Source organism: Bacteroidota bacterium (assembly GCA_016194975.1).
Lineage (GTDB): Bacteria > Bacteroidota > Bacteroidia > Palsa-965 > Palsa-965.
Genome location: JACQAM010000023.1, coordinates 1 through 57,671, shown reverse-complemented (window position 1 = coordinate 57,671; position 57,671 = coordinate 1). Strand labels below are relative to the sequence as shown.

General features: G+C 41.9%; 59 protein-coding genes and 1 pseudogene (1 of these 60 running past the window's edge). 34 read left to right on the top strand and 26 right to left on the bottom strand.

The annotated features are described in order from the left end of the window. A protein-coding gene (locus HY064_14630) for a T9SS type A sorting domain-containing protein (GenBank protein ID MBI3511894.1) crosses the window boundary here: on the top strand, positions 1-5 show its end. 3,388 nt of this gene lie to the left of the window's left edge; 5 of the gene's 3,393 nt are visible here — the last part of the coding sequence; the start codon falls outside the window, past its left edge; its stop codon occupies positions 3-5. A gap of 159 nt (positions 6-164) precedes the next feature. Here HY064_14630 and HY064_14625 read toward each other — a convergent pair whose 3' ends face one another. The 9 genes from HY064_14625 to HY064_14585 all read right to left on the bottom strand — a co-directional run bounded on the left by HY064_14625 (position 165) and on the right by HY064_14585 (position 8,737). Further along, positions 165-884, bottom strand: a complete 720-nt coding sequence (locus tag HY064_14625) for a 16S rRNA (uracil(1498)-N(3))-methyltransferase (GenBank protein ID MBI3511893.1) — start codon at positions 882-884, stop codon at positions 165-167. A 23-nt stretch (positions 885-907) separates the two neighbouring features. Next, complete coding sequence (locus HY064_14620) at positions 908-1,723, bottom strand: tRNA glutamyl-Q synthetase (GenBank protein MBI3511892.1); 816 nt, start codon at positions 1,721-1,723, stop codon at positions 908-910. Positions 1,724-1,881: 158 nt separating this feature from the next. Next, on the bottom strand, positions 1,882-3,117 hold the full coding sequence (locus tag HY064_14615; GenBank protein ID MBI3511891.1) for a hypothetical protein: 1,236 nt from the start codon (positions 3,115-3,117) through the stop codon (positions 1,882-1,884). Between the two features lie 3 nt (positions 3,118-3,120). Beyond that, positions 3,121-3,606: a hypothetical protein gene (locus HY064_14610; GenBank protein MBI3511890.1), complete on the bottom strand. Its 486-nt coding sequence runs from the start codon at positions 3,604-3,606 to the stop codon at positions 3,121-3,123. Positions 3,607-3,623: 17 nt separating this feature from the next. Then, positions 3,624-4,784, bottom strand: coding sequence for a hypothetical protein (locus tag HY064_14605; GenBank protein MBI3511889.1), 1,161 nt, complete (start codon positions 4,782-4,784; stop codon positions 3,624-3,626). Then, entirely contained in the window at positions 4,765-5,328 is a 564-nt protein-coding gene (locus tag HY064_14600) for a sigma-70 family RNA polymerase sigma factor (protein ID MBI3511888.1), read from the bottom strand. Before HY064_14600 ends, HY064_14605 begins: the two co-directional genes overlap by 20 nt. A gap of 66 nt (positions 5,329-5,394) precedes the next feature. Next, positions 5,395-6,351 (bottom strand): transketolase family protein, encoded by a 957-nt coding sequence (locus tag HY064_14595; GenBank protein MBI3511887.1) that lies wholly within the window; start codon positions 6,349-6,351, stop codon positions 5,395-5,397. 132 nt (positions 6,352-6,483) lie between these two features. After that, positions 6,484-7,830, bottom strand: a complete 1,347-nt coding sequence (locus HY064_14590) for a VWA domain-containing protein (protein ID MBI3511886.1) — start codon at positions 7,828-7,830, stop codon at positions 6,484-6,486. Positions 7,831-7,891: 61 nt separating this feature from the next. Continuing rightward, positions 7,892-8,737 (bottom strand): transketolase, encoded by an 846-nt coding sequence (locus tag HY064_14585; GenBank protein MBI3511885.1) that lies wholly within the window; start codon positions 8,735-8,737, stop codon positions 7,892-7,894. A 318-nt stretch (positions 8,738-9,055) separates the two neighbouring features. Between HY064_14585 and ychF the strand changes: the two genes are divergently transcribed. The 5 genes from ychF to HY064_14560 all read left to right on the top strand — a co-directional run bounded on the left by ychF (position 9,056) and on the right by HY064_14560 (position 15,727). Beyond that, a complete protein-coding gene (gene ychF, locus HY064_14580) occupies positions 9,056-10,156 on the top strand; it encodes a redox-regulated ATPase YchF (protein MBI3511884.1) in 1,101 nt (366 codons plus the stop codon). A gap of 2 nt (positions 10,157-10,158) precedes the next feature. Then, positions 10,159-10,380: a hypothetical protein gene (locus HY064_14575; protein ID MBI3511883.1), complete on the top strand. Its 222-nt coding sequence runs from the start codon at positions 10,159-10,161 to the stop codon at positions 10,378-10,380. Between the two features lie 77 nt (positions 10,381-10,457). Further along, on the top strand, positions 10,458-12,317 hold the full coding sequence (locus tag HY064_14570) for a type IIA DNA topoisomerase subunit B (GenBank protein ID MBI3511882.1): 1,860 nt from the start codon (positions 10,458-10,460) through the stop codon (positions 12,315-12,317). A gap of 47 nt (positions 12,318-12,364) precedes the next feature. Continuing rightward, complete coding sequence (locus HY064_14565) at positions 12,365-14,998, top strand: DNA gyrase/topoisomerase IV subunit A (protein MBI3511881.1); 2,634 nt, start codon at positions 12,365-12,367, stop codon at positions 14,996-14,998. 69 nt (positions 14,999-15,067) lie between these two features. After that, positions 15,068-15,727, top strand: a complete 660-nt coding sequence (locus HY064_14560) for an NAD(P)H-binding protein (GenBank protein MBI3511880.1) — start codon at positions 15,068-15,070, stop codon at positions 15,725-15,727. 6 nt (positions 15,728-15,733) lie between these two features. Here HY064_14560 and HY064_14555 read toward each other — a convergent pair whose 3' ends face one another. Both HY064_14555 and HY064_14550 read right to left on the bottom strand, forming a co-directional pair. Then, entirely contained in the window at positions 15,734-16,261 is a 528-nt protein-coding gene (locus HY064_14555; GenBank protein MBI3511879.1) for a hypothetical protein, read from the bottom strand. Between the two features lie 19 nt (positions 16,262-16,280). After that, a complete protein-coding gene (locus HY064_14550) occupies positions 16,281-17,303 on the bottom strand; it encodes a glycosyltransferase (GenBank protein MBI3511878.1) in 1,023 nt (340 codons plus the stop codon). A gap of 179 nt (positions 17,304-17,482) precedes the next feature. Between HY064_14550 and HY064_14545 the strand changes: the two genes are divergently transcribed. After that, a complete protein-coding gene (locus tag HY064_14545) occupies positions 17,483-18,466 on the top strand; it encodes a threonylcarbamoyl-AMP synthase (GenBank protein ID MBI3511877.1) in 984 nt (327 codons plus the stop codon). A 33-nt stretch (positions 18,467-18,499) separates the two neighbouring features. Here the strand turns inward: HY064_14545 and HY064_14540 are convergent, their stop codons facing one another. From HY064_14540 to HY064_14515, 6 genes are read right to left on the bottom strand one after another with little or no spacing between them, the layout of a single operon-like run. Then, positions 18,500-18,919, bottom strand: coding sequence for a DUF1801 domain-containing protein (locus HY064_14540; GenBank protein MBI3511876.1), 420 nt, complete (start codon positions 18,917-18,919; stop codon positions 18,500-18,502). A 24-nt stretch (positions 18,920-18,943) separates the two neighbouring features. Then, entirely contained in the window at positions 18,944-19,636 is a 693-nt protein-coding gene (locus HY064_14535; GenBank protein ID MBI3511875.1) for a PorT family protein, read from the bottom strand. Next, a complete protein-coding gene (locus tag HY064_14530; protein MBI3511874.1) occupies positions 19,533-20,408 on the bottom strand; it encodes a hypothetical protein in 876 nt (291 codons plus the stop codon). The genes HY064_14535 and HY064_14530 overlap by 104 nt, the downstream gene beginning before the upstream one ends. Positions 20,409-20,450: 42 nt before the next feature. Then, complete coding sequence (locus tag HY064_14525) at positions 20,451-21,332, bottom strand: hypothetical protein (protein ID MBI3511873.1); 882 nt, start codon at positions 21,330-21,332, stop codon at positions 20,451-20,453. Positions 21,333-21,341: 9 nt separating this feature from the next. After that, positions 21,342-22,436: an OmpA family protein gene (locus HY064_14520; protein ID MBI3511872.1), complete on the bottom strand. Its 1,095-nt coding sequence runs from the start codon at positions 22,434-22,436 to the stop codon at positions 21,342-21,344. Between the two features lie 8 nt (positions 22,437-22,444). After that, complete coding sequence (locus HY064_14515; protein ID MBI3511871.1) at positions 22,445-23,485, bottom strand: hypothetical protein; 1,041 nt, start codon at positions 23,483-23,485, stop codon at positions 22,445-22,447. A gap of 224 nt (positions 23,486-23,709) precedes the next feature. Here HY064_14515 and accC point away from each other — a divergent pair, with 224 nt between their 5' ends. The 3 genes from accC to HY064_14500 all read left to right on the top strand — a co-directional run bounded on the left by accC (position 23,710) and on the right by HY064_14500 (position 26,591). Next, a complete protein-coding gene (accC, locus tag HY064_14510) occupies positions 23,710-25,203 on the top strand; it encodes an acetyl-CoA carboxylase biotin carboxylase subunit (protein MBI3511870.1) in 1,494 nt (497 codons plus the stop codon). 128 nt (positions 25,204-25,331) lie between these two features. Next, positions 25,332-25,940 (top strand): DUF4294 domain-containing protein, encoded by a 609-nt coding sequence (locus HY064_14505; protein ID MBI3511869.1) that lies wholly within the window; start codon positions 25,332-25,334, stop codon positions 25,938-25,940. A gap of 9 nt (positions 25,941-25,949) precedes the next feature. Then, a complete protein-coding gene (locus HY064_14500) occupies positions 25,950-26,591 on the top strand; it encodes a hypothetical protein (protein ID MBI3511868.1) in 642 nt (213 codons plus the stop codon). Positions 26,592-26,706: 115 nt separating this feature from the next. On the opposite strand, the gene HY064_14495 is transcribed toward HY064_14500, so the two are convergent. Both HY064_14495 and HY064_14490 read right to left on the bottom strand, forming a co-directional pair. Next, a complete protein-coding gene (locus tag HY064_14495; protein ID MBI3511867.1) occupies positions 26,707-27,246 on the bottom strand; it encodes a C40 family peptidase in 540 nt (179 codons plus the stop codon). Next, positions 27,246-27,854 carry an SAM-dependent methyltransferase gene (locus tag HY064_14490; GenBank protein ID MBI3511866.1) on the bottom strand — a complete coding sequence of 203 codons (609 nt, stop codon included), beginning with the start codon at positions 27,852-27,854 and terminating at the stop codon, positions 27,246-27,248. The genes HY064_14495 and HY064_14490 overlap by 1 nt, the downstream gene beginning before the upstream one ends. Before the next feature lie 155 nt (positions 27,855-28,009). On the opposite strand from HY064_14490, the gene prmA reads away from it, so the two are divergent. The 3 genes from prmA to plsY are packed head-to-tail and all read left to right on the top strand — an operon-like array spanning position 28,010 to position 34,101. Continuing rightward, positions 28,010-28,843, top strand: a complete 834-nt coding sequence (prmA, locus tag HY064_14485; protein ID MBI3511865.1) for a 50S ribosomal protein L11 methyltransferase — start codon at positions 28,010-28,012, stop codon at positions 28,841-28,843. 13 nt (positions 28,844-28,856) lie between these two features. Further along, on the top strand, positions 28,857-33,410 hold the full coding sequence (locus HY064_14480) for a hypothetical protein (protein MBI3511864.1): 4,554 nt from the start codon (positions 28,857-28,859) through the stop codon (positions 33,408-33,410). 10 nt (positions 33,411-33,420) lie between these two features. Then, positions 33,421-34,101, top strand: coding sequence for a glycerol-3-phosphate 1-O-acyltransferase PlsY (gene plsY / locus HY064_14475; GenBank protein ID MBI3511863.1), 681 nt, complete (start codon positions 33,421-33,423; stop codon positions 34,099-34,101). Between the two features lie 126 nt (positions 34,102-34,227). On the opposite strand, the gene HY064_14470 is transcribed toward plsY, so the two are convergent. Beyond that, a complete protein-coding gene (locus tag HY064_14470; protein MBI3511862.1) occupies positions 34,228-34,944 on the bottom strand; it encodes an IS3 family transposase in 717 nt (238 codons plus the stop codon). A 373-nt stretch (positions 34,945-35,317) separates the two neighbouring features. Between HY064_14470 and HY064_14465 the strand changes: the two genes are divergently transcribed. From HY064_14465 to HY064_14440, 6 genes are all read left to right on the top strand, one after another. Further along, a complete protein-coding gene (locus HY064_14465) occupies positions 35,318-35,644 on the top strand; it encodes a LytTR family transcriptional regulator (protein MBI3511861.1) in 327 nt (108 codons plus the stop codon). A gap of 747 nt (positions 35,645-36,391) precedes the next feature. Beyond that, a complete protein-coding gene (locus tag HY064_14460; protein MBI3511860.1) occupies positions 36,392-37,525 on the top strand; it encodes a hypothetical protein in 1,134 nt (377 codons plus the stop codon). A 14-nt stretch (positions 37,526-37,539) separates the two neighbouring features. Continuing rightward, positions 37,540-38,187, top strand: a complete 648-nt coding sequence (locus tag HY064_14455) for a glycoside hydrolase family 25 protein (GenBank protein ID MBI3511859.1) — start codon at positions 37,540-37,542, stop codon at positions 38,185-38,187. Positions 38,188-38,204: 17 nt separating this feature from the next. Beyond that, positions 38,205-38,477, top strand: coding sequence for a hypothetical protein (locus HY064_14450; GenBank protein MBI3511858.1), 273 nt, complete (start codon positions 38,205-38,207; stop codon positions 38,475-38,477). A 49-nt stretch (positions 38,478-38,526) separates the two neighbouring features. Further along, positions 38,527-39,150 carry a hypothetical protein gene (locus HY064_14445; GenBank protein MBI3511857.1) on the top strand — a complete coding sequence of 208 codons (624 nt, stop codon included), beginning with the start codon at positions 38,527-38,529 and terminating at the stop codon, positions 39,148-39,150. Between the two features lie 119 nt (positions 39,151-39,269). Then, entirely contained in the window at positions 39,270-39,962 is a 693-nt protein-coding gene (locus HY064_14440; GenBank protein MBI3511856.1) for a hypothetical protein, read from the top strand. A 411-nt stretch (positions 39,963-40,373) separates the two neighbouring features. Here the strand turns inward: HY064_14440 and HY064_14435 are convergent, their stop codons facing one another. The 3 genes from HY064_14435 to HY064_14425 all read right to left on the bottom strand — a co-directional run bounded on the left by HY064_14435 (position 40,374) and on the right by HY064_14425 (position 41,652). Next, a complete protein-coding gene (locus HY064_14435) occupies positions 40,374-40,811 on the bottom strand; it encodes a hypothetical protein (GenBank protein MBI3511855.1) in 438 nt (145 codons plus the stop codon). A 305-nt stretch (positions 40,812-41,116) separates the two neighbouring features. Further along, on the bottom strand, positions 41,117-41,494 hold the full coding sequence (locus HY064_14430) for a hypothetical protein (GenBank protein MBI3511854.1): 378 nt from the start codon (positions 41,492-41,494) through the stop codon (positions 41,117-41,119). Between the two features lie 11 nt (positions 41,495-41,505). After that, on the bottom strand, positions 41,506-41,652 hold the full coding sequence (locus HY064_14425) for a hypothetical protein (protein MBI3511853.1): 147 nt from the start codon (positions 41,650-41,652) through the stop codon (positions 41,506-41,508). A gap of 242 nt (positions 41,653-41,894) precedes the next feature. On the opposite strand from HY064_14425, the gene HY064_14420 reads away from it, so the two are divergent. Beyond that, entirely contained in the window at positions 41,895-42,341 is a 447-nt protein-coding gene (locus tag HY064_14420) for a hypothetical protein (protein MBI3511852.1), read from the top strand. Between the two features lie 54 nt (positions 42,342-42,395). On the opposite strand, the gene HY064_14415 is transcribed toward HY064_14420, so the two are convergent. Further along, positions 42,396-43,097 carry an IS1595 family transposase gene (locus HY064_14415; protein ID MBI3511851.1) on the bottom strand — a complete coding sequence of 234 codons (702 nt, stop codon included), beginning with the start codon at positions 43,095-43,097 and terminating at the stop codon, positions 42,396-42,398. A 350-nt stretch (positions 43,098-43,447) separates the two neighbouring features. Here HY064_14415 and HY064_14410 point away from each other — a divergent pair, with 350 nt between their 5' ends. The 14 genes and pseudogenes from HY064_14410 (at position 43,448) to HY064_14345 (ending at position 56,234) form a co-directional block, all read left to right on the top strand. After that, complete coding sequence (locus tag HY064_14410; protein MBI3511850.1) at positions 43,448-44,830, top strand: ATP-binding protein; 1,383 nt, start codon at positions 43,448-43,450, stop codon at positions 44,828-44,830. 33 nt (positions 44,831-44,863) lie between these two features. Beyond that, positions 44,864-48,967: a DUF4157 domain-containing protein gene (locus tag HY064_14405; protein MBI3511849.1), complete on the top strand. Its 4,104-nt coding sequence runs from the start codon at positions 44,864-44,866 to the stop codon at positions 48,965-48,967. After that, entirely contained in the window at positions 48,964-49,608 is a 645-nt protein-coding gene (locus HY064_14400) for a hypothetical protein (GenBank protein ID MBI3511848.1), read from the top strand. Before HY064_14405 ends, HY064_14400 begins: the two co-directional genes overlap by 4 nt. A 26-nt stretch (positions 49,609-49,634) precedes the next feature. Continuing rightward, positions 49,635-49,883 carry a hypothetical protein gene (locus HY064_14395; GenBank protein MBI3511847.1) on the top strand — a complete coding sequence of 83 codons (249 nt, stop codon included), beginning with the start codon at positions 49,635-49,637 and terminating at the stop codon, positions 49,881-49,883. Between the two features lie 21 nt (positions 49,884-49,904). Beyond that, positions 49,905-50,420, top strand: coding sequence for an HNH endonuclease (locus HY064_14390; GenBank protein MBI3511846.1), 516 nt, complete (start codon positions 49,905-49,907; stop codon positions 50,418-50,420). Between the two features lie 18 nt (positions 50,421-50,438). Beyond that, the gene (locus tag HY064_14385) at positions 50,439-50,873 is read left to right on the top strand and encodes an SMI1/KNR4 family protein (protein ID MBI3511845.1); all 435 of its coding nucleotides are present in this window, start codon (positions 50,439-50,441) and stop codon (positions 50,871-50,873) included. 306 nt (positions 50,874-51,179) lie between these two features. Further along, the gene (locus HY064_14380; protein ID MBI3511844.1) at positions 51,180-51,410 is read left to right on the top strand and encodes a hypothetical protein; all 231 of its coding nucleotides are present in this window, start codon (positions 51,180-51,182) and stop codon (positions 51,408-51,410) included. Between the two features lie 184 nt (positions 51,411-51,594). Beyond that, positions 51,595-52,095, top strand: coding sequence for a hypothetical protein (locus tag HY064_14375; protein MBI3511843.1), 501 nt, complete (start codon positions 51,595-51,597; stop codon positions 52,093-52,095). 280 nt (positions 52,096-52,375) lie between these two features. Further along, positions 52,376-53,689 carry an AHH domain-containing protein gene (locus HY064_14370; protein MBI3511842.1) on the top strand — a complete coding sequence of 438 codons (1,314 nt, stop codon included), beginning with the start codon at positions 52,376-52,378 and terminating at the stop codon, positions 53,687-53,689. Beyond that, the gene (locus HY064_14365; protein MBI3511841.1) at positions 53,686-54,321 is read left to right on the top strand and encodes a hypothetical protein; all 636 of its coding nucleotides are present in this window, start codon (positions 53,686-53,688) and stop codon (positions 54,319-54,321) included. The genes HY064_14370 and HY064_14365 overlap by 4 nt, the downstream gene beginning before the upstream one ends. Before the next feature lie 7 nt (positions 54,322-54,328). Then, positions 54,329-54,502, top strand: a complete 174-nt coding sequence (locus HY064_14360) for a hypothetical protein (protein ID MBI3511840.1) — start codon at positions 54,329-54,331, stop codon at positions 54,500-54,502. Between the two features lie 19 nt (positions 54,503-54,521). After that, entirely contained in the window at positions 54,522-55,109 is a 588-nt protein-coding gene (locus HY064_14355; protein ID MBI3511839.1) for a hypothetical protein, read from the top strand. Beyond that, positions 55,078-55,398 carry a transposase gene (locus HY064_14350; protein ID MBI3511838.1) on the top strand — a complete coding sequence of 107 codons (321 nt, stop codon included), beginning with the start codon at positions 55,078-55,080 and terminating at the stop codon, positions 55,396-55,398. The genes HY064_14355 and HY064_14350 overlap by 32 nt, the downstream gene beginning before the upstream one ends. After that, positions 55,395-56,234: pseudogene (locus HY064_14345) on the top strand (IS3 family transposase). The gene HY064_14350 and the pseudogene HY064_14345 overlap by 4 nt, the downstream one beginning before the upstream one ends. A 289-nt stretch (positions 56,235-56,523) precedes the next feature. On the opposite strand, the gene HY064_14340 reads toward HY064_14345, so the two are convergent. After that, on the bottom strand, positions 56,524-56,859 hold the full coding sequence (locus tag HY064_14340; protein MBI3511837.1) for a hypothetical protein: 336 nt from the start codon (positions 56,857-56,859) through the stop codon (positions 56,524-56,526). A gap of 5 nt (positions 56,860-56,864) precedes the next feature. Next, entirely contained in the window at positions 56,865-57,365 is a 501-nt protein-coding gene (locus HY064_14335; GenBank protein MBI3511836.1) for a hypothetical protein, read from the bottom strand. Positions 57,366-57,671: the final 306 nt, after the last annotated feature.

The following is a 57,671-nucleotide window of genomic DNA, read 5'->3' as shown; positions in this document are numbered from 1 at the left end:
AGTAGCTTGCCCGACTAAACGAAGTTGAGGCGGGGCACTAGGTAGTCATTGAGTGGCAGCGGCAGTTTTTGATGGGCTGAATAAAAAAATCTGTAATACCCATCCGTGGTAATATTTCTGTCAATCTTCCGAAAATTATTTTGGAGGATAAACTTTTCCCGGTTTCATTTTCCGCACAGAACATTCACACTGGTCACCGCCATGAGCGCAGCAGTCTCCGTTCTCAGCGTGGTATTTCCCAGTGAAATTTCTTTGAACCCGGTGAACATGGCAGCAAGAATTTCTTCTTTTGAAAAATCTCCTTCGGGGCCGATGAGAATAATAATTTCTTTCGTTGCATGTTTGTCGTGAAGCAATTCTTCTTTCAGCGAAGTTTTTTCTCCATCGCGGCAATGCGCAATAAACCGCAATCCTTTTTTCGGAAGTTCATCGAGAAATTTTTTCAGATCGGTAAGCGGATTGATGTGCGGAAGAAAACTTTGCCCGCTTTGTTTCATAGCAGAGACCGCTAATTTTTCAAGACGATCAGTTCCCATTTTTTTCCGTTCGGAATGTGAGCATTGAAGAAGTGTGATCTTATCAATGCCAATCTCCGCTGCTTTCTCCACGAACCATTCAAGGCGGTCAGTATTTTTTGTGGGCGCAATTGCTAAGTGCAACGAATAATTTCTTCCCGTATTTTCTTTTTTCCGGTCAAGAATAAGAATGGAACATTTTTTCGGATGCGCATCATCGATCTCCCCGTGCGCACGTGTTCCAGCACCATCAATCAATTCCACTTTGTCGCCGCTTTTCAACCGCAGCACACGCACGGCATGTTTCGATTCTTCTTCGCTGAGAATTACAGTGTGAACAGAAAGATCTTTGTAATAAAAGCAAGGCATGGCCAAAATTACATATTCTTGAATCAATACATTTTCAGCAAATGGCCAAATTTTTCCCTGAGATCTTTTCCTTTCATCCCGTCTTCTCTCATTCTTTTCATCGATAGTGCTCCTTCCGATTTCGAAAGTTTTTCACCGTGTTGATCAGGAATAAGAATATGATGAAGGAATTTTGTTTTCCAGAAATTATTTTTCCCCAGTTTCTCGGCAAGAAAAATCTGGCCCGCGGTAGAGTAGAGGAGATCATTCCCGCGAACGATCCACGTGATGCCGAAATGAATATCATCCACCACAGAAGCAAGATGGTAAGCCGGAATTCCATCGTGGCGGCGAATGACGAACGATCCCATTTCATGATCGAGTTCAATTTTTTGTTCACCGAGATGTTCATCTTTGAATTCAACCAGCGTCCCTTCCGGAACGATCAATCTCAGTGCAGTTTCATTTTCATTCAGCGGAATGTTCTTGTGCGTACACGTACCCGGGTAGCGCCCGTCATACATGCCCAGGTCTTTGCGCGTACACGTGCAGGCGAAAACATGTTTGTTCTTCGAAAGTTTTTTCAATGCTGCATCGTACAAACTGATCCGGTTATTCTGCGTCCAGTTCCTTTCGAAATCATCTTCGTTTCGCGGGCCTTCATTCCATTTTATTTCCAGCCAATGGAGACTTTCAAAGATATCTTTTACATATTCTGACCGTTTTCGATCTGCATCCAGATCATCAATGCGCAGGAAAATTTTCAGATCATTCTTCTTCGCAATTTTTTCTGTGATCAAAAAAGAAAATGCATTTCCCTCGTGAAGAAATCCTGATGGTGTGGGAGCAATACGAATCATGGTTAGTAAGAAATATGAAATCCCGGATGCGCTCAGGAGAACAGGAGAAAAACTGCGGATACAAACAGAAATCGTATTCTCAAAAGTAAAACCTTTTCCTAAACTTTCGTACCCATTCGTATTACGTAACTTTTAGTAGAAGTTACGTATTTCGTACTCTAGTAAAGATCGGTGTCGTCCACTAAATCAATGACATCTTTGTACTGAACTTTATTCATTTCTTTTTTCTTGTCGTAACCTCCTGGAATATTTCCATTGCCGGGGCCATTATTGTTATCGCCGGGATCCATATCATTGTTCATCTGGAAAACATCATACATCAGATAATTTCCTGCCGACTTTTTCGCTTTACCGAAACGCCAGGTCATTCCGAGCTGAACGAATCCGGTTGGTGCAGGATTTCCATTATAGAAAGGTCCGAAACTATTGATGGGGTGCAACTGGTCATTGAAACTCCACGAATAAAGCCAGATGTGATTTCTTACTGCATATCCCGTGGAAACGAAAAAAGAAAAATTCGGTGAAGGGCGGAAATCGAATCGTATTCCATTCGCCAAACCTGTTTGCCCGAGCTGAATAACAGAATCTCTTCCGATGTAAAGCGAATCAGCGTTTGAAATATTATAGAGTCCGCCGTACGCACGACTGTAAAGTGAAAAAGAAAATTTAGGTGAGGGCTGGAATGTCAATGAAGTGTATCGTGGAAACTGCATCGAGAAATAACATTTTCCATCGAGCCGCCCAACGCGGATCCCCGCCATTGGAAGTATCCACCGGTTTCCCCAGATGAAAGTCCGCGTGATGCCCGCGCGCATGCTGAATGCAGGACTCACCATCCAGTTGAAAACAACAGAACCCGCGAGATGATATTGCTGTGTAAGATGCGTGTCATATTTGTCGCCGGTCACGTACGGAGAAAGATCGGCGAAGAGAATGAACTGCGAACGGAAAGCATAAATGCCGCGAATACCCAAGCCCATTTTGTAAAGCTGGTGTTGCTTCGGAAGATTTGAAAATTGCGGGCGATCATTGAGCCCGTTGAACGTCATCAGTAAATGAAAAGTATTTACATCGGTGCTGTCGGAACTGAAATGCGTATGCGTGTAAAGCGGACAATAAAAACCAAGATTCCCCTCTGAGAATTTATATTTTCCAAGAACGTTAGTGATGGCCACCTGGTTGATGCCTGGTTTTACAGGGCGAATGATGCGTTCTCCTGTTGTAAAATAATTCACGTACACGCAGGGGCGGATATAATTTCTCACTTCGCGCTGTTTTGCTTTTGATGAAAAAGAATTTGCGATCACGATAGAATCATGCACGAATGGAGAAGCTGTTCCGGCAAAAGGTGCGAGAACAGCGATCAGAAAAAAATATTTCCGGAACAAGTGCATAATTTATTTCGGGTTACCGCCGTTTGATTTTTTCTCTTCGGTGAGAATGCGCACCAGTTCTTTTTTGAAATCATCTTCGGCCACATAAAGTTCTGCAAGTTTTTTTGGCGGCAGAACATTTTTCAGTTTCTCATGCATCTCTGCCTGTAAAGCCACGTCCTGCTGTTTCAAAGACATTTCTTCATTGGCAAGACGGGTGAGTTCTTCATTCGAAAGATGGTCGGCTTGTGTGCGCACCGTATCATAATCGGCCTGTAATTGTTTTCTCAGAACATCGCGTTTATCCTGGTACTCATCATAGATCGGCCAGAATTTTTTCGCTTCTTCCGCTGTAAGATCAAGACGCTTGGTGATGAAAGAAACTTTCAGCGCCTGCACCCGTTCAGCGCCGCTCGCCGATGCAACAGTGTCTTTCTTCGCTCCCTGCGCCACCGCGGGAAGCGCGCACAGGAGAAAGAAAGGCATCAGTATGAGTAAAAGTTTTTTCATGACAGGGTGAAGTTCTGTTAGTGGTTGTTGATGCTGTTTGAAATATCTTCGAGCGTTGAATTATCATTGAGAAAATCTTTCATCGACTGATCGAGTTGTTCATTATTGTTTTGGTCTTTCACATCCGGTTTTTTCTCAGCAACAACATCGGCCACTGTATTTTCGTCAAGAAGATCGATCGCATCCATGATATCTTTCTTTTCTACTTTGACTAATGCATCGTGCGGATGGTTTACTCCATTCCGCGGTTTTTGTTTTTTTACATCGTGTTGTGCCATGTTGTTGTTATGCTGATCGGGAATAACAAGAACAGGGACTGAATCTTTTTTCAAAGGAGTAACAACCGGGTTGACATTTTTATGCGTTTCATTTTTCGCGATCGGATTTTTTTCCGGGTGATCATTTCGATTGAGGAACCAAACAGCGGCTGCTACAACAAGTGCAACCGAAGCGGCAATGGCGGCGGGGCGTGAATAGCGTTTTACGATCTCTGCGAATACAATAACGCGTCCCTGTTCAGCCGGTTTTTCTTTGGTAATATTTTCTTCTTCACGTATGCGCGCGGTGATGCGATCGGCGAGTGAGTCGAAATATCCGTCCGGAACTTTTGTTTCGTCTTCGGATTTTTCATCAATGCTGATGCGCGACATGACCGAGGAAGAAAGTTTTTCGAAATAATCACCGGGCATTACGAATCCATCATCCTGCTTCAGGTTATCGAGTGCGATCTTTGTGTTGAGTTCGGAATCGAATTCATTGAAATAATTTTCCGGAACGGTGAATCCATCTTTATTGATCATTGCATGCAGCTCTGCGCTTGAAATAACATCATCCGCAAATTTTTCGAAATAACCTTCGGGAACTGAAAATGATTCTTTGTCTTTTAGTTCTGAAAGCGCTGCAAGAGAAATAATATTTTCTGCCAGTGAACTGAAATAATTCTCAGGAATAACAAATCCATCAGCAGAAGGAAGAATAGTCTTTGCAAGAATAATTTCAGCCGAATCAGAAAAATAATTTTCAGGAACAACAAAACCATCTCCCTTCTTCTGCAATGCGTGCAGGAGAGGAGCGTGCTTCGAAAGATCATCGAAGTCAGCCGGAAGGTTTATGTCATTCTCATTATTCATTTTACTTTTTTCAATTTTTAATGCCGGATCAGAAGACCGAATCAGCATTTCCCCTGATGTAGGCCTCTATTTTTTTTACGGCGTGATGGTAGGAAGCTTTCAAAGCGCCTACCGAAGTTTCCAGTACGTTCGACATGTCTTCATATTTCATTTCCTCGAAATATTTCATATTGAAAACGAGCCGTTGTTTTTCCGGGAGCTGAGCGATCGCGAGCTGTAATTTTTTCTGGATCTCATCGCCGCGGAAATAATTATCGTCCTGCAGTTTGCTTTCTATTCCGTATTCCACATCACCATAACGAACATAAAGGTCTGCTTTGCGCTGGCGAATGAAGGTGAGCGTTTCATTCGTTGCGATCCGGTAAAGCCAGGTGAAGAGTTGCGCATCTTCCTTGAAATTATCGAGGCCTTTCCACACTTTGATAAATACATTCTGAAGCACATCATCCGTATCATCATGATCAACGAGCATGCGGCGTATGTGCCAGTACAGTCTTTTCTGGTAGCGCTCAAGAATTTTACGGAAAGCAAGTTGCCTTGTTTTTTCTTCCCGGAATTGCGAGATCAGTTCTTTATCGGATACGTCTTCCATTAATAAAAAAGCTGTGCTACAGTTTTTATTTCCCGTTGCACAGCTCAAGGTAAAAATATTTTACGTTCAGCTTTTTTTCCTCGCTACAACTTTGAGCGCGGCATTCACGATGTCTTTGGTGTCGAGACCATACTTGGTCATCAGTTGGTCGGGTGTTCCACTTTCACCAAAGCTGTCGTTTACTGCCACCATCTCAAGCGGTGCAGGAGAATTTTTTGCAAACACACTTGCAATACTTTCTCCCAGTCCGCCTATCCGGTTATGCTCTTCAGCCGAAACCGCGCAACGGGTTTTTGCTACTGAAAGTAAGACGCTTTTTTCGTCAAGAGGTTTAATCGTATGGATATTTATTATTTCCGCCGAAATGCCCTGTTCCCGAAGAATGTCGGAAGCTTCCAGCGCTTTCCATACCAGATGGCCGGTTGCAAAAATGGAAACATCAGTTCCCTCAATGAGTTTTAATGCTTTTCCTATTTCGAATTGTTGATCGGCAGGAGTGAAATTCGGAACCGAAGGCCTTCCGAAACGGAGATAAACCGGGCCAATATGTTTTGAAATGGCAATGGTGGCTGCCTTGGTCTGGTTGTAATCGCAGGGATTGATCACGGTCATTCCGGGAAGCATTTTCATGAGGCCGATGTCTTCGAGAATCTGGTGTGTGGCTCCGTCTTCTCCGAGTGTGAGTCCGGCATGCGATGCACAGATCTTTACATTTTTTTCGGAATAAGCTATCGACTGGCGGATCTGGTCGTACACTCTTCCCGTAGAAAAATTGGCAAATGTTCCGGTGAATGGAATTTTTCCTCCAATGGTGAGTCCGGCTGCAATTCCCATCATGTTTGCTTCTGCAATCCCAACCTGGAAAAAACGATTCGGAAATTCTTTCTGGAACGCATCCATTTTCAGCGAGCCGGTAAGGTCGGCACAGAGTGCAACCACATCAGGATTTATTTTTCCGAGTTCCGATAATCCTGCGCCGAATCCGGAGCGTGTGTCTTTTTTTTCTGTAGCAGTGTATTTCATTAGAGTCAGGAGTTGCTAAGTATTTCTTTTGGTTTGCAGAAAATTATTTTGGAGTATAAATGAATTCTGGTTGAGCATTTCTCTATTCTCCCCGCCAAAAAAGAGGCGGGCAAGCACCCTCCATTCTCATGGTTAATATAATTTCACTGTTGCCTGTCCGCCCGCGTCGATCTTGAATTCACGGATTACCTGGTAGATCGTTTCATGCGCGGACTTCGATCGGTAAATGACTTTATAATTTCCGGGTTGCAAAACAATATTTTCATTCATGATCTGAGAATTCAGATTGCAAACGAAAGTGAGTTTATTTTTTTCTTCGAGGAATAATTGTCCTGTTCCTTCCTGTGGTTTTGAAATGGTAACCATTCCCGCCTGGGGGATCTGGATCAATGTCGTTTTGTTTTGTCCCACATCAACATTATTCATGTAGATCCTGGGAAGCGAAAGAATTTCAATATCATATTTTCCCACAATGTACTTTTCTGTCTTTCCGAAATCCTGCACATTGATGGTTTGCATGGTTCCTGCTTTTCGCACAATGCATTGCAATCGTGTGTAATTATTAATGCCGGCGACCTGCAGATTTAAATATCCCTGCGGCGCATCTACGGCGATGATATTATGTTTTCCCGGCGTGATCGTAATATTTTCTTTGATTACTTCAGGAATGGTATGCACCACTAATTTGTAAGTGCTCAGCGGATCAAGAACAATTGTATCGGGAACGCCACGATCATTCATCGTATGCATGTAATCGTAACGGACCACTCCGGTTTGCTGATCATAGAAAGTCATGTCCACATCGGTCTCCGTTGGTTTTCCATAAATATCAAGAAGATTCACCTGTGCAGTGGTGCTGTTCAGCGCCTGGGAAACTACAATATTGAGAATGTTGGTGAATGTGGCTTCGTCCGAAACGTCGTACAATTTTCCTATGCAATTGAGTGAAGAATAATCGACCGTTCCGCCAATACCGATGATGAATGGTTTGAGAATAATTCCTTTTTGCTGTAATGCAAGAGAAACGGCACACGGATCGCCGCCGCATTCTTCAATTCCATCGGTGATCATGATGATGATATTTCTTCCGGCGCCGCTTTTCGGAAAATCATCAGCACATTGCAGAAGAGAATAGGCAATAGGTGTGGTTCCCTTCGGAACAATATTTTCCATGGTCGCTTTCATTTGCGGAATGGAAATATTCGGTTTCGCTATGGGAACTTCCAGCTTGGTGTCTTCGCAATCGCGTTGCGGAAGCAATGAATGCTGATGGCCGAAACAACGCAATCCTACCTCAAGATTGTCAATTGATTTTAAACTGTCGAGGAACTGGGAGAATAATCTTTTTGCGATATCGATCTTCGATCCAGATTGCCATTCTCCGTACATGGAATAAGAGGCATCGAAAACAAAAAGTATGCGCGTAAGCTGGGGCACGTACGTGTGTGACTGCGCAGAAATTTTTTGCGGCCGAACCATCAGCACAGAAAAAATCAGTAAGAGCGAAATGAATTTTTGGCTGATACTTTTCATCATCCTTTCAATAGTCACCGATCGTTTCAGGTAATTGTTTCAAAGCCTGTGCCAGTTGTTCATCATTCGGCGCAATGCCATGCCATTTATGTGAGCCCATCATAAAATCGACACCATAGCCCATCACCGTTGTCATTAGTATAACGACCGGTTTGCCCTTCCGAGTATGTGACATTCCGTTTTTAATTCCATCGATCACTTCAGAAATATTATTTCCATTCACAATTTTTAAAACATCCCAACCGAATGCTTTGAATTTTGCTTCGAGATCCCCGAGCGGCATTACTTTTTCAGTAGGCCCGTCTATTTGTTGCCCATTCACATCAATCGTGCAAATGAGATTATCAACTTTCAAAGCGGCGGCACTCATCGCAGCTTCCCACACCTGTCCTTCATCCAGTTCCCCATCGCCATGCAATGAAAAAACAAAACGATCATCGCCATTTAATTTTTTTGCAAGTGCAGCGCCAATAGCCACTGACATTCCCTGCCCGAGCGAACCCGATGATACGCGCACACCGGGCAGATGCTCATGCGTGGTCGGGTGTCCCTGCAGGCGAGAATTTATTTTCCGGAAAGTAGAAAGTTCTTTCACCGGAAAATATCCCGAACGCGCAAGCACACTATAGAAAACCGGGGAGATGTGTCCGTTCGAAAGAAAAAAAACATCTTCCGTTTTTCCGTCGATCGAAAATTTTGCCGGATCATGTTTCATGATCTCAAAATACATCGCCACAAAAAAATCGGTGCAGCCGAGCGATCCGCCTGGATGGCCGGAGTTGACTGCATGAACCATCCGCACAATATCTCTTCGCACCTGCGAGCAGATTTTTTCAAGTTCTGGAATTGACATCACTGTTTTCTGATTTTCGCCTTGCTGATGGATCAAGGCAGGATTTTTTTCCGGGGAGATTGTTGTCATATTACGGATGCGAAAATTCTGATATTTCCGAATAAAACTGACGGGGCTGAACAAAAATCTGTAAACAGGTTTTCAGACGGGCAAAAGTAATTCTTTGCGCAGGAGAGATGATTTATGTTAATAACATAGGTGGGTTGTTGAAAACTACGATGAGATGAAAAGTATTGAGCAACAAATAAAAAATCTGAAATGGTAATTTTGCCCCCTTGAAGACGGGTCTTATCCGTTTTCGCACCCGAAACCTGAACTATGTCTTTAAAGTGCGGAATTGTAGGATTGCCAAACGTCGGAAAGTCCACACTTTTCAATTGTTTGTCCAATGCCAAAGCGCAGGCGGCAAATTTTCCGTTCTGTACCATCGAACCGAATATCGGCGTGATCACAGTTCCCGATGAACGCCTGAATAAACTTGCGGAACTCATTCATCCCGAAAAAATTATTCCCACCACGGTTGAAATAGTGGACATAGCTGGTCTTGTAAAAGGTGCGAGCAAAGGAGAAGGGCTGGGAAATAAATTTCTTGCAAACATCCGCGAGACGAATGCCATTCTTCATGTGCTCCGCTGTTTTGATGATCCGAATGTGGTGCATGTGGATGGAAGTGTGAATCCTGTTCGTGATAAGGAAGTGATCGATCTTGAATTGCAATTGAAAGATCTTGAGTCGGTGGAACAGCGCATGAAGAGAATTGATAAAGTTGCAAAAAGCGGAACCGATAAAGACCAGAAAAAAACTTTCGAAATTCTTTCTCTTGTCAATGAAAATTTGTTGAAAGGAAGATCGGTCCGGACATTGAATCTTTCGAAAGATGATCTGAAATTCATTGCAGACCTTCACCTGCTCACGTTGAAACCGGTACTCTACGTTTGCAATGTGGATGAAGCGGCAGTGAAAAAAGGAAATAAATATACCGATGCTGTGAAAGAAGCCGTGAAAGATGAAAAAGCAGAAGTGCTTATCATTACAGCCGCTATGGAAGCCGAGATCGCTGCATTGGAAAGTTACGATGACAGAAAAGCATTTCTCACCGAGATCGGTTTGGATGAACCGGGTGTGAACAAACTGATTCACGCCGCTTACAAATTGCTGGATCTTCAAACTTATCTTACAGCGGGCGTTAAAGAAGTGCGTGCATGGACGATCGAAAAAGGAATGACCGGCCCTGAAGCGGCTGGTGTCATTCACACCGATTTTGAAAAAGGATTCATCAAAGCGGAAGTGATTTCGTATAATGATTTCATCCATTTCGGTTCCGAAGCTGCCTGTCGTGATAATGGCAGAATACGGATCGAAGGAAAAGAATACATTGTGCAGGACGGAGATGTAATGCATTTCCGTTTCAATGTTTGATCATGTCAGAGATCTTCTACGTTCTTTTTTTTCTGACGCTTTGGTTTATCGTTCCGTATTTACTCGGAACATTGTTCTTTAAATTCCTGAAAAAACGCTGGAAAGTATTCAGCAAAGACAAAAGCGCATGGAGATTCATTAATTATTTTATTTTTCTACTCTGTGCACTTTTGGGTTGGCTGTTAGAAATGCTGGTACTGACCGGAGTGAAAATGATGTTCTGAAAAAAAACAAAAAAGAAAAAAACAAATCCCCAAAACCGAAGAAACATCTTGAATTTGGGATTTTGAATTTCCAATAAATGGCAGAAAAATCTACATACAACGAAGACAGTGTAAAGTCACTTGACTGGAAAGATCACATTCGCCTGCGTCCCGGAATGTACATCGGGAAACTCGGTGATGGCTCTTCTCCCGACGATGGAATTTACATCCTGCTCAAAGAAGTGCTCGACAATTGCATCGATGAATTCGTAATGGGCCACGGAAAAAAAATTGAAGTGACCATCAAAGACGGAACCGTTTCCGTGCGCGATTACGGGCGTGGAATTCCATTGGGAAAAGTGATCGATTGTGTTTCCAAGATCAACACCGGTGCAAAATACGATTCGGAAGCTTTTAAAAAATCAGTGGGATTGAATGGAGTAGGAACAAAAGCGGTGAATGCACTTTCGCAATGGTTCCGCGCGCAATCCATACGCGAGGGAAAATCAAAAGCGGCAGAATTCAAACGCGGCGATCTCAAATCCGATGAACGCGTAAAGTCGAGTAACGAAGCGGAAGGAACGATCATTTCCTTCATTCCCGATGAAAAAGTTTTTATCAATTACCATTACATCAATGAATATGTAGAACGGATGTTGTGGAATTACGCTTATCTCAATACCGGCCTCACACTTTATTACAATGGAAATCCCATCCGTTCTGAAAATGGTTTGCTGGATCTTCTCCAGAAAAATCTCAGCGGCCCCATTGTGTATCCCATCATTCACCTCAAAGGCGAAGACATTGAAGTGGCCATCACACACAGTGATCAGCAATACGTGGAAGAATATTTTTCATTCGTGAATGGCCAGCATACAACGCAGGGAGGTACGCATCAGTCGGCTTACCGTGAAGCTTACATCAAAGTGATCCGCGATTTTCTGAAAAAAGAATACGAAGCGAATGACATCCGCACTTCCATTGTTGCAGCGATCAGTGTGAAAGTGATGGAGCCTGTTTTCGAATCGCAAACAAAAACAAAACTCGGTTCGCAGGATGTGGGTCCGAAAGGCCCGGCCATGCGTTCGTTCGTTTATGATTTTCTAAAAACAGAACTCGATAATTATCTTCATAAAAATCCGGAGACTGCCGACGCACTTCACCGCAAAATTCTGCAGAGCGAAAAAGAACGTACCGAACTTTCAGGAATTCAGAAACTCGCCCGCGAGCGCGCGAAAAAAGCAAATCTTCATAACAGGAAATTGCGCGACTGCCGCGTTCACATGAACGATATGAAAGATGATCGCCGGTTGCAATCTACTTTGTTCATTACCGAAGGAGATTCTGCGAGTGGCTCCATCACCAAAGCGCGCGATGTGAATACGCAGGCCGTTTTTTCATTGAAAGGAAAACCGCTGAATGCTTACGGGCTCACAAAAAAAATTGTTTACGAGAACGAAGAATTCAATCTGGTGCAGGCGGCGCTCGACATTGAAGACGGATTGGAAAATCTCCGTTACAACAATGTGGTCATTTCCACTGATGCTGATGTAGACGGAATGCACATCCGTTTATTGCTCATGACTTTTTTCCTCCAGTTTTTTCCTGATCTTGTGAAGAATGGACATCTTTATATTCTTCAAACTCCTTTGTTCCGCGTGCGAAATAAAAAAGACACGATCTATTGCTATTCTGAAGATGAACGACGCGCTGCCATTGCTAAACTCGGCGCAAAACCCGAGATCACTCGTTTCAAAGGTTTGGGTGAAATTTCCCCCGATGAATTCAAACATTTCATCGGGAAAGATATCCGTCTCGAGCCGGTACTCATTGGTTTGGGATCGAATATTCCGGATATGCTTTCTTATTTCATGGGAAAAAATACGCCGGAGCGGCAGGAATTCATTATCGGCAATCTGCGTGTGGAAAAAGATATCGTGGAAGAAGAAAAAAAATAAAGTTGAATCCGAAGCAAAATAAAAGCAGAGAAAAAGTCTAAAGTATAATGACTCCGAAGAATAAAAAAAATCTTTTTGATGACCATGAGAATGGTGATGGAAGCAGTGAACACCATGAGCGCTCCGACATTCAGCAGATCGGCGGAATGTACCAGAACTGGTTTCTCGATTACGCATCTTATGTAATTCTTGAACGCGCTGTTCCTTATGTGGAAGACGGATTGAAACCCGTGCAGCGCCGCATTCTTCATTCTATGTGGGAATTGGAAGATGGCCGTTACAATAAAGTCGCGAATGTCATTGGCAATACCATGAAATATCATCCACATGGTGATGCTTCCATCGGTGATGCAATGGTGCAGCTCGGACAAAAAGATCTGCTCATTGATACGCAGGGAAACTGGGGAAATATTTTTACGGGCGACAGTGCTGCTGCTGCACGATACATTGAGGCGCGGCTTTCAAAATTTGCGCTCGATGTTGTTTTCAATCCGAAGACCACCGTGTGGCAGGCGAGTTACGATGGGAGAAACCGCGAACCCGTTACTTTACCAATGAAATTTCCTTTGTTGCTGGCGCAGGGTGTAGAAGGAATTGCAGTGGGGCTTGCGTGTAAAATTCTTCCGCATAATTTTCACGAACTTATTGATGCCTGTATTGCCGCATTGCGCGGAAGAAAAGTTGACATCTATCCTGATTTTATTACAGGAGGTTCGGCTGATTTCTCAAATTACAATGATGGATTACGCGGCGGAAAAATCCGTGTGCGTGCGAAGATCAAAGTACAGGATGGAAAAACGATGGTGGTCACTGAAATTCCATTCGGAACAACAACGGGAAGTCTCATTGATTCCGTGATCGCCGCGAATGACAAAGGAAAGATCAAGATCCGCAAGATCGAAGACAACACGGCGGAAAATGTGGAGGTGATCATTCACCTGCAACCGGGAGTTTCCACTGATAAAACACTCGATGCACTTTATGCATTCACGGATTGCGAGATTTCCATTTCACCGAATGCCTGCATCATTGAAAATGAAAAGCCGCGTTTTGTAGGTGTGAATGAAATGCTGAAGATATCGGCGCATCGTGCAATGGATCTTCTGAAACGCGAATTGGAAATTGAACTTTCGGAATTGCAGGAACGCTGGCATTTTTCTTCGCTCGAGAAAATTTTCATAAAAGAGGAAATGTACATCGACTTTAAAAAGTATGCTGATCGCGAATCGCTGTACGAATACCTCTATGCACAATTTAAACCGCATCGCCGGAAATTATTGCGCGCTATCAATGATGATGATCTGCACAAACTCACGCAGATCCCGATGATACGCATTACGAGATTCGACAGTATAAAGGCGGATGAATTAATGAAAGAGCTCGACACGAAGATCGACCAGGTGAAACATCATCTTGCGCATCTCGTGGATTACGCGATAGAATATTTCAAGGAGCTGAAGAAAAAATACGGAGCGGGCCGTGAACGCAAAACAGAAATTAAAACATTCGAACAGATCGAAGCAAGGCAGGTGGTGATGAACAATGTGAAATTGTATGCGAACAGGGACGAGGGTTTCATCGGTTACGGAATGAAGAAAGATGAATTTGTTTTTGATTGTTCTGATCTTGATGAAATAATTGTTTTCCGCCGCGATGGCGTGATGATGGTGACGAAGATCGCGGAGAAAACTTATGTTGGAAAAGATATTCTTCACATTGGTGTTTTCAAAAAGGGAGATGATAAAACTGTTTACAACATGGCGTACCGCGATGGTCTTCGCGGCAACACGATGATCAAACGCTTTACGGTTGGCGGTATCACGCGAGACAAAGAATACAATCTCACGCGCGGAGCGAAAGATTCCAAAGTGCATTATTTTTCAGTGAGCCCCAATGGAGAAAGTGAAGTGATCACCGTTTCGCTCACGCCCACATCAGGCGCGCGCAAGCAGGAATTCGAAATGGATCTTTCGCAGGTTGCAATCAAAGGCCGAGACACGCAGGGAAATATTCTCACACGTTACCCGGTGCGGAAAGTGGTGTTGAAAGAAAAAGGAAAAGTCGCGATCAAAAAACAAAAAGTGTGGTTTGATGATAATACACATCGCCTCAATTACGAGGAGCGTGGAACTTACCTCGGAAATTTCGGCCCGAACGACCGCATTCTCACGATTACGCAGAGCGGGCATTACCGGATGACGGGAATTGAAACGTCGCTGCATTTTGATGAAGACACGATCCGCATTGAGAAATATGATTCGAAAGCAACGAGTACCTGCATTTATTTCGATGGCGAGAGTCAGAATTATTTCGTAAAACGTTTCCTGTTCGATCTTACGGACAAGAAAACTTTATTCATCACCGAAAATCCTCAATCACGCATTGAACATATTTCCCAGCATCCATCGCAAAAAATTGTTCTCACATTTGCGAAGTCAAAAGGAGCAGATGCAAAACCGGAAAAGATCGATGCCGATACTTTCATCGAGGTGCGCAATATGAAAGCAAAAGGAAATAAACTGAGCGCAAATAAGATCAAAGACATCGACATGATCGATCCGTTTGCCAAACTTTCAGTAGAGGAGATAGAAGACGAAGAAGACGGTGAATCGCCCACAGAAAAAGTGCGCAAGGAAAAAGATAAAGGGAAAAAGAGCGGGCCGCAGCAGAAACTATTTTGATAGTGCCGGTTTTCATTTTTCAATTGTCGAGCGTACCAATGTTCAGGATTTTTTCAAAATAATTGTAAATTGAAAATTGGCAATTCGAAATCGGCGATCATTTTCGGTTCCACCGGCCTCATCGGCGGCTTTCTGTTGAAACAACTTCTTGCGGATGATCGTTACGGCGAAATAAAAATATTTGTCCGCAAATCAACCGGGATCAATGATCACAAAGTTGACGAGGTGATCATCGATTTCAAAAACCCGGAAGAATTCAGGAAGATGGTAAAAGCCGATGAAGTTTTCTGCTGTCTCGGTTCCACGATAAAAAAAGCCGGGAGCCGTGAAAATTTCCGTCGCGTCGATTACGAGTGGGTGCGCTGGTGCGCGGTGTGCGCGAAGGAGAACGGCGTAAAAAATTTTCTTGTCGTTTCTTCTCTTGGCGCGGCTGCCGATTCTGCGAATTTTTATTACCAGACAAAAGGTGAAATGGAAAAAGCGGTTTCCGTTCTTGGCTTTGAAAAATGTGTGATCCTTCGTCCTTCCATGTTGCTGGGCTGGAGAAAAGAGATCCGGCTCAAAGAATGGCCTGCAATTTTAGTGATGACACTTTTCTGGCCGGTCACTCCGGCGAAATACAAAGCGATCAGCGCAAAAAAAGTGGCGAAGGCAATGGTCGTTGCGGCCAATGATGAAAGTGTGAATGGAATTCTGGAGAGTAATGTGATCAGGAGAATGGGGAAATAACTCTTTCTAATTATTTGAAATTAGCGAAATGCAGGAGTGCCGGTAAGCGTACCAGTTTCCTTCAATTTTTTTATACGTGTAATTATCCAGCGCTTTGCCATATCCATTAGGCATTGCCGAATAAGTATTTTCATATTGGGACGCATGATATTCTATTATCGAACCAAGCGAGTCTTTAAACATTATTCCATAATGAATTTCACCTTCCATATTACTATAGGAAGTAAGTGAATCTAAATTGAAAATGATATCAGTCTGGTCGGCATCTCTTCCTATTTTATCAACCCCGGGAGGGTGAAACTGCATCGAATCCGGAAATAATAAAAAGTAAGGGGCAACGCAGCCGGTTGAATAAAGTTGTTCAGGCTTTTGCGTGTGTGCTAATGAAACGACTTTTTCATAATCCGATTTGTTCTTTTGAAATATTCTGATGCATGCCAGAAGAGACTTGTCTTCGGACGGCCTCATGTGGCATTGGCAAAAGGAGAGTAGTAAAAGGACAGTGGCGATGCCGTTAAAATTTTTTGTTTTCATGAATTAAAATTAAAAATAATTACCCCGCCATTACAAAATCTTTCCCTTCTTTAAATTTTCTTCCTGATAATATTTTCCGGATTTCTTCTCTCGCTCCGCGGTTGCCGACATAACTCACTACAAAACATTTTTCTTTCCCTTCCAGTTCATTCAGCCCGATCACCGGAATTCCATTGTAGTTTTTTCCGATTTTTTCCGGATCTATATCAATGTATCCATTGGTGAAAATATTCTTTTCAGAAAGAAAGCCGCTTTTCTTTCTCGTAATTCTTCCTGCACCACAAAGCAATAATTTTCTGTCACCGATATTCTCCGTAATGAATTCAGCAAGATATTCAGCTTTCACTTTTGCAAATGCTTCAGGAGAATAGCGCTCATCATTTCTGGTCAGCCGTTCCGGAGGGTCATTCCACTTCATGAGTACTTCCGTAATTTTTTCAAACCGAACGCCTTGTTTCATCCAGCGCAACCATAGTTCATAATCTTCCGGAAAATTTCCTTCACGGCAACCGCCGTATTTTTCCACGAGTTCTTTTCTGAACATCACCGAAGGATTGCAAACAGGAGAATCGATGAATCGATTGAGAAAAATAGTTTCATGCGTTTGAAGCGAATTGATCCATGAAATATGTGCTGCATATCCTTCCTGCAATTCCGGATCACCGCCATGTTCAACGAGACAACTCACCACACCGGTATCAGGATGCTCTTCGAGAAAATGAAATTGTTTTTCAATTCTTCCCGGGAACATTTCATCGTCGGCATCCATTCTTGAAATATATTTTCCTTTCGCTCTGCGCATGCCCGCGTTCATTGCGTTTGCTACGCCCGCATGAGCAAGCGGGATCATGCGTATGCGCGGATCTTTTTTTGAAAACGATTTGATAATTTCCGGCGTTGAATCAATTGAACCATCGTCAAGAATCAACAATTCAAAGTCGGTAAATGTTTGCGCGAAAATACTTTCAATGCACTTTTGTAAATGTTTTTCAGCGTTGTAAACCGGGAGAACGATAGAAATGTTTTTGCGTTGACTTTCCATGTTTGAATTTCGAATAGTTTTTTGCTTTAAAATTTATTAAACACTTGGTGCCTTAGTGCCTTTGTGGCGACTATCATTTGCCACGAAGACACAAAGACGCGAAGGGGAAATAAATAGATTCATTACCCTATTTATTCGAAAAACTTTCATCGCTAAGATAAATTATCTTTGCTCCGCTTATGCAGACCATTACCGGCACTGATATTTCATTCGCGGCAGAACTTCTCCGCAAAGGAGAACTCGTTGCCATTCCCACAGAAACTGTTTATGGCCTGGCAGCGAATGCACTCGATGCCGATGCTGTTCTGAAAATTTATGAGACCAAAGGCCGCCCGCTTTTCAATCCGCTCATCGTGCATGTGCATGATGCGAAACAGTTTGAAAAATATGCCGAGGAAATTCCTTCAATCGTTTATGAACTTGCCGATAAATTTTCTCCCGGGCCTTTGACATTCGTGCTGAAGAAAAAAAATATTATTCCCGACATCGTTACCGGTGGAGGAGATACGGTTGCCTTGCGCGTACCCGGGCATCCGCTCGCGCTGAAACTTCTTTCGCAACTTGATTTTCCGCTTGCGGCGCCGAGCGCAAATCCATTCGGATATATTTCGCCGGTGAATGCGTTTCATGTAAGAGAACAACTCGAAGGAAGAATTCCATACATCCTCGATGGAGGAAATTCCATGGTAGGAATTGAATCGACGGTAATTTCTTTCGAAGGGAATAAAGTTTCTGTTCTCAGGGCTGGTGGAGTTGCGATGGAGGATATTGCCGAGCAAATTCAAAATTCAAAATTCAAGATTCAAAATTTTGTAAAGCCAATCTTGAATCTTGAATCTTCAATTTTAAATTCCCCCGGCCAATTAAAATCTCATTACGCGCCGAAAATTATTTTGAAATTTGGAAAGATGGAAAAGTTGCTGGCAAAATATTCAAACGAGAAAAAAGCAATTTTATCTTTTTCGAAAAAATATTCCGGAGAAAATATTGTTGCATACGAAATTCTTTCTCTAAAAGGAGATCTTCACGAAGCGGCGCGTAATTTATTTTCTGCAATGAGAAAACTAGATGCGAGTGGGGCAGAGGTGATCCTTGCTGAAAAATTTCCCGATCACGGATTAGGTGTTGCCATCAATGACCGCCTCGAACGGGCAAGCTCTTAAAAGCATTGGCAAATTAATTTCCCTGAAGGATAATCAGCACTTATGATCTTTCTTTCGCTGTGCAATGGAATTTTTTACCATCTTAATTAAAACATTTTTGTCAACGTCTTCCAGTTTATGAATATGAATACATCCTCCGGCTACTTTATGTTTTCCGAATTTTGAAAGCAGTTCTTCTCTTTTTTCGAATTCCGAACCGAGATAAAAAGTAATCGCATTTGCTCTCGCCGCAATTCCCGCAAGAGGCGCATCACCTTCGCGGCCACTCTCATATTTGTAATGGTAACTCCCGAAACCGACGATGCTTGTTCCCCACATCTTCGGTTCTAATTTTGTTTGCTTTGCGATCATGTCAATGATAGCGGAACAGTCCGTACGCTTCTTTGCTTCTTTGATCGACTTTAAAAAAGCAGGAATACTTTTTTTGTTTTCTGTAGTTTTATTTTTTGTCATATAGTTATTTTTTATTCGAGCTTATCAATTAGTGGGTTGAGGTGTTTCTCTTCTCATAATTCCATAACGCAACCCGATCGTCATTTGCTGCACTTTCCATTTCCAGTCCGGTGAAATACGCGGATCGGAAATAAGATTATTGAAACCATAATAATAATTTGCTTCGATTGAAAATTTATCATTCAAGTTATAGAAAACACCTGCACGTACACCAATGTCAAATTTATCAATGGCCAGCGAGGTTGATTTGTTATTCCAGCGATAGTATCCGCCATTGTAATTGATGTGGCCTTGTTCTTCTCCACCGCTTGCGAGCGCATAATGAAACTGGGCGCCAAGATTGAAATTGAATTTTTTAATATAGTATCCGAAATAAAGAGGAACACCCAGGTAATAGATGTGTCTCCGGATGGTATCGTTGCCGAGTTCGCCTGTGGGATTTCCTGTTTGATCAAGGACATTGGTAATTAAAGTTTCACACCCTTCAATAGGAATAAAAAACAATTCAGTTCCGGCGGAAAATTTCCCAAATCTGTAAGAATAAAAAAGTCCGGCCTGGCCCGACGGCATGAGAGAAAAAGACTGCTTAGTGTTGGGATCGGTGCTCGTCAATTTATCCGTGAAATAACTTGCCCCGGCGTTTAACTTGAATCCGAATTGCGTTTGCGCGTTTACGCAGGTGTGCAGGAAAATGATGGAGAATATTGTGAACCGCATTTTCATGAGAGAAAGGTAATTCAAAATTCCGGTTTTCATTCATTAATGACGGCGTGTTTTTTACTTGCGAATTTTTAAAGCGTACAGGAATAAATTTATCCGGCGCGATCGTGTCTTTTTCAAAAACAACATCGGGAATGGGGCCGGGAGGTAAATTATCTTTTCCGGTTAATGAAACATTGTCAATGAAAAAATAACTGGAATGCTGGCTGTCATTAATGAAATCAAACTTTTTCGGATTGAAAGATCCGAGAATGAAATGTCTTTCTCCTCCTTTCGCTTTGTAATTGGCAAAATAAATTGTCCAGCGCCCGGAGCGTTCGATCTTATTTTCCCTGCTGATACGAACATCCGCCGCAAGCGGAATTCCACGCGCAACATCCGCTGCGCCGTGCAGAAGGGAATCACAGAACCGAACTCCAAGCGAGTTGATGTCGTTTTCATTTCCATACCCGTCGCAGATATGCAGCGCGAATGAAAACCGGTAAACGATGTTTTTTCTCAGTGCATGAACAAAAGTTCCCTGCACATATTCAGCCCAGTATTTTCCGTCTTCACTTCCCCACAAAGCAGCATAACTTTTTCCTGAATCAGCTAAGGGGTGGTATTGCGTATCTTCTCCATTGCTTATAAAATAAATATCGGAAGTGCCGGCTGTGGGATCGGTCCAACCCGGAAGATTCAGTGATTGCAAAGTTCCGGAACTCGCCGGATCATTGCCATGATCTTCAAAACCGGGATTCACCACTAAATTCTGGGAATTTAATTGCATTGAAATCAAAAAAAATAAAAACAAAATATTTTTCACGATCGTTTATTTATTTGAAAAATATTTCTGATTTCGGCGCAACAGAAAATGCAGATTCTTTTTTGAACCGCTGTTTCTCCTTTCATTTTTATTTTGCTGCCCGTTGGCAGGCGCAGTATAAAAATGAGTATCGATATTTTTTTTACGCTGTGAATCCTGTTTCCAGTTGCCGTGTTTTGTCCAGACCGTATCATTTTGAAAAACATCATCCGGTATTGGCCCCGGAGCGCGCTTTCCTGTAAGAGAAAGGTTATCGACATAAAAATAAGTTGAAGAGGCATCATCTTTCCGCGGCCTTGATTCCGGGTCGCGGAAAGTGCCGAGAATAAAATATTTTTCAGATCCATTCGCTATGTAATCCTGGAAATAAGTATTCCACCTTCCTTCTTTGGTAATTATTTTCTGCGTGCTGAATTTCATATCGGATTCGAGCGAAATGGTTTCTGCAAGTCCGCTCATATCTTTTCTCAATGAAGAAGAAAAAGAAATTCCGAGCGAATTCACATCGTCATAATTTCCGTTATTGGAAACCCAAACTGAAATGGAAATATGATAAGTTGAATTTTTTACGAGAGGGGCGCTGAGCATTCCCTGGAGATATTCTCCTGTGCCGAGTCCGCCTTTGCTTCCCCAGAATCCTCCGTACGAATCACCGGAATCGGGTTTCGGAGAAACTCTTCCTTCCATTTGTCCTTCGGCATAAATGTACAGATCAGAAGTTCCGTCGGTGGGATCGGTCCAGCCGGGAATGGAAACGGAATTGATGCAGACCGAAGTTCCCGCAGTGATTTTCACGCCGGGATGATCTTCAAAACCGGGATTGACAATTAGATTCTGGGAAAAAAGATTCGCAGAAATAAAAACCGTTACGGGGAGAGAAAATTTCATTGCATCAATTTACTCAGAAAAAACAAATTCCACCCTGCGGTTCTTCGAGCGTCCTTCATCAGTTCCTTCATCAGCAACCGGGCGAGTGGAGCCGAATCCTTTCGCAGTCATCCTGTTTTTATCAATTCCGTGCGAAAAGAAATATCCGGCTACAGTATTTGCGCGATCGGCAGATAACATCATGTTGTGTTCGGGAGTTCCATTCGCATCGGTGAATCCGTCGATCTCCACTTTCAATTGCGGCTGATCTTTCATTGCTGCGATTATCTGGTCGAGCAATGGATAGGATTCCGGCAGGAGAACCGCTTTATCATTTTCAAAATAAATATTCTGCCCAATAATTCTTTTTCCTGCTGCAATGTCCAATGGAACTGCCACATTAAGTTTCGTGGTATCTAAGTCGGGTTTCCAGATAGCATTGTCATTTGGAATTTCAGTTATCGCAGTGTCGCCGATCGAAAAATCGTCCATATAATAATAAGCCCACTCGTGGCTTCCTTTCACCGGAACGTGCATTTTTACCATAGTAGAATTTTTATCGGAAAGAAAATTTCCGATCGTAAAATATTTTTCTCCGCCGGTTGCTGTATAGCTTCCGGAAATTTCTACCCAGTTTCCCTGCGTTGCGTTCGCCGGTTTAATATTAAATTCCATTTGTGGTTTTTCTTTGGTCGGGTTCGGGCCTAATGTCTTTTCCGGTTTTGTTTTCGAAAACCAGATCTGCAATTCAGCCACGCTGTACCTGCATTTTTTTCCGAGTTGTAAATAAAATGAAACAGGGTAAGTCTGGCCCGCTTTTAATGCTTCGGTTAATTCTCCTGTAGTGAATTCACGATAATTATCCTGGTGCGTGGCATATTCATACGGAATGAATCCGGCAAAACCATTTCCTGTATTTGCTTTTGTTCTTCCACCGAAAAAATTCAGATCACGCGAATCAGGCACATTGAAAAAATCGGTGGTGCCGGCTGTAGGAACGCTCCAATATTTTGCGCCGAAATAATAAACGGAATCTTTTTCTTCAAACCCGGGATTCCTCACGAGGTTCTGGGAAAAGAATTGACGCGTGATAAAAACAAAAATAATTGTTGCGTAAATCCGCATATTTAAAATTACTTCGAAAAAATGAACCGAACTCCCGGTTGTTCATTTTTTCCGGGCGATTGTGTGTGCGTGCTTATGCGCGTGGCTGGAATTCCATGTGCTGCAATAAAATCTGAGATCGCATGCACGCGCGTATCTGCGAGCGCATCGTGCCCATCCGTGTACCAGTCGATCTCTAATTTCAGCGACGGGTTAGTTTTCATAGCGTGCGCAATAAAAAGAAGCGGGGCGCTTGATGATTCATTCCATTCACTTTTTCCATCGACAAAAGAAAATACGGAGGAAGTATAAATTTTTCCGGGTTGAATATCAGCAGTAGAAAAAACAGGAGATAACACAAGGTCGATCGGTTTTTTATTTTTTGGTTCAACGTCAAAATCGTCAATGTAATAATACGTCCAGTTCAATGTACCCGCAGTTTTAGTTTTAGGATTTTCTATAACTGATTGTGCATCGTTGAGAAAATTCCCGATCACAAAATTCTTTTCACCGCCATTCGCAGTGAATTCAAGATCGAATTCTTTCCATTGGCCGGAATAATTATCATAATCAAGATCCTGAATTTTTACCTGGGGAATAAGTTTGAAATCCTGAGGCGTGAATTCTCCATGAATGTTTTTGTTGATGGTAGCAGAATCTCCGAAAAAAATTCCGAGTTCTTTCACTCCCTGGTAGCAACCCGGCCCCAATGCAAGAAAAAATTTCACCGAGTAAGTTGTTCCTTTTTCCAATGGAGAAACGAGTGATCCAGCCATGTATTCGCGGTAATCCTCTCCGTATTTTCCGAGAAATCCCGCGAAAGAAGATCCGCTGTGCGCGGTCATTAAACCACCGATCGATACGCTCATGTTATTTTCATTTCCCTGCGGAGAAGCTTTATAAAAATCGGAAGAATTCATTCCGGGATCGTACCATCCTTTCACGGCGTCGTTCTGCATGGTGGCATAATACAGATCGGGAGTATTCCAATCCTCAAAACCGGGATTGACCACGAGATTCTGCGAAGGAATAATTGACGGTAGAAGAAGAAAAAAGAAAAATGTCCGCATGGTAGCTTTTAATTGTATAATAAGGATTCATTGAAAGGTTACATTCCATAACGCATGAACATCAAAAAAGTTATTCCGGGGAACGAAATACGAACAGGTTCTAAAATCCGAAGTGCAAACTTGCGAAATTCGAACCCTGTTAAGATGAAATTTTTTCATTGCCGCTCGTTGCCTGCTACTCACTTCTTACTGCATGAGAAAATCTTACCTTAGCAAAATTACGTATGAAAAAAATTCTTGTCGCCAATCGAGGCGAAATTGCCCTGAGAGTGATGCGTTCCTGCCGGGAGATGGGTATAAAAACTGTTGCCGTTTTTTCTGAAGCAGATCGCAATGCGCCATTTGTAAAATATGCCGACGAAGCGGTCTGCATTGGTCCGCCGCCCTCTTCACAATCTTATTTGTGCGGGGATAAAATAATTGCTGTTGCAAAAAAACTTGCTGTCGATGGTATTCATCCCGGTTATGGTTTTCTCTCTGAGAATTCCGGTTTTGCCGCTGCAGTTGCCAAAGCGAAAATAAAATTCATAGGTCCTTCACCGGAAGCGATGGACATGATGGGCGATAAACTTTCTGCTAAAGCCGCAGCGAAAAAGTATAAAATACCAATGGTGCCCGGATCGGAAGGCGCGATCAGTTCGGTGGAAGAAGGAAAAAAAATTGCAAAAGAAACCGGTTTCCCGTTACTGATCAAAGCCAGCGCAGGTGGAGGTGGAAAAGGAATGCGAATCGTGGAGAAGATCGGGGATTTCGAAGAGCAGATGAAACTTGCAGTGAGTGAAGCAAAATCTGCATTCGGCGACGGGTCTGTTTTCATTGAGAAATATGTGAGCGGCCCAAGACACATAGAGATACAGGTGATGGCTGACCATCATGGAAATGTAGTTTATCTTTTTGAGCGCGAATGTTCCATTCAGCGTCGTCACCAGAAAGTGATCGAAGAAGCGCCTTCGAGTATACTCACGCCTGAGTTGCGCGAGCGCATGGGCAAGTGTGCGTGTGATGTGGCGCGTGCGTGCAAGTACTCGGGCGCAGGAACCGTAGAATTTCTCCTCGATGAAAAAAGAAATTTTTATTTCCTCGAGATGAATACGCGCTTGCAGGTAGAGCATCCGGTTACTGAAATGATAACAGGAATCGATCTTGTGAAAGAACAGATACGCGTGGCGCGCGGAGAAAAACTTTCTTTCTCGCAAAAAGATATTTACATGAACGGACACGCGGTTGAAGTGCGCGTGTATGCAGAAGATCCGGCGAATAATTTTCTTCCCGACATTGGCAAACTTGTTACGTACAGGCGGCCGCAGGGAAACGGTGTGCGCGTGGACGATGGATTTGAAGAAGGCATGAACATCCCGATCTATTATGATCCGATGATCGCAAAACTCATCACGTGGGGAAAAGACAGGGAAGAAGCCATTCAGCGTATGATACGCGCCATTGATGAATTCCAGATAACGGGCGTGGAAACAACACTTTTGTTCTGCCGTTTTGTTCTTGAACATAAAGCATTTACATCAGGAGATTTTGATACAAGCTTCATTACAAAATATTTTACTCCCGATCAGTTGAAAGTCACAAATAATGAGGAAGAAGAGATTGCTACCATTGTGGCTGCTTCCTGGTTGTTGAAGGAAAAAAAGAGATCTTCTCATCATCCGAATGGTAATATTTCGCATTCACACTGGAAAGCGAACCGTACTTCGAATGAGATCTGAGCGTTGATTTGTTCAAATTAACTTCTCAGGGTTAACAATTATTGAGTTCGTCCACGTAACTTAGTGCAACAACTCCGCGTTATTACTGCAGGATTTGGCATAGGATTTGAAACTTATCCTATAGAATCATGAAAAACGCAATCCTCATTTCGGTTCTTCTCCTTGCAGCATTCACTGCAAAGGCGCAGGCGCTTGGAATTGGCGATGTGAATAAATATCCCAAAGCCATGATTACAACTGGTGTTGATGCTAATGGTGATACGCTGGTTGTGGTGAATGAATACACTTGCGTTATTGCCGCGCCGCGGACTTTTGCAAATCCTAAAGAGCAGGCAAAATGGGACCGGTTAAAACGCGATGTGAAAAAAGCTTATCCGTATTCTGTGCTTGCAAAAATGAAACTTTCAGAAATGGATGCGCAGATGGCTTATATGAAAACGGATGAGCAGCGAAAACAGTATGCAGAGAAATGTGAGAAAGAACTTGTCGGGCAATTTGAAGTGGATATGCGTGATCTTACATTTACGCAGGGACACATTTTACTCAAACTGATGGATCGCGAAACGAATTCCACCACTTACGATATCATCAAAGAACGCCGCGGATCTTTCTCCGCTTTCATGTGGCAGGGCGTTGCCACTGTATTTGGAAATAACCTCAAGTCCGATTACGATCCAACCGGTGACGATGCGAATATTGAAGCTGTGGTAGAGTTGATCGAGATGGGCGTCATCTAAATCCTTTCTATGCGCAAGACCATTACTGCCTCTGCTTCCCTCATTTTTATTTTTCTCTGCGTTTCATTTCACCAGCATTCTGCTTTTGCTATTTCCGGCGGAACTGATTCGGTGGCCGTGCAGGTTACACTCATCAATTATTCGGTGAAAAATAATGACACCGTTGATGATAAGATGAAACGCATGTGGAATGAAAAATTTTCGGTGAATAACATGCCGGATATTTATTACGCCGTTCACAAAACAAGTATGCGCATCGCATTGCCGCTTTCCATGTATGATCCAACCAAACACGATCAGCTCGATGTGAAAACGGTGAAGTCGGGCGATCCTGCGCACCAGGGCCCGCAGTACGATCAGAGTTTCACAAGAGATTTCGATTCTACCGGCAGAGTAGTGGGCTACAGCGGTACCGGCTGCGCATCCTGCACGTACACGCCGTTTGAATATCATTACAACTATTCTGCGAGCGGAAAACTCAACCGGATCATTTCAGTGGAGAATATAAAAATAGTGATGGGCGGCGCTGAGAATATTGTGCAGAATGAAATTGAAAAAGTGAAAATTCTCTATGATGCATCCGACCGCATTTCGGAAATTATTTATTCTGATAATGCACAGCAGGGATGGAAATTATTTTTTAAGTACTAATGGGGAAGATTACAGATACTACAGATTTACGGATTACGAATGGTCGGCCGGCAAGAGCGCTTCTCCCGAATAAATTCGGGATCGTGATGACCAACACACGATTTGTACATCTGTACTATCTGTAATCCTTTCCTGTTTTCAGTTTTCCTCCCCTGTAAAAATATTTCCTGTAATAAGGCTCATCCAGGTCATCGATCATTACGCCCCCGTGCACGGATGCATGCACGAATTTGTTGTTGCCGAGATAAATTCCGACGTGAGAAACCTGTCCTTTTTTTATTCTGAAAAAAACAAGATCGCCTTCTGCAAGTTCTTTTCGCGGAACCGTGTCGGTGGCGATGAATAAACTCTTCGCACTTCTTTCATTGAGAATGTCAATGTGGTAAGCTTCGCGGTAAACATTGATGACAAATCCCGAGCAGTCCACGCCTTTTTTTGTCATTCCTCCATAATGATATTTCGTTCCTTTCCATTCGTACACATCGTAAAAAAGCGAAGGAGTTACAGCCGAATCAGGATGAAGCCCGTAGGCAGCATAATAATTGACAACGTCGCTGTGTTTTGTAGAATCAGTTTTTAAAAATGCAGAATCGATCTGCGCAAATATTTGCGGCGACATCAGCAACAGTGCAGAAAATAAAATATTACGCATCATCACTTCTGAATTTTCTTGCGGAGATCTATGAATAATTCTCTTCCTGCTCTTGGCGGAATGGAATTGCGTGCAGGTTCCATTTTTGTAAACGTAAAATAAGGAGAGAAGATTGCGCGGTATTCTTCTTCACTTCCGCGGAAGGGAGGAGAATCGTCCGTCAGCAGCGGGTCATTGAAAAGCACACCCACCAGTCGCCCCGCAGGCGTAAGCAGTTCATTCATCTTCACTGCATATTTCTTTCTCAGCGAGGGATGCAGCGCACAGAAAAAAGTCTGCTCGAGAATAAGGTTCCAGTAATTTATTCCTTCGAGATCAAAAAAATCTTTATTGATGAGATGATCTTTTGGAAAATCCGGAACGCGTTTTGAAAATTCTTCCAGCGCTTTTTCTGCAATGTCAACTAAGTACACGCGTGTGAAACCTTTTTTCCAGAGGTATTCTGCTTCGTACGCATTGCCACATCCGGGGATCAGGATCTTTTCATCTTTATTGGAAACTCCATCTAAATATTCCTGCAAAGGCGGAGACGGGTAACCGATGTCCCATTTTGTATTTCCTTCTTTCCATCTCCCGCTCCAGAATTCTTTTCCGAAAATTTCACTTTCCATTCGCAAATATAAGAGCGCTTCCCGTGTAACTTACAGCCGCGGTTACCGTCTTTTCATTGGAGAATTCACAAATTCGAACTGTTTAATTGTTAAAAATATCCGTCAAATCTGTGCAAACGGAACACATTTTGCCCTTAAAATTACGTTCCCACATTATGGATTACATCGAACTTGAAGTAAAAATAGATCCGCGGCAACCGGGCTGTGATCTCCTCATCACGGAGCTGGCTGAACTCGGTTTTGAAAGTTTTGCTGATACGGAAGAAGGTTTTCTTGCTTACGTGCCGCAGCATGCGTTCAACCAGCGTGCCTATTCCTTGCTGAATGATAACGATTTTCAATTGGGAAAAATTCAATTCGAAGAAAGAGTGATCGCGCACCGCAACTGGAATGCAGAATGGGAAAAAGATTTTGAACCGGTGATGATCGGTAATGACCTGCTCATACGCGCTCCTTTTCATTTGCCGGGTAAAAACTTCCGGATGGAAATTGTGATCCAGCCGCAACAATCTTTCGGAACAGGGCATCATGAAACCACCCGGCTCATGGCGCAAAAGTTATTAACACTGCCACTCGGCCGGCGTTATATACTCGACATGGGTTGCGGAACAGGAATACTGGCCATACTCGCTGAAAAATGCGGCGCTCAAAAAGTGCTCGCGGTTGACATTGATGAAAATGCGGTGCAGAACTCGCAGGAAAATATTCTGCGGAATAATTGTTCCGTGATAAAAACAATTTGCGGAAATACAGGATCGCTTGACAATGAAAAATTCAATGTGATCCTGGCGAACATCAATAAAAATATCCTGCTTTCCTCTATGGATTCATTTGCCAAACATCTTCACGAAGGCGGAGATCTTCTGCTCAGCGGATTTTTCACACAGGATGCTGATGAATTGAAAAGAACTGCAAAAGAAAATAAATTAATATTCAAGTCGATGTCCGGGGAAGGCGAATGGGCGCTTCTTCATTTTGAGAAAAACTGAAAATAATATGACTGTGAAAAAATATAGCATTCTTTTATTCGTGCTGATGTTCCCGCTCGCGATGCGCGTGCATGCGCAGGTGATGCCGAAAAGTTTTACAGACGACCCCGTGAAATTCATCGAGGAGATGAAAGCTTTTTTCGAAAGCTATGATAAGAAAGACGGGAAAGATTACATCGACGAATTCAATGATAAATACTGGGTGACCAATAAAGTGGGCGATGACCTGAAACAGATCTGCTACAAGAATTGCAACGCGATGATCAAAAGAAAATTCAGGCCCGCTCCTGAATTCTACGCCTATTTCAATACCATCAAATGTCTCGCTGATAATGCCACGCCACAAGTTACGATCAATGCGTGGCAGAGTTGTTTCGAAGGGCTCGGCGCCGGAAAACTGAACAAGCCATTTTCCGATTTCATTCTCATGGGAGAAAATCTTTTCAGCGGAAATCGTTTTTTCAAAACTGCAACTGGCGAATGGTGGACCGAAGGAGGATCGTGGAAATTCGAATGCGATTCCATTGCGTCCATTGTTTTTACCAATGTGACTTTGAAAGCGCTCGCGAAGAACGACAGCACAAAGATCATTGGCACCAGCGGAACTTTTTATCCGGGCACAGGAATCTGGAAAGGAAAAGGCGGTCGCGTTACGTGGGAGCGCGCGGGACTAAAACCCGAAGATGAATATGCGGAGCTGAAAAATTATTCCATCATGGTAAAATCATTTACATACGTAGCCGATTCGGTTACGTTTTATGACAAAACCTATTTCATGGGGAAACCGCTGCCGGGAAGGATCACGGAAAAATTAGTGGCCGATGCGCAACAGGCCACTGCAGGATATCCGCGTTTCGAATCGTACAGCAGCCGTTACCAGATAAAATCTATGTACCCGAATGTGGATTACGAAGGAGGATTCACCCAGGTAGGAGGGAAGTTCATTGGTTCGGGAACAAAAGACAATCCCGCTGTTTTTGTTTTTAAACGCAATGGAAAAAACTTTCTCACTGTTTCTTCCACCAGTTTCGCAATTACCAAAGACAAGATATCGAGCCAGAATACCACCGTGAAATTCATGTTCGACCAGGACAGCATTTATCATCCTTCAGTAGATTTCAAATATTTTGTGGACAGTTCGCGTGTTCTTATTTATCGTTCTGATGAAGGCGCTTCTGCTGCGCCATTCTACGATTCATTTCACAAAGTGGATATGTATGTGCAGCAAATAGAATACAAAACCACCGACAATACGATTTACCTGAATTCTCTCCCAGGTTCTACAAAAGCCGAAGCGGAATTTCCTTCTGCAAATTATTACCGCCAGTATCTCTATGATAAATTACAGGGAATAGAACCCGTGCATCCGCTGATCAAGCTGCGGAATTTTGTGCGCGATGTGAATGGAGGAGTGAAATCTTTTACCACGGTCGATCTTTCTCATTACTGGAAAATTGACCCGGTAGAATTGCGCCCGCTTATTATGAATCTTGCCAACCAGGGATTTCTCATTTACGATCCGAATACCGATGTGATCACTTACCTCGACAAATGTGATACGTACATTGCCGCGCGCGCAGGAAAAAAAGATTACGACAATATTATTTTCGAGTCGAAGGTTACACCGGGGCAAGCGAATGGAAAAATAAACCTGCTCAATTACGACATGACACTTTTTGGTGTGCAGGAAGTTACACTCAGCGATTCGCAGAACGTTACCGTTTTCCCGGATAAAGACATGATCATTCTCAAGAAGGACCGCAATTTCACTTTCCAGGGTTCCATTATGGCGGGGCGATTCGATTATTACGGAAAATTATTTTCTTTCACTTACAACAATTTCACACTCGATCTTACCAATGTAGATTCGGTGCGGATATGGATCGACACAGACCATATTGATCCGAATGATCCGAAGGGAGGATATGTGCAGATGAAAGTGAAAAGTGTGATCGAGAATATGAATGGGAAATTGCAGATAGACGATCCTTCGAATAAATCGGGAGTATGGAGTAAAAAATTCGGACAGTATCCGATTTTCACTTCGTCGAGCCCATCTTTTGTTTACTACGACAAACCGGGAATTCAGAAAGGAGTTTACAACCGAGATCGTTTTTATTTCAAACTCGATCCGTTCACCATAGACAGTCTTGATAATTTTACGAATTCAGCATTGAAATTCGGCGGCGTATTTTCTTCAGCAGGAATTTTTCCCGACATCCGCGATTCCATCCGGTTGATGCCCGATTATTCTCTTGGCTTTACACGCGTTGCGCCCCCGGGCGGATACCCGCTCTATGGAGGAAAAGCAAAATTCACGAATCACATGGCCTTGAGTAACCAGGGACTTCGTGGCGACGGAGAAATAGATTATATCACTTCGGTAAGCAAGTCGAATGATTTTATTTTCTTCCCGGATTCCATGAATGGAGTTGCGCAGACATTCAATATGAAAGAGCAGGTGATCAGTGGCAAAACAGAATATCCACAGGTGGATTCAAAAAATATTTACATACACTGGATGCCGAAAAAAGATTTCCTGAATGCAACCAACAAGGATTCTGCTTTTTCTGTTTATGCGGGGAAAGCAACTTTCGACGGCACACTTACGCTGGGGCCGAAGGCGCTCGCCGGAAAAGGAGAAATGGATTTTTCTACTGCGCAGTTACTCTCGCAGCGCATGATCATCAAACAACATATTGTGGATGCCGATACTTCCGATTTCAATCTGAAAGCGATCGCACAGGCCGGCCTCGCATTTAAAACCGACAGTGTAAAAGCCCATCTCGATTTTGAAAAACGTATCGGTGAATTCGAAGCCATAAGCGGGACAGGATCGAAAGTTACTTTCCCGGTGAACGAGTACATCTGTTACATGAAAAATTTCAAATGGTACATGGATCAGAATTCCATTGAGATGAGCGGGGGAAAAGCAAAACCGGGATCGACAGACAAGATTGATCTTGAAGGGCCGGAATTCATTTCCATTAATGCGAAACAGGATTCGCTGCGGTTTCGTGCGCCGAAAGCAAAATTCGATTATCGGAATAATATTATTTATGCGCAGGATGTGAAAGAGATCGATGTGGCCGATGCGCAAATTGTTCCCGACAGCGGAAAAGTTACGATCCGGAAAAATGCTTACATGGAAACGCTCACCAATTCAAAGATCACGGCAAACACCGTAACACAGTACCACCATCTCTTCAATTGCGTAACCGACATCACATCACGCCACAATTATCTCGCTTCCGGCGATTATGCATACGTGGATGAATTGAAAAAAGAACAGATCATTCACTTTGCAAAAATTGCTCCCGATACTTCCGGCCAAACGTATGCCGAAGGAACCATCAAAGACAGTTCTGAATTTTACCTGAGCCCTGCTTTTGATTATCGCGGAAAAGTAATTCTTGCTGCAAACAATCACTTTCTTTATTTCGACGGTTCCACCAGTTTGCATCACGATTGTGCGCTTGGAAAAAGCCGCCTTGCGTTTAAAGGAGAAATTAACCCCGAAGAAATTTATATTCCTGTTTCCGATAATCCTGAGAATGAAAAAGGAGAACCGATCACTTCCGGAATAATGAGTACCGTTACAAGCGATTCAATTCACATTTACGGATCTTTCCTTTCGCCCAAGCAGGGAAAAACAGATGTGGAAGTGGTAACAGCGAGTGGCTATCTTTTTTTCGATAAAGCTTCGCGCGAATACAGGATTTCCAATAAAGAAAAATTAGTAGAGCGATCTCTTCCCGGAAATTATGTGAGCTTCAGCACAAAAACATGTTCCGTTTACGGCGAAGGAAAAATGATGCTCGGCGCCAGTCTCGGAAAAGTGTACATCAACCCGATCGGGAATGCCACGCACAACGCCACCGATCATTCCACTTCTTTCGACCTCACGATGGGAATAGATTTTTTTATGAGCGATAAAGCGATGGATGTGCTCGTGGAAGATATTAATGCATCAACCACACTTTCGGGAACAGATCCTTCGCGTCCCACATTCCAGAGAAGTCTTAATGAAATGATGGGAAAAGATAAAGCGGATAAGATCATTTCGAATCTCACACTTTATGGCAACTACAAGAAATTTCCTGACGAACTGAAATACACTTTCTTTTTCTCGGATGTGAAAATGAACTGGAATCAGAAAATGCACAGTTACATTTCAGACGGAAAACTCGGATTGGCCAGCGTAAACAAAGAACAGATCTTCAAATATATTCCGGGAACTATTGTGCTGCAGAGGAAGAAAAGCGGTGATGTTTTGTGGATCTATTTCAACCTCGACACGCATTGGTACACGTTTTATTATTTTGGCGGAAACATGTTATGTTACTCACCTAATGATAAATTCACCACCATTCTTAAAGAAATGAAGGATGATGACAAAACGGCACCTGATGATTATGATAAAGAACGGCTTGGAGATACGAAAGGAAGGTATAAATTTACAGCCGGAAGTCCGGAAGAGCTTACTGCCCTGAACAAGCTTTTGAAACGTGCAGGCGCCGGAGATGACAGTGACAATGGAAGCGGAGGAAGTGGCGGAGGAAATTAAATAAACAAAAATGACAACCAGCGGAATACTCGGAATGCTTTTCGCTTACCTGCTCGGATCTGTTCCCTCTGCGGTGTGGATAGGCAAAGCTTTTTTCAATACGGATGTGCGCGAGCACGGGAGCGGGAATGCGGGTGCAACAAATACGTTCCGCGTGTTGGGCAAGCGCGCAGGAATTCCGGTTTTAATTATGGATTGTGCAAAAGGATATTTTGCGGTGATGCTCGCTTATTTTATTTCCACGGTTCCGCCCGGCACAGAAGATTTTGTGAATACACAATTGGTTCTTGGAACTGCAGCAGTACTCGGACATATTTTTCCGGTGCTTGCAGGATTCCGCGGCGGAAAAGGAATTGCCACTTTACTCGGCGTTACGCTGGCCATAAATCCTTTTGCCTGTGCAATAGTTGCTGCCTTGTTTATGCTTGTTTTCCTGGGCACACATTACGTTTCTCTTTCTTCCATTGCTGCCGGCATTGCTTATCCTGTGGTGATCATTGTTTTTTTCAAACATCATGTGGTTCCGGCGCACGTGGTTTTTTCCTGCATGGTGGCCATGCTCATTCTCATTACGCACCAGAAAAATATTGAACGTTTGCTGAGCAAAACCGAATCAAAAATGTTTTTGGTGAAAAGGAAAGAGGAAGATGCTTCGGCTACAGGCGAGAAGGAAGAGGAAGTATTATCGTGATGCGCGGATTGAGTTTTCATTTCACAATACAAATTTTCCCTTTTTGAGATGAACCATCTGCGAGTGTAGTGTACCCCATTTCTGTAAATTGTTTTCACATGATTTAAGTATGAGAAACTTAGACATTTATTTTTGTTGATGATGTTGAATTTCTTTTTTGCTTTTTTTTTCTTTGTTCATATCGGTTAACATGTTCATATAGTAAATTTCATCGGGCGTTTTGTAATTCAACGACTGATGGAATCTTCCGCTGTTGTAAAAATGAAAGTACTCGAACAGTCCCGCGTACAAATCTGAATTGGTTTCATAGGCGCTGATGAAAATGTTTTCGTACTTCACGCTTCTCCATAATCTTTCAATGAAAACATTGTCGATCGCACGTCCGCGTCCATCCATGCTGATTTTCGTTTGCGTTCCGTTCCAGATGGAAGTGAATTTTACGCTGGTGAATTGACAGCCCTGATCGGAATTGAAAATTTCAGGAGTTCCAAAAGTATTTATCGCCTCCTGCAAACAGTTCCTGCAAAAATCAACCGTCATGCTCGCCGATATTTTCCAGTTCAACACTTTCCTGCTGTACCAATCCATCACGGCTGTCAAATACATGTAACCGTTTTTCATTGGCACGTAAGTGATGTCGATGCTCCAAACCTGATTCACCCATTCTATTTTCAAATCGCGCAAGAGATATGGATATTTTTTGTGAAGCACATTTGCAAGCGTTGTTTTTTTCTTCGGATAAATTGCGATGATTCCAATCTTGTGCATCAACCGTCGAATGCGTTTGATGTTGATTGAAATTCCCTCGCGCATGAAGATGCTGCTGCACACGCCGCGCACCATAATACGGGCGCAGGGTACACAACTTGTCCGAAAATGGGGGAGCTTACAAAGTCTATAAGAATTTAATGTTACACACACTCAAATTGTACTATATTAGCCTATCGGACGCGCGTATCTGCAGGACCCTCAGAACGCACTTTTTTGTCCACGTGGAGTATTAACAAGTAAAAAGCTTCATTATTTCACAGCGTTTCCCCGTTGCGAAATATTGAATTGTTGGATCAGGTCATTCTTTAGTGAATGATTCTGTAGTGGTCGAGAACAATTTATCGGAATTGATCCTGCCTTGGGAGCTGGTATTTTTATTTATCCCCGGCAGAATTAAAATAGTATCGAATAAACTCTGTACTAACATGCAGGAAATGGTGGAAATATGAAAGGGTTCATAGAAATAGCTGATACAAAGAAAACGATCGTTCTTCCGGAAACGGAAATTCTTCGGCTTGCTACACAGGAAGGTTATACGGTGGTGTATACAAAAGACAGAAAGCAGTATGTGAGTACGCAGATACTTAAGGTGGTCGCGCGGAAACTCGATCCGAAAGTATTTTTCCGTATCCATAAATCACATATCATAAATCTTAAAGAGGTGCGTACCTATGAAAAGGGTGATGGTGGTTGTGTAACCATGAGTGACGGAAGTATTGTAACTGTCGCCAGGAGACAGAAAGTGGAGTTTTTGAAGAGGTTGCGATCATGAGAATGATTTCTGTTTATTTTCTGATCTCCCGGAATGGAGTTCAGATTGGACCGTTAATTCCTTTTTATATACCGTTAATTCATAAAGCACATCCGTTCACTGATTATCAGTTTTAGTTTCAGATTCTTTTAGGTTAGTTGCAGTTCAGTTACTAAATATTTATGCAATACGCATTCATTAACACTCCCGCTTTTCCACCAGAATAATTTTTTAACCCCTGCTTTCATGCGTTTTATTATTTCAAAATGTCCTTGCTCCCGGAGCAAGGGCCTCGGAGGTGTCGCCCCTAACGCGAACACTTTTCCTGTTTCACAATTAGCAAGTGATCCTTGGGATTACTCCGAAGTAGATTAAATGAACTTCAAACTCTATTAGATGTAGGAAAAGAATTACATAACGTCTTAATTAATTGAAATTATGAATAGGCTGATCACAATTTCAGAAAGTATGAGCCTTGGAGAAATCCGGCTTGTACAAAATTTCTATAGAATAAAGGGCAACTCTGATTCCCTCAAGAGGGGAAAATTATTTGACATCCTGATTCAGCGTTGTTCCAAAGATGAGAACGATGTAGCAAAAGAACTCGGATATCCCAATCCCGGAAGCTCTTTTCAGAATCTGAAGCAACGGCTTAAAGCTGATATACTTTCTGTATTACTGATGCAGGAATGTACTTCGAAGTTCAGTACTCCGTATGCAGCGGCGACTTTTGAATGCAGAAGAAGTCTGATACAAGGTGAAATTCTGATGAGCCGCGGTGTCTACGAGGAGTCAATGGATATTTTGAACAAAGCTTCTAAGATCGCATTCAAGTATCAGCTTTACGCAGAACAATTACAGATAGAAGATCTGATAAGAAATCACAATGCATTGAAAGGAAACATTTCTTCTTTTACAGTACTCAACAATTCCATTGAACGCAATTACCGTTCATTGGGAGATGTTCTGATCGCAAAAGAAAAACATTACGAATTGACGAACCCGCGCTTAATGGGTGTAAAATCGCTGCCGGATTATCTTGAACAAGGAAGGAAAGTGATGAATGAACTCTCCGCTCTGAGTTCTTCTACAAAATCCTCCCGAATCAATATGTTCAGAAATCTGGCGGCGATCAATTATTTTTCAGCGTCACGTGATTTTGAAAAGGCGGAATCGTATGCCCGTTTACTTGTTGATGCGTTCGAAAAAGATCATGTGGTTCTTTCAATCTCAAACCTTGCAGGTGCAAATATGGAGCTGGCTAATATTTATCTCAATACGCGGGATTATGGATTGGCAACGGAATTTGCGCAGAAAGCCGTCGATCTTTTCAAGCCGGGAATGATAAATCAATTACATGCATACATCATTCTTTTTTTCGCAACATTCCGTGACGAAAAGTTTGACCGGGCAACGGAAATACTGAGTATCGTGCAGAATCATCGTTTGATCAAATCAAAAAATCATCCGCAAATATCTTCACGTATTCAATTGCTTAAAGCTGCACTGTTGTTCAAGCAGGGGGACATTGAAAAAAGTTCCTACGTTCTCAATCGGGAAAACGAGAGTTCACGCGAAAAAGATGATTGGATCCCCGGATTTTATATGCTCGATCTGCTCATTATGATGGAAAAGAAAGCTTCTGATCTTGCAAACTACAAGTTGGAAGCGTTCCGCAAAATGCTTCACCGGCATGGAATAGATAAACAAGAAATAAGAATAAATGTGATCACCAAAATCATGAAGAATCTTGTAAGAGAGAATTGCAGCTTCGAAAAAATTCTGCCGATACACAAGGCGGAGATCCGGTTACTTTCAGAAGCGAAAGAGAATTATTATTGGAATCCTGCCGGATATGAGGTCATCCGCTTTGACGAATGGTTCATGAAAAAAGTCTCCTGATAAAATAAATCAATATGAACTCCATAAGCCTTACTGAAGAACTATTGGGAATTGATGTGTCTCACAATAATGGTAACATCAATTGGAATAAAGTAAAATCTTCGCACCCGCGGATAAGGTTCGCTTATATTAAAGCAACGCAGGGAGTGGGTTACACTGATCCGCAAGCGAAAAATTTTGGTGCCGGTGCGCTTCAATCAGGATTGCGAATCGGTTATTATCATTTTGCTTCGCTGAATTCTCTTGATATTGTTAAGGATGCACAGGCGGAAGCCGACTATTTCGATGCTGTATTGAAGACCTTATCACCTGCTACTTTACCTCCAGTTCTTGACATTGAAACAAATGAGAAGAGATTAAATACACAACAGGTGGAGGAGTGGATAACTAATTTTTTTCAGCGTATGCAGGCGCACGGACACTTACGCGTGTTCATCTATAGCTACAAACCTTTCTTTGATTCGAACTTACCGGCGAATCACCAATTCGGAAATATGCCGCTCTGGTTAGCGCAGTACCGTAATGTTCCCGCACCTTCACTTCCGCATGGCTGGAATAAATTTACCATCTGGCAATACACGGATAAAGGGAAAGTAGATGGTATCAGCGGCAATTGTGATATGAATAAAGCGCATGCTGAGATTTTTCTTCCGCAGCAATGAAATAATAGTTTTACTTCATGAATGAAAAGAACGATTTCCCATTATTGACCCTGGATGGAATTCTCAGGGAGAGCGTCATTAATAAGGGAACTCCAAAAGAACAACTGGGATACATACTTGAACTTCCTGGAGAGGAGCTCAGGATAGGGGCAGGAGATTCAGATCTGTTGGTGAAAGATGTTTTCGCTGAGTTTGTAAATAAAAATGCCCGGATCTCCGGCCACAGATTTCTTTCTGTGTTTTTTGTGAAAACAATAATCGAAAATCAAGAACTGCCGGGAAATGTGTAATTGCAGTAAACCGAGGATATCCATAAATATAAACGCCAGTGGAACTGGGATGAAGCATTTTTTTCCAAAAACAAATCTTCAGAAGCAAAGATCAACCACTTCCTTTTCCGGAAATTCATTTCGTGCCAATGAAAGCAATCCTGAACTTACAGGTAACACAATTGCCGACAAGTGCCAGGCATTTGCATACATGCTGGGACTTGATGAACCAGTTCCGGAAAGAGTGCTTGAATCTGCGGTGGAAAATTCCGGCTACATGCGAAGACTTCTCTTGAGTAAGGATAACATTCCTGTTCTGTATGATCTTTTGAATAATCCTCCGGGAAACGGAACAACAAAGAATTCATTTTCGAATGCCCAGCTTATTTCCAAGGCGGGAAAAGCATTAATGCGATGGGCTGTTTCCGGTTTCCCAACCGTTTCAAAAGAAAAACTGAAGACGAGAGAAGACGCGTGCCTTTCATGTCCCAACCTCGTTGATCCGGTTTCAAACCTCCAGCGTTTTTCTGCGCCTGCATCTGCAGGAACAACGATCGGTACGCGCACAGGAAACATGAGTTGCTCTTCCTGCGGATGCGTAGTGCAAAACAAGATCCTTCTTGCAACGGAATCGTGCCCTGAACATATTGCCGGAAATATTGCAGTGAGCAGGTGGGGGGAGGGGATGAAGTGACTGGATTCATTTTGTTCAACTTCAAACTAATGTAGGTCGTAAATTTTTGAAAATTACCAATATCTAAATAGAGTGCTCATCAGCTATTTTTTTAATAGAGTCTCAAATCCTTATGCAAAATGGAATCCAACGAAGATACTTCGCAGACCGCAAGTAATGAAAAAGCTGAAATGTCTAAAGCCATCAAGAAGAAAAAATCGAAGGGAAAAACAACTCGTTTAAGGCGCATGTTGAATCGCCTTGAAAACAATTGGCCTTTTGCTATTGGTTCAGTAATTGTAGCCATAGGCATTGTTGCCACAGGAGTTTGCAAATACGGTTGTCAAGGAGCAAATGAAATAAAGACCGGATTTAACAATATCAAATCCTATTTTAACCCTACTAATACCACCTATTCAAAAATCCTGAAGGACCCAGAAGGAAAAATTTTGATGGAGATAGTCAGGAATTATTATAGCGACGTTGCGTATGGAAAATTTAAAGCAACGAATTACTTTGCTTCGCATGTAAATAGGTATATTTTGGTAAATGACCTTAGTGTGTTACAAGTTGATTCGGTTTACAAGAAAAACAGTAAAGATTTTATTTCCCCTAACTGTGATATTTTAGATTCTGCTTTCTTATTTAAGAAAGATGAATCGAATACAAAGACACTTGATTTTTGGGTAAAGATGACCTGCTTCAGGCAGTCAAGGGGAAAATACGAAAGCTGTTTTGTACGTGTTGAATTTGTATTTGACCCTACAGACAAAATCATTGTCTTAAATGAACTGAAGTATAAGGATTTGAAATTTTCCGCTGAGAAAGGATAATCTATGAAACTGCGCAGATTGTGTTTTCAATTCTATTTCTTTTATTTTTAGTTTCGACTTTTGCAGGAGATAGGTAGCGGAAGCGAAAATATTTCAAATAAATAAATCTATCATGAAAAACGTAACCTTATTTTTCTTGCTCAGCATTTTCGCAACTATAGACCTCAGCACTCGTAAATGCACTGGCTCAGCAAACTGTTCTGCTTGTAAGAACTGTAAATACTGCGCAGTTAAAGCGACATGATGAATGTGCTGTGTTGTCCAGATGGTGCGGTTATCCTTTGCGTACTCGAGGCGAATGAAAATTATGGAATAACTAAAATGAAAATCGCTGGACTTGGGGAAATTCTGCTCGTACCTTCAGGCCAAAACACGCAGCTAAAGCAACGTGTTATTGAATGGTTAACGATTTTAAGTAAGGAGCCAGATTCCTTCCAAATAAACCACTCCCTTCTCTGCGCTTTGTAAACCCTCTTGCCATGCCTTCTTGATCATGGCTAATTGTTCAGGAGTGAAATTCGCTGTCACCTTTAAGAGATTCGCTTTTACATAGGAGCCCTTGATCAGAATTAAGAACTGATCGAAACTTGCAAGCCCTTCACGAATGGAGTAATAAGCCATTTTCCCTATTTCAGTGGCTATTCCTCCAAGATTAGCGACTTTAAGATGTGTAAGTAAATTCTTTGCGGCATCATTAAATCCTGTGCGCATTTTTGACGCCAGTGCAATTCTGTCGGCAAGCTTCGCGTCGATCTGTTCGAGTTGTTTCGCAGTTTGAAGCGCCTTGTCAAATTCGACAACATCTCCCGTTGCAGCAAGAGCTTTTGCCGGACCTTCGAGCACTTTCAATCCTTTTGCAACAATAGCTAAATCAAAAAGAGCACCTGCAATGGAAAGGAGAAAAACATCAGATCGCGCATAGCGGCATTTCGTCTTTCATGGCTGAAATAGTTTCGTACTAAGAAATGAATTGCGGAAGCATGACGAAGCCATTGATGGCAGCACAGACAATTAATTTGAGTAAACGAAAAACGGGAGAAATCTCTCGCGTTTAAATTATTTGCTAAACCAATGATGTCGTTCGTGTCTTCATAAATTTAATGGCTTGATGCAATCAAGCCATACTCCTCCCTGCAATACATTGCTTCTCCGTTCTACAAATCAAAATTGATCTTGTCTGCAAACTTACTGAAACGTTTGATCCATCCATTTTCAATTATAGGTTCAGCCTTCAGCATTTCACTGATATCAGCTAGGTTTTCTTTTTGCCCTCCATTTTCATAGTACAGTTTGAATTCTTCGTTTTCCTCTAGCACCCGGAGAAAGTCAAAAAGTGTACCCGATATTTTATGGTAAGTGTAATGTTCTATTTCTTTTTTTTGAATATCTGTCATGTTTTGAAACAGGTTTTTGTACTCTTTTGTTTCCGCCAAATCTTCAACCTTATTGACAATAAATTTGTATTGCCTGTCAAAGACTTCTTTGATCACTTTTTGTCCAAACTCATCGAGTATTTCCTGGTTAGTTTTCATGACTGTGTATTTTATTTATTTAACCCGTTCCATGGAATATTTGTAATTTTTTCTACACCCTGTATTTTGAGATCCTCAAGCCCTTTAACTACCCACCCCGTTGCTATATCTTTAGGAATGCCAACGTTTGTCATGGCTTTTATTTCGATCTCCGCCATATCGCCAATAGTAAGAGTTTTGCCAGTCAGGGGTAAGTTGACGGGTAAATGTTAAGAGCATCTATCTATGAATGAAGGTGAAGTTGTATTTTTACATATATCCGAAACAGCAATTGCGTTCAGAATGAATTCCTGCAGTTTTGTTTTATGTTTCCTGAATGTATCGGTCTTTTATGTTAATAAGAAAGTCATTTTTTTTCTTTTTTCTTTTTCTTTGTGGACTTTCGCTTTCAGCTTCCGGATTGAAAAAAAGAATTCCTGTCTTGAATGCAATGCCTCAAAAACCTATCGTCATCCGACTATATTCTGATACAACAATTACTTATTATTTCAGCAGGGATGAGTGGAAAAGCGTGGTAAATACTTTTCATGCAGATTCAGCGGCAAAGGAAAACTATATGAATTTCATAGACTCAGTTCAGTTGCAATGGGGTGTTATTATAACAGATCTGCTGCCCAATTATCCTCCTGATAATTCTCACCTGAGCCCGGTCTCTGCAACATTTCAGATTTTTGAAAAACTTTTTTCAAAGGGGCATTTCTACGCCATTTATTCGAATGGAACAAATGTCAGGATGATGAAGTCGAATTCAAAAAGAACAAGGACGGGGAAGATCCGTTATTTTCGGGATGCAAGCACGGGTGTGATACTTTACTATATATCATCACGGGACAAAGTGCCTTTTTGAATATTATTAATTATGGTGATGACTAATATCTTGGGACAAAGGAAGTGAAAAAAATTACGCCTCAGGATTTTTGCCGGTTAATTCATCCCATTTCAAACGTCCTTCGCATTTCGCCAATACGTTATTGAACCGCTCTACGTCGGTAATCTTGCGTGTATTGTAACGATAAGAATACTCAAAGCAATAGCGATGCAAATGAGTCGGCGTAACATGGTGATAGATTCCATTGATACCACGCTTTAATTGACTCCAAAAGCCCTCAATCGTGTTCGTGTGAACGACCCCATTCACATACTGACCGTTGCCATGTTTAACCACCGCATGATTGTATAAGCCTTTCAACTTTCTATAAGGCTTATGTTCGTCCGTGTAAATTGTTGCGCCTTCTTCGACACGATCTACCATAATTGGAATGAGAGTTTTTGAATCCACATTAGAAACAGGAGTTGCGTAAACATCTCCTCCACGTTTCAATATTCCGAAAATCGGTGTCTTACTTATCAAACTTCTTCCAGTGTCATTCTTACCACGCTTGCTTGCGTGTTTGTTTTTCGCAAGTCCACCGTAATAAGATTCATCAATCTCGACTTCACCGGTGAGAAGTTCCGGTGCTTTATCTTTCAGCATTTCACGAACACGGTGTAAAATGAACCAAGCTGTTTTCTGTGAACATCCAATGTCTTTTGCCAATTGATGTGAACTAATTCCTTTCTTGTGCGCTGTGATAACGAAGATCGCTTCAAACCAAAGATTCAATTTGATCTTCGTGTTCTCGAAAATAGTTCCGGTTGTTACAGTGAATTTTTTGTATCCGTGTTGCCATAGTAGGTGAAAAATTGGTAGCGTATCAGTTTGAAGTGGTGTCAGCGTTTTCTAACCTGGCACAGACCGGTGTTGCGACTCAAACTGATACACTACTGAAAAATTTCATCCGAAATTATTTTCTATTGCTGTAAAAAATGCTCTTCCCCGCTCTTTACTAAGAATTGATAATCAACGTTTAGTATTCAGGGGTTTATCGGAATAACTCTCTTCCGGCCGTTTTTTTTGTCCGATAAGTTGTCTGCGATATTCTTCATTTTTATAATGCACTTATTCTATGCAATATGAAAATAGCAGATTCGCCTGAAGTGTTTTTTTCGGAAGAGCCGATGTTTGATTCCGATGGCCTTCTCAATACAAAAGGATTGGAAAGAAACAATGCACAACTTGAAAAAGAATATGCATGGATTGAAAACCTTTTTGAAAAATCAAACCAGGGCGAATTTGGCTGGGATGCCGACGCTCTTCCTGATTGCCCCTTCACAAGATTAGTAGGGTCGCTCGGTTTAAGCAGAACAGAACGGATATTGCTTTTGCTTTCACTGGAACCGCATTACAGTCCGGCAAATATTATCAAACGGGTCTCAAAACTTTCCGAAGGGGAAAAACAAGCTTCCACTCTCGGATATTATCTCGACCCATTTTCCGGTAATTATTATCCGACACTTCAAACCTTATTTCTCCTTTGTGCGGACACCGATCCTGCAGCATGGCGTGTTTCTGAACAGGAAGTTATTCATCGCGGAAGATTGATGAAAGAACAGATTATTCTGTTGCGCGAAGTCGATGAACGCGTTCGCATTGGAAATCGTCTGAATTCCCTCATCGATCTTGCAACAGAATATGTGGACTATCTCCTTCACGGAAGAAGACCCCGACCTGATTTCGGAAGATCTTTTCCGGCAAGATGGGTAACGACAAATCTTGGTTGGGAACAACTTGTACTGAACAAAATTACGCGAACAGAAATTGACGATGTGATGGATTGGGTTGCACATGGAAAAGAAGTAATAAAACGAACGGGGGGAAAGATCAACAAAAGTTTCCCGGTTTTATTTTACGGCCCGCCTGGAACCGGAAAATCATTCACTGCAAAACTGATTGGCAAACAATACGGGAAAGATGTGTTCAGGATTGATCTCTCCATGATCGTTTCAAAATATATTGGAGAAACAGAAAAAAATCTTGCATATCTCTTTGATCGTGCCGAGAGCAAAGACTGGATACTTTTCTTCGATGAAGCAGATGCTCTCTTCGGCAAGCGAACCGGCATCAGCGATTCAAAAGACAAATGGGCCAACCTGGAAATGTCATACCTGTTGCAGCGAATGGAAGAACACGAAGGGCTTTGTATTCTTGCAACCAACCTCAAACATAATCTTGATCCGGCTCTCACGCGGCGATTCCAGGCGCTCATTCATTTTCCTTTTCCCAAACCGGAAGAGCGAATTCAAATATGGGAAAAGAGTATTCCGCCGGGATTTGAATACACAACGGATATCAGTTTTTCCAAGCTTGCTCATTTTGAATTGAGCGGTGCGGGAATTGCCAACGTAATAAAAGCAAGTTGTGTGAAAGCCACCAAGCGCGGCGATCATGTGTTGAATGCAACTGATATCAGCCGTTTCATAAGGATCGAATATGCCAAAGACAGCAGGACTCCCTGATAAATGATTTTCTGTATGAATAATTTTTGATCAATGGGGATCGGGAAAGAACTTCTTCACAAGCGTGAAGACCGTTCATCGCTGCAGGACGACTGGTACCTGCAGCGGCGCAGAGAAATTGTGCGCAGGCAGAACGCACCCGTTCAGGCGAAGCTGGAAATTTCTCATCCCGACGATCCACATGAAAAGCAAGCCGAAGCAACCGGAAAAGCAGTAGCGGGCGGAAGTGAAATAAAGGTGCAGCGTCTGGCAGAAAACCCCGGCAGCGTTTACAAAAAGGCGGAAGGCAATGTAACGACCGTGCCCGAAAATTTCCAGCACTCACTCGAAAGCAGTAAAGGCGGTGGAAATAAAATGGAGGAGCATACGAAGAGCGCGATGGAAGAAAAAATGGGCGCCGACTTCAGCGGTGTGAACATTCACACGGGAGCGAATGCGCACGACATGAGCGAAAACATAAATGCAAAAGCGTTCACGCACGGACAGGATGTTTATTTCAAGAATGGAAATTATAATCCCGATTCGCACCAGGGAAAAGAATTGCTTGCACATGAGTTGACGCATACGGTGCAGCAGAAGGATGGAGTGAACAGGGAAGTGATGAGGCAACCGGATGCTCCAAAGAAAAAGGAGGTTAGAGACAAAACATACGTTGCTCCTCCGTTAATACAGAGACCTGTTTATCCTGCTATCCTAAAGAATGTCAGGCTTGATAAAACAAAATCAGCAAGCGAGGCTCTCAAAAAACGGAAGGAAAATTTAGCAGATCAGAAGAAAGCTGCTAAAAAAACCGGGAAAGGCAAAACGAAAAAGAAAATAAAAGGTAAAGCCATTAAAGCTGGCAAGCAGATCAAGAAGTCAATTAGTAAAACTGGAACGAAGCAGAATGTATTTGTGCCGGTCAAAAAGAAACCGCAGCAATTCAAACCTCAATCCCCGGTTGGGAAGAAACACAAGCCTACTCCTTATATAGAGAGTGAACTGAATAAATTCAAGACAGAGGCAGGTGCGGTGAAAAACAGGATTTCTGCTTCGGGAAATGCTGGAATTCAAATCATAAGATCAGCGGCCAAAGCGGAAAAACTTGCAATAGACATAAAGGCTAAAGCCACATTGAATTCCGTCAATCTTCTTTTCGATGGAACAATAAGTAAAATAAGATTGGCAGTCAGGAAAGCATATACCGACACTGTACGCGGAAGAATACTCGCTATCGCCAAGGTAAAAGCTGATGCAAATGCCAAGTTAAAAGAACTGGATAAAAAGACGAAGGATAAACAAGTTGAAGTTGTCGCTCTTGGTAACAAATATGTACAGGCAGCAGAAAAGAACAGGGCTGACTTGCTCAAGATGGCAAGAGACAAAACCTTTGCCCAGATCGCAAAAGTAAATGCAGAGTCAAAAAAGATAATTGATGGTTATGCAACCGACCCGAGAAGTGTAAGGATCAATACCAACATTTCTGATATGGCTAATGAGACCAACAAGTCTCTTCTTGAAAACGAAATTACACTTGAAAAAACCATCAATGATAATTCGGACGACCTCGTAAAAAAATACAAAGATGAATATACAGATGCGTATGGAGATCTTCCTGATGGAAAGGATGCTGCCGCTGACCAGATCAGAAAACTGCGGGATGATACTGTAGACCAGATCACCGTGTCTGATACAAGCTCACTTGACCAGCTCAAAAAGAATTCTGAAGATCTTATCAATCAATTACTCGATAACAAACTCAAAGCCACAAACCATGTGAGGAAACTTGTTGGTGATGGCAAACGTGCTATTGATGCTCAGGCAAGAGATGCGGAAAATAAGCTGAATGGAAATATTGCTGACCTCAATGCAAGTATTGACAAAGTGGAGGCTGATGCGGATGCTAAAACACCGGGACTCACTAATAAACTCGCAAAGAAATATTTCAATAAGGGTTATGCCCTTTTCAAAAAGACAGAAGCGGACTTTAATAAAAACCTTCCTTTATTCATTACACAGGCGAAAGATATTTTCAGCAAAGGTTCTGCTACCACGAACGGATACCTCGATTCTACTTACAATGACATGATCTCGCCGGCTCAGAAATCAGGAGAAGGAATGGTAAAGAGCGCAAGTGATACTTCTGCTAAATTGATAAAAGTGTTCAATGATTCGGAAGCGAAAGGGTTGAAGGGAATGAATGACGTGATCGATGAATATGTGAAGAAACTGGATGAGAGCATAAAGAAATCTGGCGATCAATGGGCGACTGAACTTACGGACAGTTACAAAGAGATCAAAGACAAGGTTGATGAAACCATCAAGAAAGGAGATGATGCAGTCGCCTCTTCCATTTCTGACATGAAGGATGAAGCGCTGCAATTATCTACCGAATATGAGGCAACTTATCTTTTGAGAAGTTTCGGAGCAATGTTCTGGGGATTCCTGAAAAAATTAGGCAACATATTGCTCTGGCTGCTCAAATGGATCGGCATAATTCTTCTTGTCATCGTTGCGATCATTATTATCATCGCGCTCCTGCCTGAAGCACTCGGTACACTCGTCGCAACTATTCTTGAATTACTTATTACATTCATCATCGACGCGATCGGCATTATGATCGCCGACCTGATGGCATTCCTTGCCACTGCGTTCATGTCTGCGCTCATGACTGTGTTCATGGATCTGTTCGTTGCTTATGTGCTGGTGAAGATTGTGGATATTCTCACGAGCGATAAACTCAGCATGCGTCAGAAACAGGAGCAAGGAGGTGATAAACTTTTTGATCTTTCTCTCATCGTCGTTACCGAATGGTCCAAGATCACGGAATTCCTCGGACTCACGGAAGAAGCCACGGCATTCGATCGCGTACTCGCAAAAGCGGGAGGAGATGAAGAACTTGCGCGGATGTTGCTGGAAGCGGGAAAAGAAGCAGAAGTGTTAGCACTGCTTGAAAAAGTTAGTGCAGTAGAACTCGAAACACTTCTGCTTAAACTGGGTAAGGCATCCGAAGTGGAGCGCTTCCTGCCAATGGTAGGTGGCGATGCAAAATTGCTCACCTCACTGCTTTCGAAAGTAGATGATGCAGCTCAGTTGGAAAGAATGCTTTCGAAAGTGAAAGATGCGAAAGATCTTGAACGTTTACTTGGCGAAGCTGGTAATGCCACCGAACTTGAGAATGTGCTGAACAAGTTGCCGGAAGGAACGAGTGTGGAAGGGAAGACGTATGATACGTTGAAAACGGAGGCGGAAGGTGCGGGGGAAAATTCTGTAAATAATGATACAAATCCAAAAGGAAATAAGAATAAGCCTGAAGAAGACCTTGAGGCAGCAAAGAAAAAGGCACAGGAATTAGCTGGTAAACAATGGAATGATTTTGAGTACGCAGATCTAGGAACAAACAAACCACTCTGTTTCCCTCCTGGCACCATCGTCAAAACGCCATTGGGAGATACAGCAATTGAAAACTTAAAAGTTGGAGACGAAGTTTACGCTTATGATATTGGAAAAGAAGAATTGGTAATCAGAAAAATTACATGCCAATTTTCAAATTGGACAGATCGTTTAATAAAGATAAAAATTGATGGGGAAACAATTGAATCAACTTTTAACCATAATTTCTGGGTTGAAAGTGAATCAAAATGGTTGCCGGCCTTATTATTAAAGGAAGGAATGAAGTTAAAGCTTCTGAATGGCAAAGATGTCCAAATTGAAGCGGTAGAAAGTTATTTCAATGTAATCGAAACATACAATTTTGAAGTAAACATTACGAGTAACTATTTTGTAGGCAATAGAGGTGTCCTTACTCACAACAAGACTTCTGCATTCGCTGACTTAACAAAAAGAAACTCTTATATTTATGAAATAATCAATCCTGCCAATGATGGGATTGTATATGTGGGTAAGACTGACCGAACAATTGCCGAACGTTTTGCGGAGCATTTAAAAGACTCCAAAAAACTTGCTTGGAAAACTGGAAGATATTATTGGCGAATGGCGGAGTCAGGATCATGGACAACATACGAAACGGCTGTTTGGGAACAGCACTATATTATGAAAGATGGTGGATTAAATAAACTTGAAAATGCACAGAGTGGAATCACCGAGGCAAAGTTTAATCTTTATAAGAAATTACATAATCCTTGTTTAATGCCATGATGAAGAAAAAGATAAATGCTGGAGATATTTTTTCTATCGCAATCAGTAATGGAAAGTTTATTGCTGGAAGAATATTACTTAATGTTCACAAACAATGCATTAACTCAGATCTGTTAGATGACGACTCGGTCTTTGTTTTTTATGGGTCTTCGATTCTGATCGAGATATTTAAGGGGTTATATGATCAGCCAGTTACTCAAAAACAGGAAGTTCTTATAAAAGGATTTTTTGTAGATACTTTGGGAATTGAAGATGATCTTTGGAAAATAACAGGATATCAATACCCGACTCCCGACGAACTTGATTTTCCAGAAAATCTTATAAGAACACCTAATAAGATTTATTTCTCTAAAGGAGAAATAAAAATTCCAACGTCACTTGACAGGACTGATTTTGAAAAAATAAACACTTATCCTTCGATTATTTCATCATACGCAGTTGCGGATATTGGCTTGCATTATCTCGGATTAGACAAACTTATCGATCCAAAATTTATCAAGTCTGCCGATTTGACAAAAATGGATTTGAGATTTAATGAGTCACAACGGGAAAGTATTTTTGAAATATTAGATGAAGATAAAAATTTATCCTACCACGCCATGGCAACGAAGCATGGCTACGATATTTCGCGTTTTTATTAATAGTCGTTACTGAATGGTCGAAGATCATGGAATTCTTAGGCCTGGCCGAAGAAGCTACCGCGTTCGACCGCATCCTCGCGAAAGTCGGAGGTGACGAAGCACTCGCACGCAGCTTGCTTGAAGCAGGAACAGAGACGGAAGTATTGGCGCTGCTTGAAAAAGTAAGTGTTGTAGAACTTGAAACACTTCTTCTCAAACTGGGTAAAGCATCCGAAGTGGAACGCTTCCTCCCTATGGTTGGTGGCGACGCGGAGTTACTTACGTCCCTTCTGTAGAAAGTAGATGACGCGGCACAACTGGAGCGGCTGCTTGGAAAAGTGACCGATGCGAAAGATCTTGAAAGATTACTTGGCGAAGCTGGTAATGCCACTGAACTTGAGAATGTACTGAACAAGTTGCCGGAAGGAACGAGTGTGGAAGGGAAATCATTTTCCCAATTGCAAGAGAAAGAAATTATTTTTCACACTAAGGCAGCTGATAAAGGTTTTCCGGGAGTAAAAGTTACAAAGAATGGTGGCCCAGATTTTTCAGGTACTGATTACTTATATCCAGTAGTAGAAGGTCAGCAGAATATTGTAAAAATCAGACTTACCGGAGGCAGGTATGGAGATTTTAAAGCAGCGAATGAAGCAGCTGGATTTCCAGGAGCCAAAGCACCTGATGGTTACACCTGGCACCACCTTGATGATTTTAATCCTGCTACGGGTGAATCTACTATGCAATTAATTACCCGTGAAGCGCATGAAGCAACATATCCTCACAAAGGATCAGTTTTTCAATATGAGCAAGCTAATGGAGTAAAGTATAAATAATATAAATTTGCAAGTATTATGAACCACAACAATTTTACAGGAGTCAAAGAACCTGTCAGTGATGTTGATCTGCAGGAAACAGAAGTGAAGTTGAATTTTATATTCCCACCTGAATTCAGAGAACATTATCTGAATTTCAACGGAGGATCTCCAGACAAATATCTGTACAAGCATTATGATTCGATATTTGTTGTTCAACAATTCTTATCAGTAAAGTATGGCAGGGATACGTTTGATTCTGCATTTTCAAACCTCAGAGAATTAATCCCCCATCATCTCATACCATTTGCATTTGATCCGGGAGGAAATTATTATTGTTTCAGTACCGACAAGGCAGATTTTGCTTCTATTTATTTTTGGGATCATGAAAATTATGACGACCCTCACTCTGGTACTATTCAAATCAGCAATTCACTTACCGATTTTTTGTCAAAGCTTGCTCCAGAAGATTAAAGAGCTAACTCAGGTTTTCAAACCGGAGTTTTGGTATGAAGTTATGAAGCGAGTAAGCTGAAGTCAATTTATTTCCACTTCTATATTATGGGCATCTCTAACAACCCGATTTTTCGATTTATTTTTTGTTGACATTTTTTCACTGAACATTTTTTGAAGCGTTGGATTCAGAAATTAAAAAAGTATTTCCTTTTTAGAATTTGGCCAATTGCATTTTCTGCTCATCGAGCATTCATTTCCTAGGCGATCTTAACTTTAAGTTGTGTGAGGCGGAAAAGATTGTAGGTAATGTTCATTATTCCGATCGTGGCGCGCACGTTTACAGAACAACAATTGCAAATCTTAAATTACGAACCTAACTTTATCGGCTTAAGTAAATCTGCAAATGCTTCTAAAGGTTCGCAGACATTTTTGGAATGGATGCAACATAAGAGTTCAGGCATATATGTTGAAGAAACATTCAGAGCAGAGATGATTATTCGTGAACAACAACTCGAAATCGAAATACAAAGAATGATTGATAATTTCCTTAAATAAATAAATTATGTTCGACCACACGCGTCTTAAACGTTTATTACCGAATTTCAGAATTGTTGAAAATGTCTCCGCTTTGGGAGCTCCAGTTCCTGAAAATTGGAAAAGTATATTGAACATATCGGATCAGGATGAACGTAAAAAGAAGGTCATAGAGACTTGGACAAATTGCTTTCCAAACCAGGAAATGAGTAATACTGTTCTGGCAATGACGGAATTTTTAAAGCAGGTAGAACTTATTGCAAGTGACTATGGAACTTCACTTCTTTACTCCTTTGATGTGAAAGGAAAAATTCATTTCAGGGAAGGCCGGAATCCACTTGAGAAAAAGATAAGACCAGATGTTGCTACAATATGGCAAGCACTACCTGAACCGTTACAGAAATTCTATAGTGGTTTACATGATGGATGGTTCCAGGCTGGCTCGGAAGCAATGGGGCCGCTACCATCTGCCTCTATTACTCCCCTCAGCACGGAAGAATGGGGAATTCTTCAGAACATCAGAATAGATTTTGATCTGAAAGATGTTATTACACTTTTCTCCAATGGTGGTGGAGGTTATTTGTGTCTTAATACTGCAACTTCTCCCGCGAAGAGTTTGATATGGTGGAGCAGCCAGGCGCCTGATATAGATGTTGCTTTTTTCGACGTACTTGATGAGTGGACAACAATGGGATTGGTTGATTAAATAAACTTGAAAATGCACAGTATGGAATTGTAAGCTCCCCTGAAAATCGGACAAGTTAAAAGTTGCGCTCAAAACAGCAGCTTACAATGATTGCTCAACTAAAGCTGTTACGCTGATCGACAATCTGAAAATACAAGTTGAATCCAACTGTAAGACCGTATCAACCGAATTTACCACTACAGCCACGCAAGCGCAGGCAGGTATTCTGAAAACATTGCTGGAGACAAGAACAAAAGCAACCGATGCAATGAAGGATGCGGTTGATCAATGTCTAGCGGGAATGGATAAGACCGCCGCTGACAGTGTTGCGCAATGGTCACAGGAATTGATCGACGGAAAAACGGAGATCACAGGAAAAGTGGATGACGTGCTGGAAGAAAATCGCGGAATGGTAACAGATGCTAAAGATGCAATTGATAGTGAAGCCGAGCAATTAGCAAGTGAATGGGAAGCTACGTATTGGGCCCGCCAGATCCTCTCTGTTATTGGTGACATCATTCTTTTAGTGGTAGAGATCGTACTCACTATCATCGCCATTGTGATTGCTATTGTTCTTCTTGTTCTCGCCATCATCGCATTGGTGCTTCTTATTGTAGTGCTTATAGATCTGATCGTTGCAGCTATTGCTTACCTGGTTGGGCTTTTAATTGATCTTGTTGCGGAAGCTCTTGTTGCCATTTTAGGAGACTCTGTTGCCGAACTGGGAGTAGGATGGGCGATGAGGTTATTTCTACAGAATGCTTTCCGATCGGCATGGATGGCTGTTGCTGGAGTGATCTCGGAGCATTTTGCAGCTTTAATGGTCGTACTGGCAAATGCTGCGCCGTTCTTCGATGCTGTAATTATTGCTGATATTATTTACGGTGCAGGAGAGTGGGTCTATAGTTTTGCCCCATGGCTTACCGATGAACAGAAAAAGCAACTCAGGGTAGACGGAAGTATCAAGGTAGTTACGGGTGTACTTTTCAAATGGTTTGAAATACTCCGTTTCCTGAAAGGTGAGAAACCCCCTATTTCACTTACACCGGAAATGCAACAGTTAGAGGATCAGATGGCGAAGGATGCGGCGAAGAAAAAAGCAGGTCAAAAAACGACAGATGTAGCAGAAAAGGAAGCTGTAGAGATTGTAAAAAGAAACAAGGCTTTCAGGGTAAATGTTTTTTTGGAAATGGAAAAAGTTGGAATTAAGATACCAGAGAAATTTCAAAGCTTGTTTCAATGCCATCACGTCATTGAGTTTAATTTTGCGAATGATGCGACTTTTGGCCCATTCCTCAGAAAAATTGGTTTTGATATTGAAAGTGCGGCTCAAAATGGAATTCCATTATTGAGTAAGCCCTACGCAAATGTCCTTAAGGAAAATCCGGGAATTTTGACGGAGTTTCCTGAAATTAAAATTTGGGAAAAACTACCCCAGCATTTGGGGCCACATCCTGAGTCTTACAATAATTTAATACAAACTAAACTTCAGGTAATTTATGACGCCTTTTTGATTGATAAAAATTCGGATAAGGCTTTGACGAAAGTGAATAACTTGGTTGACGAAATAATTGGTAAATTTGATTCAGGTGAACTTAAATTGAGAAAAAAATGAGCGTGAATTATTTCATTCTTGAACGTGATACAAAACCAGGGAATGCATTTGTTACAAAAGCGGAATATTCACCAGATCTGGCAGAGTTAATGTTAAAGGGAGAATCAATAGTTGATCCACCTTTAATTAACCTGTTCTGCGATAAAAAACCTATTGCCTTTCCTGATCTTTTAAGTGGTGTAATGCCACTGCCAATTGTTTCTTCTGAATTGAAAACCTTGATAGAATCTTCGGGAGACATGAACGCTATTTTTTTCAAAGTGAATTTGTATTTTGATAGACAAAGCTTGAATTCCAACTATTGGCTTATGCACATCCTCAAGAATGTAGATGCGTTTAACTGGGAAAAGTCAGATTATATTGCAGAAACATGGAATTCTGGGTCTAAAAAAATTGTAAAATGGACACCGGATAAGATCAAAGAGATTCCGTCAGAAGAAGTGCCTACAATTGATGAAGTGAAAAAAATCATTCTACTGGAGACGGCCATAAGGGATCGCTCTGTATTCAGAGTGAATGGAATTCGAACATACATTTTTTGTAATGACTCAATTAGGGATCTTATTATCAGCCATGGAATGACTGGCATTTATCTGGCTGATCCGTTGAATTATGATTCCTGGAGAATGTAGGTTATAGATGAATAAAATTTCTGAAGATTCTTTTGAAAAGACCTTTGCTCTTATAAATTTTGAGAGTGAAATTAAAAAAATGCTTGTTTCGGAGGAAATCCTTAATGACCCTGATTACAAAGCTCCGGTTAAGAAATACTTGGCGTTAACTGCTCACCTCACTGCTTTCGAAAGTAGATGATGCAGCTCAATTGGAAAGAATGCTTTCGAAAGTGAAAGATGCGAAAGATCTTGAACGTTTGCTTGGAGAAGCCGGTAATGCTACCGAACTGGAGAATGTATTGAATAAGTTGCCTAAAGGGACGAGTGCGGAAGGAAAGACGTATGATGCGTTGAAAACTGAGGCGGAAGGTGCAGGAGGAGGCGCAAGATTTGGTGAACGCAAGATTTCAAATCAATTGTACAGCAAACTCCGTAAAGGAACACCAACAGACGAAATAAGAGATATGGTTAATGAAGGGCATGTAAAAGGTTCTCCAGATCCTGTCTTACCAGGTAAATTTATTGATGGAGTATTAGAGGCTGACCACATTGTTTCAATGGAGAGAATTACCCGAATGGAAGGATTTGAATTATTAACAGAAGAGCAACAATTGCAAATCTTAAATTACGAACCTAACTTTATCGGCTTAAGTAAATCTGCAAATGCTTCTAAAGGTTCGCAGACATTTTTGGAATGGATGCAACATTGTCTTAGCCCCCTAATGAACTGGACAAAATTGCAAAAACAGTTTTGTCACACTAAATTAGGAAACCATGTCAAAAACCAGACGCAAATTTTCACCTGAAGAACGCTTGTCGATTATTCAGGAATGCGATCGTGAAGGACAATCCATCACGTGCCGCAAGTACAATCTCTCTCCCTCTCTTGTTCAACGCTGGAAGCAGAAGTATCTCTCCAAAGGAATGGAAGGGTTGAAACGGAATTATCACCGTGTAGATCCGGAAGTAAGAAAACTTGAAGAAGAGAATGAGCGATTGAAAAAGATCGTTGCCAAGCAGGCGCTTGAGATCGAATTCAAAACAGAACTGCTCAAGCATGCGCCGATCGACTACTTAAAAAAAAAGAGGTCATGAGCGTGTATGCGTACAGCGTATCGGTATCGCGCATGTGCACATGGTGCTCGATTCCGCGCAGCGTGTATTACTACAAGCCGGGAGAAAACTCTGCGGGGCGCAAACCAAGTACGCATACGTGTACACGCGATGGTGAATTGGTGAGTAACGAAACCGTTGTGCAGGAAATCAAGCGTACACTTGGTATTGAGTTCATGGACTCTTACGGGTATGAATACATGAGCGTCGAATTGCAGCAGCAGTACATCATCAATCACAAAAAAGTTTACCGGCTCATGGATGAAAATAATCTGCTGCTCAATAAGACGATCCGCACGAGTGGCAAGCGGCAGTTCGTGAAGTTCCGCACGATCAACGCAACATACTCATTGGAGTATTTAAGCATGGACATCAAGTACGTTTGGGTGGAAGGAGAAAAAAGGAATTACTATCTGCTCACGGTGATCGACGTGTACAGCAAGAAAGCTCTTGGTCATATATTTAAACGCTCTATCCGCAAGCACGATGTGATCCAACTGCTCCGGCGCATTGATCAGCGCAACGGGATCAAAGGAGTTATTATCCGTAACGACAACGGTCCGCAGTTCATCGCAAATCTTGTCAAGAACTTTTTGCGCACTGTTGAAGTGATCCAGGAGTTCTCACATCCGGCAACGCCCGAAGACAACTCATACATCGAAGCATGGCATAGCATCCTGCAGAAAACGGTGATCGACAAATACGAGTTCGAAAGTTTTTACGAAGCAAAATCAACCATCGAACGCTTCGTTCACTTTTACAACAATCGCCGCTGGCATCGCAGCATTGACTTCATCACGCCCCAAGAAAAATGGCAGCTCGGCTTGGCATTAAGATCAGCCGTTAAGCCACAACCCGCGCGCGAGATCTTGTCAAGGCCGATGGAATCCTTTGAAAAACAAAATCAAGATCCATCGCTCTGCAATGGCCTTGACAAGATCAACGAGGGAGACCTTTGCTTAACGGCTGATCTTATTGCGCATGAAATTAATTTACCTTTAAACCTAAACCTTTTGAATAAAAGTGTCCAGTAATATGGGGGCTAAGACACTACCTCGGAGACGGATACTGTATTGATAATTAATTCGCCCTGTTGCAATAGCGTTTTCAAAAGATTTTCTTGAGATCAAGTACAATAATATTTGATGAATCAATTGGTTTTAGTTTGTGAAAATATTTCTCATCTACCAACTTCTGAATCGTAAATACAATTTCGGGCTTAGTAACCTCATTAACAAGTATGAGGTTAGCTTCCATTGAATAGTATCCGGACGAATTGCTCTCTTCTTCAAAGTCTTGCTGTAACCTCACAATGTTGTAGACAGAAACATTATAGTACTTATTATCAACCTTTATATAAACATCATTTCTAAAACCCTTATTAAGCGATTCGTATTCTGACCTTTCGTCATCATCTTTAAGAAAAATTTCAAAAACAGGCATAGGAATTACTTTTTGAACTCTGTTTTAATTTTGTCAAGAAGAGACTGAAATGTTGCTTCAGGCATTTCATATGCCGGAACAATTTCGAAATGTTCCGGGTTCTTTCCCCTTTGAATAATTTTCAGTCCATCGGGAATTGATTTTATTTCATAAGCTCCGCCAAATTTAGAAATAGAATTGGGATTTATGTCAACCGATAAACCATGAGTTGTTTTGACCAAATTAGTTGAGGGATCGACTTTTATATCACTGGGTCTGATTTTAAAGCTATTTCCACCACGATAGACCGGGACTTTGGCGCCTTTGTATTCCACCAGATGATTGAGATTTTGAAGAACTTTACTCTTTGGAGGTATAACTTTTGTTCCTTTGTTTCCCCCTGAAGTCACCGGATCTTTGGGTTTAGGTGCAAATGGATCGTCGAGCGTTGGCGGCATGGCCGGAGAAATCTTCGGCATGAATGGATTCCATCTGTTCTTCATTCCCGGCGGAAGGTGTTTTTCCATGGAAGGAATGAATCCGGAAACGATGGAAATGATCACATCTATCAGCGGGGGTAATCAAGTTTTAACTATTACATCTAAGTTCTATTTTTTTCATTCACTACATCATCCTCTGCGTCGTCCACGATCTCACTATAAGTATTTAGCTTATCAATTAATTTGAATAAATAAGAAACTGTTTAAAAATGATTTGTTGAAAATTATATAAGGGGCATCGAAAGCAAAAGTTTTTGTGCATTTTATTTGAGGTCGACTAAAACTTCTTAAAAATGTACTCGACTGATACAACCGATGCCCAGTGGAAAGTTA

Coding starts and splice junctions, on each gene's coding strand:
- HY064_14625 (MBI3511893.1), bottom strand. CDS start 884: ATGCCTTGCTTTTATTACAAAGATCTTTCTGTTCACACTGTAATTCTC.
- HY064_14620 (MBI3511892.1), bottom strand. CDS start 1,723: ATGATTCGTATTGCTCCCACACCATCAGGATTTCTTCACGAGGGAAAT.
- HY064_14615 (MBI3511891.1), bottom strand. CDS start 3,117: ATGCACTTGTTCCGGAAATATTTTTTTCTGATCGCTGTTCTCGCACCT.
- HY064_14610 (MBI3511890.1), bottom strand. CDS start 3,606: ATGAAAAAACTTTTACTCATACTGATGCCTTTCTTTCTCCTGTGCGCG.
- HY064_14605 (MBI3511889.1), bottom strand. CDS start 4,784: ATGCTGATTCGGTCTTCTGATCCGGCATTAAAAATTGAAAAAAGTAAA.
- HY064_14600 (MBI3511888.1), bottom strand. CDS start 5,328: ATGGAAGACGTATCCGATAAAGAACTGATCTCGCAATTCCGGGAAGAA.
- HY064_14595 (MBI3511887.1), bottom strand. CDS start 6,351: ATGAAATACACTGCTACAGAAAAAAAAGACACACGCTCCGGATTCGGC.
- HY064_14590 (MBI3511886.1), bottom strand. CDS start 7,830: ATGGTTCGGCCGCAAAAAATTTCTGCGCAGTCACACACGTACGTGCCC.
- HY064_14585 (MBI3511885.1), bottom strand. CDS start 8,737: ATGTCAATTCCAGAACTTGAAAAAATCTGCTCGCAGGTGCGAAGAGAT.
- ychF (MBI3511884.1), top strand. CDS start 9,056: ATGTCTTTAAAGTGCGGAATTGTAGGATTGCCAAACGTCGGAAAGTCC.
- HY064_14575 (MBI3511883.1), top strand. CDS start 10,159: ATGTCAGAGATCTTCTACGTTCTTTTTTTTCTGACGCTTTGGTTTATC.
- HY064_14570 (MBI3511882.1), top strand. CDS start 10,458: ATGGCAGAAAAATCTACATACAACGAAGACAGTGTAAAGTCACTTGAC.
- HY064_14565 (MBI3511881.1), top strand. CDS start 12,365: ATGACTCCGAAGAATAAAAAAAATCTTTTTGATGACCATGAGAATGGT.
- HY064_14555 (MBI3511879.1), bottom strand. CDS start 16,261: ATGAAAACAAAAAATTTTAACGGCATCGCCACTGTCCTTTTACTACTC.
- HY064_14550 (MBI3511878.1), bottom strand. CDS start 17,303: ATGGAAAGTCAACGCAAAAACATTTCTATCGTTCTCCCGGTTTACAAC.
- HY064_14545 (MBI3511877.1), top strand. CDS start 17,483: ATGCAGACCATTACCGGCACTGATATTTCATTCGCGGCAGAACTTCTC.
- HY064_14540 (MBI3511876.1), bottom strand. CDS start 18,919: ATGACAAAAAATAAAACTACAGAAAACAAAAAAAGTATTCCTGCTTTT.
- HY064_14535 (MBI3511875.1), bottom strand. CDS start 19,636: ATGCGGTTCACAATATTCTCCATCATTTTCCTGCACACCTGCGTAAAC.
- HY064_14530 (MBI3511874.1), bottom strand. CDS start 20,408: ATGCAATTAAATTCCCAGAATTTAGTGGTGAATCCCGGTTTTGAAGAT.
- HY064_14525 (MBI3511873.1), bottom strand. CDS start 21,332: ATGAAATTTTCTCTCCCCGTAACGGTTTTTATTTCTGCGAATCTTTTT.
- HY064_14520 (MBI3511872.1), bottom strand. CDS start 22,436: ATGCGGATTTACGCAACAATTATTTTTGTTTTTATCACGCGTCAATTC.
- HY064_14515 (MBI3511871.1), bottom strand. CDS start 23,485: ATGCGGACATTTTTCTTTTTTCTTCTTCTACCGTCAATTATTCCTTCG.
- accC (MBI3511870.1), top strand. CDS start 23,710: ATGAAAAAAATTCTTGTCGCCAATCGAGGCGAAATTGCCCTGAGAGTG.
- HY064_14505 (MBI3511869.1), top strand. CDS start 25,332: ATGAAAAACGCAATCCTCATTTCGGTTCTTCTCCTTGCAGCATTCACT.
- HY064_14500 (MBI3511868.1), top strand. CDS start 25,950: ATGCGCAAGACCATTACTGCCTCTGCTTCCCTCATTTTTATTTTTCTC.
- HY064_14495 (MBI3511867.1), bottom strand. CDS start 27,246: ATGATGCGTAATATTTTATTTTCTGCACTGTTGCTGATGTCGCCGCAA.
- HY064_14490 (MBI3511866.1), bottom strand. CDS start 27,854: ATGGAAAGTGAAATTTTCGGAAAAGAATTCTGGAGCGGGAGATGGAAA.
- prmA (MBI3511865.1), top strand. CDS start 28,010: ATGGATTACATCGAACTTGAAGTAAAAATAGATCCGCGGCAACCGGGC.
- plsY (MBI3511863.1), top strand. CDS start 33,421: ATGACAACCAGCGGAATACTCGGAATGCTTTTCGCTTACCTGCTCGGA.
- HY064_14470 (MBI3511862.1), bottom strand. CDS start 34,944: ATGGTGCGCGGCGTGTGCAGCAGCATCTTCATGCGCGAGGGAATTTCA.
- HY064_14465 (MBI3511861.1), top strand. CDS start 35,318: ATGAAAGGGTTCATAGAAATAGCTGATACAAAGAAAACGATCGTTCTT.
- HY064_14460 (MBI3511860.1), top strand. CDS start 36,392: ATGAGCCGCGGTGTCTACGAGGAGTCAATGGATATTTTGAACAAAGCT.
- HY064_14455 (MBI3511859.1), top strand. CDS start 37,540: ATGAACTCCATAAGCCTTACTGAAGAACTATTGGGAATTGATGTGTCT.
- HY064_14450 (MBI3511858.1), top strand. CDS start 38,205: ATGAATGAAAAGAACGATTTCCCATTATTGACCCTGGATGGAATTCTC.
- HY064_14445 (MBI3511857.1), top strand. CDS start 38,527: ATGAAGCATTTTTTTCCAAAAACAAATCTTCAGAAGCAAAGATCAACC.
- HY064_14440 (MBI3511856.1), top strand. CDS start 39,270: ATGGAATCCAACGAAGATACTTCGCAGACCGCAAGTAATGAAAAAGCT.
- HY064_14430 (MBI3511854.1), bottom strand. CDS start 41,494: ATGAAAACTAACCAGGAAATACTCGATGAGTTTGGACAAAAAGTGATC.
- HY064_14425 (MBI3511853.1), bottom strand. CDS start 41,652: ATGGCGGAGATCGAAATAAAAGCCATGACAAACGTTGGCATTCCTAAA.
- HY064_14410 (MBI3511850.1), top strand. CDS start 43,448: ATGAAAATAGCAGATTCGCCTGAAGTGTTTTTTTCGGAAGAGCCGATG.
- HY064_14405 (MBI3511849.1), top strand. CDS start 44,864: ATGGGGATCGGGAAAGAACTTCTTCACAAGCGTGAAGACCGTTCATCG.
- HY064_14400 (MBI3511848.1), top strand. CDS start 48,964: ATGATGAAGAAAAAGATAAATGCTGGAGATATTTTTTCTATCGCAATC.
- HY064_14395 (MBI3511847.1), top strand. CDS start 49,635: ATGGAATTCTTAGGCCTGGCCGAAGAAGCTACCGCGTTCGACCGCATC.
- HY064_14385 (MBI3511845.1), top strand. CDS start 50,439: ATGAACCACAACAATTTTACAGGAGTCAAAGAACCTGTCAGTGATGTT.
- HY064_14375 (MBI3511843.1), top strand. CDS start 51,595: ATGAGTAATACTGTTCTGGCAATGACGGAATTTTTAAAGCAGGTAGAA.
- HY064_14370 (MBI3511842.1), top strand. CDS start 52,376: ATGGATAAGACCGCCGCTGACAGTGTTGCGCAATGGTCACAGGAATTG.
- HY064_14365 (MBI3511841.1), top strand. CDS start 53,686: ATGAGCGTGAATTATTTCATTCTTGAACGTGATACAAAACCAGGGAAT.
- HY064_14360 (MBI3511840.1), top strand. CDS start 54,329: ATGAATAAAATTTCTGAAGATTCTTTTGAAAAGACCTTTGCTCTTATA.
- HY064_14355 (MBI3511839.1), top strand. CDS start 54,522: ATGCTTTCGAAAGTGAAAGATGCGAAAGATCTTGAACGTTTGCTTGGA.
- HY064_14350 (MBI3511838.1), top strand. CDS start 55,078: ATGTCAAAAACCAGACGCAAATTTTCACCTGAAGAACGCTTGTCGATT.
- HY064_14340 (MBI3511837.1), bottom strand. CDS start 56,859: ATGCCTGTTTTTGAAATTTTTCTTAAAGATGATGACGAAAGGTCAGAA.
- HY064_14335 (MBI3511836.1), bottom strand. CDS start 57,365: ATGGAAAAACACCTTCCGCCGGGAATGAAGAACAGATGGAATCCATTC.